The sequence below is a fragment of the Mycobacterium sp. ACS1612 genome (assembly GCF_001667505.1).
Classification (GTDB): Bacteria; Actinomycetota; Actinomycetes; order Mycobacteriales; family Mycobacteriaceae; genus Mycobacterium.
Genome location: NZ_LZHZ01000072.1, coordinates 1 through 55,846 on the forward strand (window position 1 = coordinate 1; position 55,846 = coordinate 55,846).

The following is a 55,846-nucleotide window of genomic DNA, read 5'->3' on the forward strand; positions in this document are numbered from 1 at the left end:
ACCAAGCACTGGAAGACCGCACCCCCAAGCAGGCCTACCTCGACAGCACGAACCTGCCAACTTCTTGACTCAAGACACGGTTCCGCTGGCCCGTCAAGGCTTATGTCTCAGGACATCGGTGACACATCGCCTGGGATCGCGTCCCGGTGATCAGTCGAGCACAGCCAAACGGAACCGGCCAAGGCGTTGCGGGTCCGCGGCGATGTCGATCTCGGTGATCCGCTCGCCGACGACGGTGAAGCGCAGCACCAGCGCCAGCTTGCCCTTCGGGGCGACCACGATACCGACGGCGTCATCCACCAATGCCGGTTGGGCGAACCGCGCGTTGGCCGAGAACGCCTGCGCATTGGCCGCGACGGTGCGGGCCCCGCGGAACGTGGTAGGGGTGCCCGCCGCGGCGGCGTCGACGCGCAGCACCACGTCGCTGTCGAGCACGCCGAGCAGCGCGTCGAAGTCACCGTCGCGGGCGGCCGCGTAGAACGCGTCGACGAGTCGGCGTTGACTTGCTAAATCCGTTGCGGCCTCGGGAGATTTACCACGCACGCGGCGACGGGCCCGCGACGCGAGCTGCGCGGCGGTGCTTTCGGTGCGCCCGACGATCGGTGCGATTTCGGCGAACGGCAGGTCGAACATGTCGTGCAGCACGAACGCGAGACGTTCGGCCGGGCTCAATGTCTGCAGGATGACGAGCAGCGCCACTCCGATCGAGTCGGCAAGTACCGCTTCGGCTTCCGGGTCGACGGAATCGGCGGCGACGGGCGGTACCTCGTCGAGCGGTTCCTCGGCCCGCGCGCTGCGCGCCCTCAACATGTCTAGACAGATGTGCGCGACGACCGTGGTCAACCAGCCGCGCAGATTGCGCACCTCACTGACGTCGGTGCGCTCGTACCGCAGCCACGCTTCCTGGACGGCGTCGTCGGCCTCGGTCAGCGACCCCAGCATCCGATAGGCGACGGCGCGCAGATGTGCACGGTGCTCCTCGAATGGTTCTGCGGGCACGTCGCACCTCCTGCCGTCATATTCCGCCCATGCGGGCCGTCATGGTTATGACGGGCGACGACCCGCCCACATGACAGGGAGGACGGACATGAAGGCGCTGAGGGTGGTTTTCGCGCTGCACGGGCTGATCACCCTGGCCGGCGCGATCGTGCTGATGGTGTTTCCCACGGCCATCCCGGCGATGGCTGGCATCACCATCACCAGGGGCGAGTATCTGCTCGTCTATCTGGTGGCCGCGGCGGAACTCGCGGTCGCCGTGCTCTCGTTCGGCGCGGTCCGCATCACGGACTGGGCCGCCGCGACGCTGATCGTGACGACACTCGTGGTGCTGCACGCGACGAGCGGCATCCTCGACATCGTCTACATGGCGCTCACGGAACCGAACGCGACCATGAGCTGGAACACCGGCCTGCGGTTCGTGGTCGTCGCGGTGTTTCTCGTAGTGTGGTCGGCCGCGCGTCGTCACCAGACGCCTGGCACCAACCGATAGTGCACTCGCTGGGCGTATTCGTCGTACCCCATGAGATCGGAAGTCAGCGCCTTCTCCTCGTCGAGAATGCGCGCGGCGAGCACAGCCATTCCGGGAATCACCAACAGCAGTGCCCAATACGAGCCGAGCGCAAGCGGAACACCGATCATCAGCACGACGTTGCCGGAGTACATCGGATGGCGGACAACGGAATACATACCCGTCGACACCACCTTCTGGTCGGCCTCCACGTTGATGTTCGCCGCGGCATAGCCATTCTGAATCGTCGTTCCCATCGCGATCAGCAGGCCGACACCGACCAGGACATCGCCGACGACGGAGACCGCGGCCGGCACCGATGACCAACCGAAGCGGTAGTCGAGAACGCTCACCACGATCATCGCTCCCAGCGTGAGAAACGCGAACGTGATGATGAGTTTCTGCAACGGCCGACTCTCCGCCGCCGGACCTGCCCGCATACGTCGTTGTAACGCAGCGGGATTGGTGGCGGCGAGGTACACGCTGGGAATCAGCGTGGCAGCGGCGAACACAGCAATGAACGCCCAGCCCCGCCAGTAGTCGAAGGTCTCGGCGGGAGCGAACACCAGAAGTAGGAAAATGCCGAATCCGATGATCGAGGTTGCCACCGACTGAAGGGCCGTCTTCATTGCTCGCTCCTCACCACACACCGGGTACCAGTCGGGAGCGCACCTTCTGGGTGTACTGCTGGTAGCCCGTCAGTTCCTCCGCCAATGCCTTCTCCTCGTCGAAGATGCGCGCCGCGAACAGGACCAAGTAGAAGCCATCGATCAGCAACGCCCAGAACGACCCGAGCGCAAGCGGAACGCCGATGAGCATGACCAGCGCGCCGAAGTACATCGGGTGCCGGACCAACCCGTAAAGGCCGGTGGAGATCACCGCCTGGTCCGCCTCGACCGTGATATTCGCTGCGGCATATACGTTTTGGTTGACGACGACCATGGCAATGCTGAGCCCCGCCACCACCAGCAGGTTACCGATGGCGACCACCGGGGTCGGGACGTTCGACCAGCCGAATCGATGGTCGAGCGCCGAAACCACAAGCAACGCAGCGAACGCCAGTACGATGCCCGCGCTGATGACCTGCTGGGCCGGTCTGGACTCATGGCGCGGGCCTGCGTTCATCCGCCTGCGCAGCACCGCGGGGTTGGTCAGGCCGATGTACACCGTGAAGATCACCGACAACGCCAGGTAGATGCCGAGGAACAGCCACGCCTCCCAGTAGTCGAACGTGCCCGCCGGCCAGAACAGCGCCAGCGCGAACAATCCGAAACTGAGCAGGCACGTAACCGTCACCTGTAGTGCGGTTCTCATAGCGCATCTCGGTTGCGGTAGATCCAGCAGGCGCTGAATGTCAGCGCCGCGGCGACGACGACCATGACCGTCAGCGCTACGACGGGATAGTGCGACGGCGCAGTGGTACGGCCCACCGGCGACAGGTCGATCAGCCAGCGCGGCAGCCGCAGCAGCGCGCCAAGGTACAGCGACACGACGACGAATGTCACCGCGAGCCAACCGATCCAGGCCTGCCGAAGGGCAACGGCCAACGCGGCGATGCCTGCTATGACCGCCATCGCGGGGACAAAGGCCAGACCGGCCAGTGTCAACTTCATGATGGTGGCAGGTTCGCCCAGTGTCAGACCCGCACCAAGCCCGTTGCCGAGACCGGCGAAGAACATCAACACCACCGACCCGATCAGCGCGGCGGCCACCGCCGTCAGCAGCCACCGCCACCGCGATACGTCACCGGCCAACACGGACTCGCCGAGCCCGGACTGCTCGTCGTTGTACACCCGCAGCACGGCGGTGACGACGTACGCGGTGGCGGCGGCCGCCAGGAACTGCGTCATCGTCGTGTACACACCGTCGTTGCCCTGCGCGGCCAGCACCCTGGCAAGAAGCTCGTTGTCCTCGGCGGCGTCGAGCAGCGACTTCGTCATCGATCCGAAAGCCAAGCCCGCCAAGAACAATCCGACCGTCCAGCCGATCGTCTGGCCACGCTGCAGGGTGAGATGCAACGCCAGTACGCCGGTGACCGGGCGAGCGTTGGGCCTCTCGCCGGTGGACGGGATCACGCCGTCGTCGTACTGCCTGCCGCTCTCCAGCCAGGCCGCCAGTGCCATCAGTGCCAGCGCGAGCCCCACCAGCAGCGCCAACGGCCACCAGCGCAGGTCGACGAACGGACGCATCTGTTGTGCCCACGCGATCGGGGAGAACCAACTCAACGCCGAACCGGAATTGTCGATGACGTCGCCGACGCCGCGCACCAACGCGGCCATCGCCAACACGCCCATCGCCGCTCCGGTTGCGGTGCGGGCTTGGCGCCACAGCTGCGCCGTCACGGCGGCCACCGCACCGAACACCATGGCCACGCCGGTGATTCCGAGGCACATCGCTGCGGTGTCGACGATCCGGAAGCCCGTCGACGCCATCGCCAGCGTCATGGTGACAGCGAGCACGGCGTTCACGCCGCCGACCAGGATCAGCGCGGCATAGGTGCGGGCGTAGCGGCCCACCACCGACGACAGCACCAGTTCCGCGATGCCGTTCTCTTCCTCGGCACGGGTGTGCCGAATGACCGTGGTGATCGCGAGAATCGACGTCGCGACGATCAGCGTGAGCATCAGTTCGTTGGCCATCATCGCGCCGAGGTCCGTCTCGTTGCCGCCGAACATCGGCCCGCCCAACATCATTCCCGCGGGTGTCTTGAGCAGGTTGACCCGCGCCAGTCGTTGCGCCTCTTCCGGATAGGCCAGTTTGATCGCGTTTGGGGCGTACACCATCATCAGCGTGAGCACCGCGATCCACACCGAAAGCCGAATCCGGTCGCGGCGCAGGGCCAGTCGCAGCAGGCCCGCTGCTCCGGTGAACGGTGACCCGGGCCGGGCGACCTCGTGCCGGCCCGCGACGGTTGCGGTCGTCATCGCGTCACTTCCTGATACTCACGCAGGAAGAGGTCCTCGAGCGACGCGGGCGTCACCGTGAGTTCCTCGATGCCGAGTTCGGTCAGGTGCTCCATGACGAAATCCAGGTCGGTGCGGTCCACCGAGAAGCAGACGGCGACGTCCTGCACGGTGAAGTCGTGCACGTACGGAAGCTGCTGCAGCCCGAGGGCATCACCGCGGGTGCGCACGGCGATGGTGGTGCGCATCAGGTGCCGCAACTCCGCGAGCGTGCCGGACTTCACCGCGCGGCCCGACCGGATGATCGTGACGTTGTCGCAGAGCTTCTCCACTTCTGCCAGGATGTGGCTGGACAGCAGGACGGCAGCGCCGCGCCCGGCGACCTCCTCGACACACGTCTGAAAGGCCTTCTCCATCAAGGGGTCCAGGCCTGAGGTCGGCTCGTCGAGAATGTACAACTCGGCGTTGGTGGAAAACGCGGCGACGATCGCCACCTTCTGCCGGTTGCCCTTCGAATAGGTGCGCGCCTTCTTGTGCGGGTCGAGTTCGAACCGCTCGATCAATTGGTCGCGGCGCCGGGTGTCGACGCCGTTGCCGCGCAGACCGGCCAGGAAGTCGATGGCCTGCAGCCCGGTCAGATTGGGCCACAACGTCACATCGCCTGGCACGTACGCGATGCGCCGGTGCAACGCGACCGCGTCACGCCACGGGTCGCGGCCGAGCAACCGAACCGCCCCGCCGTCGGCGCGCAGCAGGCCGAGCAGGACCCGGATCGTGGTGGACTTGCCCGCGCCGTTCGGGCCGAGGAAGCCGGTGATGTCACCCGGCGCCACCGTCAGGTCGAGACCGTCGAGAGCCTTGGTGTGGCCGAAAGACTTTGACAGTCCCCGGATTTCGACAGCGGGCTGCGACCGCGTGGTGTCAGCCCGCTGCAGGGATGCCGTCGTCATTCTGCTCTCCTTCGTTGGATGTGAACGGAATACCTTTTTCACGTGCCGCGAGGAATGCGTCGTACATGGTGGAGTCGGTCATCAGGCCCTCGGTGTAGATCTCGAGGGCGGGCAGGATCATCTGTTCGCCGTAGTCACGCAGCACTGCGCGCAGATCGGTTGGGGTGGGGTGCATCTGGATGAAAAGGAAGAATCCGCCGCCACTGGTCAGGCCGAGAAACTTGGCGCGGGCGCGCGGGTCCCGGCTGGGCTTGAGCAGGCCGTTCTGCACACCCTCCTCGAGGTACCCTTCGGCGTTGTCGATCATCCGCTGCCACATCATCTTCGCCAGTTCGCTACCGGACTGCATGCTGCGCACCAGGTAGGCCATCATCGGCGCATACGACTCGATTTCGGACATCTGCCTGAACCACTCGGCCGGATCGCTGGCCCGCATGGAGGCCGACTTCCCGGTGCGGATCTCCTCGGCGATGTAGTCGTCGCACGCCTTGCGCAGTCCGTCCTTGGAGCCGAAGTGATGGATCACCAGCGCGGCGGACACGCCCGCGGACTCGGCGATGCTGCGAAGCCCGACGTTGAACCCGTGCTCGCCCCACTGCTCGATCGCCGCGTCGCGAATCCTCGCTAGGGCCGTGCGATCGTCCGACGCTGAACGCATGTTCAGTACGCTAAACGGTCGTTCAGTGCGTCGTCAAGCACTCAGGCCGTAAAAGATCCGTAAAGACGTGTCGTGCCGCCTCCGGCCCGTTTTGCTAGGTACTTTCAGCCCGTCACAGGTGGCAACACGGGAGGACGGCGGCCAAGTGGGTAGAACGATCGGCGAGATCCTGCCGTTGGCGGTGGCTCTGGCGGCAGGGCCGCTGCCGGTCATCGCGATCATGCTCATCCTGGTTTCCGACGAGGCGAAGGCCAAAGGCCTCGGGTTCGTCATCGGCCGCATCGCCGGTCTGGCGGCGCTCGTGGCCGTTGGGCTGGTGATCTTCACGCTGATTGACGATCCGGCGCTGGCGGACCGAGGTCATCCGCGACCGGCGATGTCGGTGGCCAGGATCGTGATCGGCGTGGCGCTGATCGCGCTGGCCTGGCGGAACTGGCGGCGACGCAACGAGCCATCGAAGCCCAGTGCACTGACGCGTCGGGTGGACTCGCTGACTCCAAGGGGCTCGGTGGGCCTCGGCCTGGTGGTAAGTGTGATCGACCCGGCGAGCCTGTCGCTGGGATTCCTGTCCGGGGTGGACATCGCGGCCGCGCGGTTGCCCGTCGCGACAGCGGTGATCGTGGCCTGTGCGTTCGTCGTGCTGTCGACGCTGACGATCACGGTTCCGTTGGCGGGTTACCTGGCAGGCGGGCAGGCGGCCCGGGACCGTCTCGTCGGCATCAAGGGCTGGCTGCAGACCAACGAGAAAGCCGTGATGATGGTGTTGTTCTTGCTCATCGGGGCAATGCTGATCGGTCGCGGCATCCGCGACCTCGCCGTCGCGTGATTTCAGTCGCGGGCGGCGGCCAGCAGACCGTCGCCCAGCGGGATGAGCACGGGCGTCAACCGCTCGTCCTCAGCGATCAGGCGCGCCGCCTCACGCACCGCGACGACTTCGGCGTCCTTGGCGTTCGCGTCGCCCGCGCGTCCACCAAGGGCCGCTCGGTGCACGACGATCGCGCCGCCCGGCCGCAGCAGCCGGATGCCCTCTTCGACGAACTGAGGCTGATCGATTGGGTCGGCGTCGACGAACACCAGGTCGTAGGACTCGTCGGCCAGCCGGGTCAGCACCTCCTGCGCACGGCCGACGATCAACCGGGTTCGTCCGGGGCCGACACCCGCCTCGCTGAACGCCTGCTTGGCCAATCGTTGGTGCTCGGGCTCGACGTCGATGGTGGTGAGCACGCCGTCGTCGCGCATCCCTGAGAGCAACCACAGACCGCTGACCCCGGCGCCGGTGCCGACCTCGACCACCGCCTTGGCGCCGGTCAGCTTGGCCAGCACACAGATCAGGGCGCCGACCGCCGGGGTGACCGCACCGGCGCCGATGTCGACGCCCCGCTCCCTGGCCGCGGCGACGATGGCGTCTTCGGAGATCGAACCCTCGGCGTGGCTGACGATGGAATCGGGCCGGCTCAGCGGTCCGCCCCCGATGACGTCGTCGATGCCGGCCATGCCCGCAGCGTAGAGCGAACCCAGGTGGCCCGCAGCAGCGACACGCCCGGGCAGGTTGGCCAGAATCACAGCCCGCGGAAACTCGTTTGCGCTGGTGGGAAAATGGGTAGCGAAGGTTCTCAGGAAAAGTTCAGTTTGCTCATATGCCAACCACACCCCGGTCGGAGACGGTAACTCGCATGGAACACGGCGGACGCTGGGGTTATGGGAATAAGAGCAGCTGCGAGCGCGTTGCCGTGCACATCGAGCCGTCGATGACTGATGACGGCTGTGACCGCGATGAGCGGCTCGCGCGAAGCGCCGACAACATGGAGGATCCGACGACCACCACCACGAAGCTGTCCCCCGTGACGATGGCACACCTCGAGCAGTACACGGACGGCGAATGGGTAGAGCCGTCCGACGAGTTGACCGGTACCGCTGTCTTCGACGCCACCGGCGACAAGACCACGATGCCGTCCTGGGATGAGCTCGTACGTCAGCACGCCGACCGGGTGTACCGGCTGGCCTACCGGTTGTCGGGCAATCAGCACGACGCCGAGGACCTGACCCAGGAGACCTTCATCCGGGTGTTCCGGTCGGTGCAGAACTATCAGCCGGGCACGTTCGAAGGCTGGTTGCACCGCATCACGACCAACCTGTTCCTGGACATGGTCCGCAGGCGCGGCCGCATCCGCATGGAGGCGCTGCCCGAGGACTACGACCGGGTGCCCGCCGACGAGCCCAACCCGGAGCAGATCTATCACGATTCGCGGCTGGGACCCGACCTGCAGGCCGCACTCGATTCGCTGCCGCCGGAATTCCGTGCCGCGGTGGTGTTGTGCGACATCGAAGGTCTGTCCTACGAGGAAATCGGCGCCACGCTGGGCGTAAAGCTCGGCACCGTGCGCAGCCGGATCCACCGCGGTCGTCAGGCGCTGCGCGACTATTTGGCCAGCCGCTCCGCCGACACCGCCAAGTCGGCCTGACCGTTGGCACGTGTGGCCCACAGGCTGCCGCGCTACATTCAATTCAGGTCCGTTGATGCGGCATGACCACATGAGAGGAGCTGGGGCGATGGTCGACCCGGGACACGTGTTCCGCAGAGCATTCTCCTGGCTGCCCGCTCAGTTCGCGTCGCAGAGCGACGCGCCGGTCGGCCCGCGCCAGTTCGGGTCGACCGAACATCTGTCGATCGAGGCCGTCGCGGCATTCGTCGACGGCGAGCTTCGGATGACCGCCCATCTGCGCGCGGCGCACCATCTGTCGCTGTGTCAGCAGTGCGCAGCCGAGGTCGAGGCGCAGCGGCAGGCCCGCGCGGCGTTGCGCGACTCGGGTTCGATCGTCGTGCCGAGCTCCCTTCTCGGCATGTTGTCCCAGATCCCGCAGCACGCTCCGGTCGAGCCGCCGGACCAGCCAGACCAGCCTCAGTTCGCTGACGGCACCCCGCGGTATCGGCGTAAACGCCGGTAGGGTGATTTGCAAATGACGTGCGCCGGACTCCACGTTTCGGGTGGGCGCTCCAGTAGAGGGTGATGAACGGGTGACCAATCTGGACCAGTCGGGGCGCGAGCGTCTCGAACCGCGCCCTGTGTCCCGTCCACCCGTCGATCCGGCGTCGCGTCAAGCGTTCGGCCGGCCCGACGGCGTCAACGGTTCCTTCGCGGGCCTGGAGCGCTACCGCGACCAGGCCGAGTACACCCCGACCAACAAGCAGGCCGACCCGGTGCTCGCCGAGGCGTTCGGCAGGCCATACCCCGGCGGTGACTCGCTGCAGCGGCACCCCGCCGACGCCGGCGCGCTGGAGGCCGAACGCGACGTCCAAGACTTCGACGAAGCAGACGACCCGTGGCGCAATCCCGGTGCCGCCGCCGCGCTCGGCACGCCCGCGCTGCCGCAGTCCGCGCCCGCGCCGTCGACGGCCGCGATGGGCAAGGTCGGCGTGCGCGACGTGTTGTTCGGCGGCAAGGTGTCCTACGTCGCGCTGGCCGTGCTGGCCATTGTCGCGTTGGTGATCGGTTTCGGCGGCGGCTGGATCGGCCGCAAGACCGCCGAAGTGGTCGAGGCGTTCACCACGTCCAAGGTCACCCTGGAAACCAGTGACAACGGCCCTCCTCCTGAAGGCCAGTTCGCGAAAGTTGCTGCCGCCATTGCTGATTCGGTGGTGACAATCGAAGCCGTCAGCGACTCGGAGGGTTCGCAGGGCTCCGGCGTCGTCATCGACCCGCGCGGCTACATCGTGACCAACAACCACGTCATCTCCGAGGCAGCTGCCAACCCGAGCCAGTACAAGACCACCGTGGTGTTCAACGACGGTAAGGAAGTGCCGGCCAACCTCGTCGGCCGCGATCCGAAGACCGACCTGGCGGTGCTGAAAGTCGACAACGTCGACAACCTGTCGGTGGCCAAACTCGGCGACTCCGAGAAGTTGACCGTCGGCGACGAGGTGATCGCCGCGGGTGCCCCGCTTGGGCTGCGCAGCACCGTTACGCACGGCATCATCAGCGCGCTGCACCGGCCGGTTCCGCTGTCCGGCGACGGCTCGGACACCGACACCGTCATTGACGGTGTGCAGACCGACGCATCGATCAACCACGGCAACTCCGGCGGTCCGTTGATCAACATGAACTCCGAGGTCATCGGCATCAACACCGCGGGTAAATCGTTGTCCGACAGCGCCAGTGGCCTCGGCTTCGCGATCCCGGTCAACGAGGTCAAGCAGGTCGTCGAAGCGTTGATCAAGGACGGCAAGATCGCGCACCCGACGCTCGGCCTGACCGCCCGCTCGGTCAGCAACGACATCGCCTCGGGCGCGCAGGTCGCCAACGTCAAGGCAGGCGGGCCTGCCGAGAAGGGCGGCATCCTGGAGAACGACGTCGTCGTCAAGGTCGGCAACCGCACCGTCGCCGACGCCGACGAATTCGTAGTTGCGGTGCGCCAGTTGACGATTGGTCAGGAGGCGCCGATCGAGGTGGTGCGCGACGGTCGTCATGTGACTCTGATGGTGACGCCCGGCGCCGACAACCCGGCGGTCTGATGTTCGCGAACATCGGCTGGGGCGAGATGCTGGTCCTGGTGATCGCAGGCCTGGTGATCCTGGGACCCGAGCGGCTACCCGGTGCCATCCGCTGGACGTCGGGCGCGCTGCGGCAGGCCCGCGACTACGTCAGCGGTGCCACCAGTCAACTGCGCGACGACCTCGGCCCCGAGTTCGAGGATCTGCGCGAACCGCTCAGCGAGCTTTCCAAGCTGCGCGGCATGACGCCGCGGGCCGCGCTGACGAAACACCTTCTCGACGGCGATGATTCGATCTTCACGGGTAAGTTCGACGCATCCGAGCCGCCGGCGGAGAAGCCGCTGTCGGCGCCCGCACCGCAGCCGGTCGCGAAGCCCGAACCACCTGCCACGACGCCGTTCGACGCCGACGCCACCTAGCTTTCTGCGAAACGGCATTCCAGCACGGAAAGTGCGAGTAAAAGCGTGCCGGAATGCAGTTTCGGCGATAGGTGCTACCGCCTGGCGGGGTCCAGCCCCAGCGACATGCCTGCCAGTCCACGCTTGCGGCTGGACAGCGTGTCGGCGATCTTGCGAAGCTCCTTGCCCGCCGCCGAATCCGGCGCCGACAACACCAGCGGCACCCCGGCATCACCGGCGGACACCAGCGCCGGGTCAAGGGGAACCTGGCCCAGCAGAGGCACATCCGCGCCGACCGACCGGGACAGACTCTCGGCCACCTGCTTGCCGCCGCCCTCGCCGAAGACCTGCATGGTCGTGCCGTCGGGCATCAGCAGTCCGGACATGTTCTCCACCACGCCGGCGATGCGTTGTTTGGTCTGCAACGCGATCGCGCCCGCCCGTTCGGCCACCTCGGCGGCCGCCAGTTGCGGGGTGGTCACGACCAGGATGTCGGCGCCGGGGATCAACTGCGCCACCGAGATTGCGATGTCACCGGTACCGGGCGGCAAGTCGAGCAGCAGCACGTCGAGGTCGCCCCAGTACACGTCGGCCAGGAACTGCTGCAGCGCGCGGTGCAGCATCGGCCCACGCCACACCACCGGGGTGTTGCCCTGGGTGAACATCGCGATCGAGATGACCCGCACATCGTGGGCGACCGGCGGCAGGATCATCGACTCGACCTGCGTCGGCCGGTCGGTGGTGCCCATCATCCGCGGCACCGAATGCCCGTAGATGTCCGCGTCGAGCACGCCGACGGACAACCCGCGCGCGGCCATCGCGGCGGCCAGGTTTACCGTGACGCTGGACTTGCCGACACCGCCCTTGCCCGACGCCACCGCGTACACCCGGGTCAGCGAGCCCGGTTGCGCGAACGGGATCACCGGCTCACGGGCGTCGCCGCGCAACTGCTTGCGCAGTTCGGTGCGCTGCTCGTCGTTCATCACGTCGAGGCTGACCTTGACGGCGCCGGTGCCCGGCACGTCGGCGACCGCCCGACTGACGCGCTCGGAGATCTCCGTCTTCTTGGGGCAGGCCGCGGTGGTCAGGTACACCTCGACATGAACAGCTCGGTCGGGCTCGACGGTGACGCTCTTGACCATGCCGAGTTCGGTGATCGGCCGGCGCAGTTCCGGGTCGATCACCTTGGTCAGTGCGGCGCGGATCGCCGCTTCCAGCTCTGGGGGAGATGCAGACATCACGTCGAGTCTAGGCCGACTCGAGGGCGTCCTTAACCAACCGGTCCCGGCGCAGGTCCGGTCGCCGGCGGCAGTACCGGCTGCTCGGCAGGCGGCGGCCCCGGCGCAGGACCGGGTGCGGGACCGGGGGCAGGCTGGTCGAGGGGCGCCGGACCCGGTGGCGGAGCCTGCGGTATGAGCATTTGCGCGTCACCCGGTGCCGGTGCGACGCTCGGCGCAGGCGCCGCCGGGGTGATGCAGAAGACCGCGCATTCGGCGGGCCGCTGCTGTTCCTGCGGCGCAGCCGGCTGCTGCATCCAGGGCGGCAGCCACGGCGGCGGGGCAGGCTTCTGGGGCTCCGGCTGAAGCGGCGCCGCCACCGGAGCAGGCCCGGGCAGCGGCCCCAGCACCTGACCCGGGAACAGCTGGCTCGCGACGTCGCCGCGGCCCATCATCGGGATCAGCGCCAGCGGGTCGTTGGCGGGCAGCCCGAGCGCGTTGGCCGGCAGCCCGGGCCCAAGGCCCTCGTAGTTGTCCAGATGGGCGTCGCCGAGGGGCGGCACCGGCCCGGTGATCGGTGGCAGATCCACCGGCACCACGCCGGTCGCGTAGGCCGCGGCCCAGCCCAGCACGTTACGGGCATAGGCGATCGAGTTGTTGTAGCGAAGGATCGCCGACATCACCTGGCTCGGGTCGCGCAGGTTCAACCCGCCGCTGCAGAGGTAGCGGGCCGCCGCCAGTGACGCGTCGTAGACGTTCTGCACATCCGCCTTACCGTCGCCGTCGCCGTCGCTGGCGTAGCGCGACCAGGTGCCGGGCAGGAACTGCATCGGACCCATCGCCCGCGCGAACGTCACCCGATTCGACGTGCGACTCTGCACGATGACCTCGTTGCCGGGCAGCGTGCCGTCCAGCGCGGGACCGTAGATCGGCTGTACCGCGGTGCCGCGCGAGTCGGTGGCGCCGCCGTTGGCGTGCAGCGACTCGATGCGGCCGATGCCCGCCAGCAGGTTCCAGCTCACCCCGCACGTCGGGCTCGCGGCGGCCATCATCCGCTCCGCGTTGCGGTACGCCGACAGCGCGACCGCCGGAATGCGAAGCGTCCCAGGCGAATTCACCACCGCCGACGGCGGGGGAGCGGAGATCGTGGTCGCGGCGATATGGAAGGCGGTCGGATTCTTCTTGACTGCGACGACGGACGCGCCGTCGTGCTTGCCCGCCGAGGATGAAACGGCCGCCAGTGGCGTCACGGCGGAGTCGCGGACCGGTGTCGGTGCGGACGCGCCGACGGCACCGGCGAGGACGACAGGGGCGAGGATGACAACACCGAAGGCAGGCTTGCCTACGAGTCGCCGTGCTCGGCGCCGCGCTGCGTCAACGGCGGCTCGTCCCCCTGTGTGCACTCAACCGTCCTAGGTGTGCGGCGAATGGTGAACCAGGTCACCATACCTACTCTGCTTTCGGCTGTTGCAGCAATGGCGATACCCGGCTCAGCCAGGTCGTTTGGCCCGCCGCTCCGAACCGTCCGGCTTGGTCGCCGCTTCGCCGTCCGCAGGCGCTTGCGGCTGGCGCAACTCGGCCAGCAATTCCCGCAATTCTTCGAGTTCGCGGCGCAGGTAATCGCGGGTCGCCACCTCACCGACGGCCAACCGCAGTGCGGCCAGTTCGCGGGCCAGATATTCGGTGTCGGCCTTGGTCTGTTCGGCGCGTCGCCGGTCCTCTTCCAGCGACACCCGGTCGCGGTTCTCCTGGCGGTTCTGCGCCAGCAGGATCAGCGGCGCCGCGTACGCCGCCTGCGTGGAGAACGCGAGATTGAGCAGGATGAACGGATACGGATCCCACCGGAGGCCGACCGCGAACAGATTCAGGCCGATCCAAACGATCACGATGATGGTCTGCCACGCCAGGTAGCGACCGGTACCGAGGAAACGCGCGATCGATTCACTGAATTGGCCGACGGCCTCGGCGTCGACGTTGAACCCGAAGCTGCGGCGCGACGTGCGCGGCGTGTCCAGCCGCTGACGCGCCGACGATTCGCTCATGTCGCTCCTTCCGGAGCCGCTAGTTCGGGTTCTTCGCGTTCCCGCCAGTCGTCGGGCAGCAGATGGTCGAGGACGTCGTCGACGGATACCGCGCCAAGCAGGTGGTTCTCCTCGTCGACAACCGGACCGCAGACCAGATTGTAGGCGGCGAAATACCGGGTCACCGCGGCGAGCGGATCCTCAGGGCTCAGGCTCGGCAGATCGGTGTCGACGATGCCGCTGACCAGTTCGGCGGGCGGTTCGCGCAGCAGCCGCTGCAGGTGCACACAGCCCAGGTAGTGGCCGGTCGGCGTCGCGGTCGGCGGGCGGGTGACGAACACCAGCGACGCCACCGCGGGGGTGAGGTCGGGATCGCGGACCCGGGCCAGCGCCTCGGCCACCGTGGTGTCGGGTGCGAGTACCACCGGCTCGGACGTCATCAGGCCACCCGCGGTGTCGGGCGAGTGGCTCAGCAGCCGTCGCACGTCCTCGGAGTCCTCGGGATCCATCCGGCGCAGGAACTGTTCGGCGTCGGCCGGCGTCATCGTGCCGAGCAGGTCGGCGGCGTCGTCGGGGTCCATCGCCTCGAGCACGTCGGCCGCGCGCTCGGCTTCCAGCTTGCGCAACACGTCGGCCTGCTCGTCCTCGGGCAACTCCTGCAGCACGTCGGCCAGCCGCTCGTCGTCGAGCGCCTTCACCACCTCCAACCGGCGCTTGGCGGGGAGCTCGCGCAGCGCCTCGGCGACCTCGATCGGGCGCTGCCCCTCGAACTGTTCGAGCAGCTGCCCGACGCCCTGGTCGGGCATCGCGAGACCGGACGGAGTCAATCCGTGTACCCGGTTCCAGTCGACGATGGAGACGTTGCTGCGACGGCCGAGTCGGCGTTGCGGGCGCACCGCGACCCTGGTCACCACCCAGTCCCTGGTACGGGTCTGCTCGATGCCGAGATCGACCACCACGACGTCGATTCCGCTCAACTCGGGCAGATCGGAGTCGTCGACGCGGACCCGGGTCTCGATCACCTCGCCGAGCACGAGCACCTCGTTCGGGCGTTTGGAGAAGCGGCGCAGCGAGACGTTGCCCGTCGCGAGGGTGACCGCGCTGGGCTCGATGGCCGTAACACGCAGAATCGGAACGAAAATCCTTCGGCGAGTGAGCAATTCGACGACAAGGCCGAGCACCCGCGGCTGATGGCCCGCGACACCGATGCTGATCACCAGGTCGCGCACGCGGCCGATCGACTCGCCGTCCGGGCCGAGCACCACCAGCCCCGCGAGCCGCGCCGCGTACACCCTGTTGACCGCCGCCATGTCTGTAGAGAGTAGAGAGTGTCCTTGTGGAAAACGCGTATCGACCCCGTCGAACCTGTCTTTCGGTGCCGGGCAGCAACCCCAGGATGATCGAAAAGGCGAAGACTCTGCCCGCCGACGAGGTGTTCCTCGATCTGGAAGACGCCGTCGCGCCCGAGGCGAAGGCCGAGGCGCGGACCCAGGTGGCCGTCGCCCTCGCCGAATCGGGATGGGTGGGCCAACTGCGCGGCGTGCGGGTCAACGATTGGACGACGCCGTGGACCTACGCCGACATCATCGAGGTGGTCTCGACGGCAGGCGCGTCACTCGACATCGTCGTGCTGCCCAAGGTGACCGACGTGTCGCACATCCACGCTCTCGATCTCCTGCTGACCCAACTCGAGACTACTCACGGACTTCCGGTGGGCCGCATCGGAATTGAGGCACAGATTGAAAACGCGCAGGGGCTGGCCAACATTGACGCCATCGCGGCGGGGCCCCGCATGCAGGCGCTGATCCTCGGGCCCGCCGACATGGCGGCCAGCCTCAACATGCGCACGCTGGAAGTCGGTGAGCAGCCGGAAGGTTACGACGTCGGCGACGCGCATCACCATGTGCTGATGCGGATTCTGATCGCGGCCCGCACTCACGGTGTGCTCGCGGTCGACGGCCCGTATCTGAAGGTGCGCGACGTCGACGGTTTCCGTCGGGTGGCGGGACGGTCGGCGGCACTGGGATACGACGGCAAGTGGGTGCTGCACCCGGATCAGATCGCGGCGGGCAACGACGTTTTCAGCCCGCGGCAGAAGGACTACGACCATGCCGAGTTGATCCTCGAGGCCTACGAATGGCATACGTCGCGGGCGGGCGGGGCCCGCGGAGCGGCGATGCTCGGCGACGAGATGATCGACGAGGCCAGCCGCAAGATGGCGTTGGTGATCGCGGGAAAGGGCCGCGCCGCGGGTATGCTGCGCACCGCCGAACCGTTCCGGCCGCCGAGCTAACGCGTCACGGCGCCCACTGCCAGCCGCTGGCGTAGAGGCTGATCGACAGCAGCACGTAGAGGAGCCAACCCACGACGGCGAGGCCGCCGATGATCGTGCCAACCAACGCCAGCACGTAGCCGTCCTGGCCGGTGCGTTTGGTTTCACGCATGGCGACCACGCCCAGCACCAGGCCGACCATCGACGGCAGCCCGCAGCAGAACAGTCCCGCCAGCGACGTCACCAGCGAGCCGATCGCCTTGCTGTTGATGCCCGGCGGCCTGATCGGCCGATACGGGTCGTAGTAACCCGGATAGCCCGGCGGCGGGTACACCGGCGGCGGCAACCCGTAATCCGCCGGATAGTCGACAGGCGGAGTGGGATCCGGGTCGCTGGCCGTCATCGTCAGCTACTGAACGCCACCACGAAGAAGATGAGGCCGACGACCAGCGACAGCGCTCCGACCGCGATACCGGCGACCGCGAAGCCGTGGCCCTGTTCCCCTGTCCGCTTGATCTGGTTCAGTGCGACGATGCCCAGTGCGATGCCCGCGATGGAGCCGAGCCAGCATAGGAACCCGACCAGCGAGGCGACCAGCGACGCGATGGCCATCGGGTTGGTCTTCGGCTGCGGCGGGCCGTAGGGGGAGTACTCGGGTGCCGGATAGCCCATCGGCGGCGGCCCGTAGCCAGGGGGCGGAGGGGGATAGCCGGGCGCCTGCCCCCCGAACTGCGGTGCGCCGTACTGCGGCGGAGGCGGGTATGACGGAGCGCCGTAGCCGGCGGGAGTGGGGTAGGGCGGCGGCGGGTAGCCGGGTTGGGCGGCGTCTGGTGCCGGGTACGACGGGGGTTGCGGCGACTCGGCTGGCGGGAAACCCGGGTAGCCGGGCTGCTGCGGATAGCTGGGCGCTTCGTAGACCGGGGGCGGGCTGTACGCGGGCGGTGGGGTGTAGCCGGATTGTTCGCTCGACTGCTCGCCGGATTGTTCGCCGGACTGCTCGATCGAGGGTGCCTCGTAGCCGCCGGACGTCGGCTCCGACGCCTCGCCGCTGGAATCGGATGATGCCGTTTGGCCTGCGTCCTCGCCCGGATTTGTCATGCTGATCAACCTAGCGCAAGTACTGGGCACCAACGCGGCCGTCGTAGCGTTGATCCGGATGAGAAACGATACGCAAATCAGGCGCGCATAGAGGAGATGGAGCAGCGATGACCAGCCCGTTTCAGCCAGGACAAGCCCCGGGCGCAAAACCGGGCGGTGCAACTGCGGGGCGCGGTGGCCCGGCCCCGCTGCCCACCCCGCCGAAGGGGTGGCCCATCGGTTCGTACCCGACCTACGCCGAGGCTCAGCGTGCGGTCGACTACCTGTCGGACCAACAATTCCCGGTGCAGCAGGTGACCATCGTCGGCGTCGACCTGATGCAGGTGGAACGCGTCACCGGCAGGCTGACCTGGCCGAAGGTGCTCGGCGGCGGTGTGCTCACCGGGGCGTGGCTGGGCCTGTTCATCGGCCTGATCCTCGGCTTTTTCAGCCCCAGCCCGTGGGGCGCGCTGGCCACCGGGCTCGTCGCCGGGGTGTTCTTCGGCCTGATCACCTCCGCCATCCCGTATGCGATGGCGCGCGGCACAAGAGATTTCAGCTCGACCATGCAGCTCGTCGCCGGTCGCTACGACGTGCTCTGCGATCCGCAGAACGCCGAGCGCGGCCGGGATCTGCTGGCGCGCTTGACGATCTGACCCTCGTTTCGCCGCGAGCGACCGCGTCTGCATGTAGACACGCCGGTGGCAGCTGGCAGTTTGCGGTCGCTCGCAATTGCGTAACGGTGTGCGACGCGCGCAGCGAAAGTGTTGCGTATCACGCCTGACTGGCAATACGGTTTGCCCGCGGGAGAGTCCCGTCAGACGGGAGTTTCAGTGGTGGGCCCACGGCGGCTAGGTGCTGCGGCATTGGCCGCGTTGACGACTGCGTCGGTGGTATCCGCGTGTGCATCCAACGGCGGCGGAACCGTCATCAATTTCTACACCCCGGCTAACGAGATGGCCACGTTCACGGCGGTGGCCAAGCGCTGCAACGAGCAACCCGGCGGACGCTTCACCATTCAGCAAATCAGCTTGCCGAAGGGCGCCGACGACCAGCGGTTGCAGTTGGCGCGGCGGCTCACCGGCAACGACAAGACGCTGGACGTGATGGCGCTCGACGTGGTGTGGACCGCCGAGTTCGCCGAAGCCGGTTGGGCGTTGCCGCTTTCCGACGATCCTGCGGGCAAGGCCGAGGCCGATGCCAACAACGACACGCTGCCCGGGCCGCTTCAGACAGCCACCTGGCAGGACAAGCTCTACGCCGCACCGGTCACGACGAACACCCAATTGCTCTGGTACCGCGCCGATTTGATGGACGAACCACCGAAGACGTGGGACGACATGGTGGCCGAGGCGGCGCGACTGCACGCGGCGGGCAAGCCGAGTTGGATCGCCGTTCAGGCCAAGCAGTACGAAGGTCTGGTCGTGTGGTTCAACACCTTGCTGGAAAGCGCTGGCGGTCAAGTGCTTTCCGACGACGGGAAAACCGTCACGCTGACCGACACACCGGAACACCGCGCCGCCACCGTCAAGGCGCTGCAGATCATGAAGGCCGTTGCTACCGCGCCGGGGGCGGATCCGTCGATCACGCAGACCGACGAGGGAACCGCCAGGCTCGCGCTCGAACAGGGCAAAGCCGCGCTGGAAGTGAACTGGCCATTCGTCCTGCCGTCGATGCTCGAGAACGCCGTCAAGGGCGGTGTCAGCTTCCTGCCGCTGGACAAGCAGCCCGACCTGGAGGGCAGCATCAACGACGTCGGGACGTTCTCGCCCACCGATGAGCAGTTCAAATCGGCATACGAGGCCAGCAAGAAGGTGTTCGGGTTCGCGAACTACCCTGGTGTGCAGCCAGGTCAGCCCGCCAAGGTGACGCTGGGCGGCCTGAATCTCGCGGTCGCCAGGACATCCCAACACCGCGCGGAAGCGTTCGAAGCAATCCGCTGCCTGCGCGACGTCGACAACCAGCGGTACACCTCGGTGGAGGGTGGCCTGCCGGCGGTACGGGCGTCGCTGTACGACGACCCCACCTTCCAGGCCAAGTACCCGCAGTACGCGATCATCAAGGAGCAGCTCACCGACGCCGCGGTGCGCCCGGCGACGCCGGTCTACCAGGCGGTGTCCACGCGCATCTCGGTCACCCTTGCGCCGATCACCGCCATCGATCCGGAACGCACCGCCGATGACCTGACCACCCAGGTGCAGAAGGCAATCGACGGTAAGGGGCTGATCCCATGACCGCTGTTGCGCCCACGCCCACAGCGCCGAGGATCGGCACCGACGACAAGAAGTCGGAACGGCGACTGGCGTACCTGCTGATCGCCCCGGCAGTGCTGCTGATGTTGTTGGTCACCGCATATCCGATCGGATACGCGGTGTGGCTGAGCCTGCAGCGCTACAACCTCGCCACCCCGGACGACACAGCGTTCGTCGGCCTGGGCAACTACATCACCGTGCTGTCCGACCGGTATTGGTGGACGGCGTTCGTGGTGACCCTGGCGATCACCGTGGTGTCGGTGGCCATCGAATTCGTGCTCGGTATGGCGCTGGCACTGGTCATGCACCGGACCATCTTCGGTAAAGGCGTGGTTCGCACCGCGATCCTGATCCCGTACGGCATCGTCACCGTCGCCGCGTCGTACAGCTGGTATTACGCGTGGACGCCTGGCACCGGCTATTTGGCCAATCTGCTGCCGGAGGGCAGCGCGCCGCTGACCCAACAGATTCCGTCGCTGGCGATCGTGGTGCTGGCCGAGGTGTGGAAGACGACGCCGTTCATGGCGCTGCTGCTGCTCGCCGGATTGGCGCTGGTGCCGCAGGATCTGCTGAACGCCGCGCAGGTCGACGGCGCGGGTGCCTGGCGGCGGTTGGTCAAAGTGATTCTGCCGCTGATCAAACCGGCCATCCTGGTGGCGCTGCTGTTCCGCACACTCGACGCGTTCCGGATCTTCGACAACATCTACGTGCTCACCGGCGGCGCCAACGAGACGGGATCGGTGTCGATCCTGGGCTACGACAACCTGTTCAAGGCGTTCAACCTGGGTCTCGGGTCGGCAATCAGCGTGCTGATCTTCCTGTCGGTGGCGCTCATCGCGTTCATCTACATCAAGCTCTTCGGTGCCGCGGCGCCCGGGTCTGAAGAAGAGAGGCGCTGATGTCGACGTCTGAACGGGTCGGCGCGGGACGGGCGACGGGCTGGACCGTCGTCAACATCCTGGTCGTGGTGTACGCGCTGTTTCCGGTGCTGTGGATCCTCAGCCTGTCGCTCAAGCCGACGTCAACCGTCAAGGACGGCAAGCTGATTCCCACGCAGATCACCTTCGACAACTACAAGGGCATCTTCCAAGGCGACATCTTCACCTCGGCGCTGACCAACTCGATCGGAATCGGGTTGATCACCACGGTGATCGCGGTGGTGGTGGGTGGTATGGCCGCCTATGCCGTTGCGCGGCTGTCGTTTCCAGGTAAACGGCTACTGGTCGGGGTGGCGCTGTTGATCGCAATGTTCCCGCAGATCTCGCTGGTGACGCCGATCTTCAACATGTGGCGCAGCATCGGGCTGTTCGACACCTGGCCCGGCCTGATCATCCCGTACATCACCTTCGCGCTGCCGCTGGCCATCTATACGTTGTCGGCGTTCTTCCGCGAGATCCCGTGGGATCTGGAGAAGGCCGCGAAGATGGACGGCGCCACGCCGGCCCAGGCGTTCCGGAAAGTGATTGCGCCACTGGCCGCACCGGGCATCGTCACGGCTGCGATCCTGGTGTTCATTTTCGCGTGGAACGACCTGCTGCTGGCCCTGTCGCTGACGGCGACCCAGCGGGCGATCACCGCGCCGGTGGCGATCGCCAACTTCACCGGCAGTTCGCAATTCGAGGAGCCGACCGGTTCGATTGCCGCCGGGGCGATGGTGATCACCATCCCGATCGTTATCTTTGTCCTGATTTTCCAACGACGGATCGTTGCCGGCCTGACGTCCGGTGCGGTGAAGGGATAGCTTCATGGCCGAAATAGTGTTGGACCGGGTGACCAAGAGTTACCCCAACGGCGCGACGGCGGTGAAAGAGTTGTCGATCACCATCGCCGACGGGGAGTTCATCATTCTGGTCGGCCCGTCCGGTTGCGGAAAGTCCACGACGCTGAACATGATCGCCGGCCTCGAGGACATCTCGTCGGGCGAATTGCGCATCGGCGGCGAGCGGGTCAACGAGAAGGCGCCGAAGGACCGCGACATCGCGATGGTGTTCCAGTCTTACGCGCTGTATCCGCACATGACGGTCCGGCAGAACATCGCCTTCCCACTGACCCTGGCGAAGGTGAGCAAGGACGAGATCGCCAGCAAAGTGGACGAGGCCGCGAAAATCCTTGACCTGACCGAGCTTCTGGACCGCAAACCTGCCCAGCTGTCCGGCGGGCAGCGGCAGCGGGTGGCGATGGGCCGCGCGATCGTGCGTAATCCCAAGGCCTTCCTGATGGACGAGCCGCTGTCGAACCTCGACGCGAAGCTGCGGGTGCAGATGCGCGCCGAGATCGCGCGGCTGCAGAACCGGTTGGGCACCACCACCGTGTACGTCACCCACGATCAGACCGAGGCGATGACACTGGGGGATCGGGTGGTGGTCATGCTCGCGGGCGTCGCGCAGCAGATCGGCACGCCGGAGGAGCTGTACAACAACCCGGCCAACCTGTTCGTCGCGGGCTTCATCGGCTCACCGGCGATGAACTTCTTCCCGGCCAGCCTCACCGACGTCGGTGTGCGGTTGCCGTTCGGCGAGGTGACGCTCACCCAGGAAGTGCACGACCGGATTGCCAAACACCCGAAGCCGAACAACGTGATCGTCGGGATCCGGCCCGAACACCTCGAAGACGCCGCGCTGATCGACACCTACGCGCGGATCCGCGCGCTGACCTTCGGCGTGAAGGTCGACTTCGTCGAGTCGCTGGGCGCCGACAAGTACGTACACTTCAAGACCGAAGGCGCAGGCGCGCAGGCCGCTCAGCTGGCCGAGTTGGCGGCTGACTCCGGCGTGGCTGAAAACGAGTTCGTCGCACGGGTTTCCACCGAATCGAAGGTGACACCCGGGCAGCCGATGGAGTTGGCGTTCGACACTTCCAAGATTGTGATCTTCGACGCCGACACCGGCGCGAACCTGATGCTCGAGCCCGAGGGCGGGCAGGAGCAACCCGCGCCCGCCGAGTGATCGACGTCCTCGCGAAGGTCCGCTCGCATCTCGGCGAGCACTTCACCCGCGCCGGGATCATCGCCGAACCCGACGAGGCCAGCGTCACGTTCCTCGGCACCGAGCGCATCGACGTGCTGCGGTTCGGTCCCGACCACGACGGCGTGAGTCACCATGTGTCCGTAGGCTGTTCGCGCAACCCCATGTTCGATCCGACGGAGATGGTGACCGACGCGCTGCACGGTCCGCGAGCCGAGATCGTCGTCGCGTTGCGCGGCCCGTCACCCACGGGACTGGCCCGCTCGATCGCGATCGTGGCCGCCGCGCCCGCCGTCGAAGGACTGATCCTGGAACCCGACGCGCTGATCGACCTGGAGACGCCGCTGTGGGATGCGGCACCGTTCACCGCATTCTTGTTGAGCCCCAGCGACATCGGCGATGTGCCGTTGACCGACCCATTGCCGCCGGTGAAGCTGCTGGCCGCCACGCCGATCACGGCCACCGAAGCCGCCTGGGTGCGTCTGAAGGGTGCCGACGCGATGCGCGAAGCCTGGACGCAGGACGGCGTCGACGTGCTGGACCCCACCCGGCGGGCCGCGCAGCCGAGCTGACTTGTGCGCCGAAACGGCATTCCAGCACCGAAAGTTCGAGAAGAAGCGTGCTGGAATGCAGTCTCGGCGAAACTACAGCCAGTGGTTGTGCCGGAAGGTTCGGTACAGCAGCGAGCAGACGATCACCATCGTCAGCAGCACCGCCGGGTAGCCCCACACCCAATGCAGTTCGGGCATGTGGTCGAAGTTCATGCCGTAGATGCCCGCGAGCGCCGTCGGCACGGCGGCGATCGCCACCCACGCGGAGATCTTGCGCATGTCGATGTTCTGTTGCATCGCCACTTTGCCGAGCGCGGCCTGCACCAGCGAACTCAACAGTTCGTCGTAGCTGGTGATCCGGTCGGAGGCTTGGGTGTTGTGGTCCAGCACGTCGCGCAGGTAGCGGCGCACCTCTTTCGAGATGAGGTCGTTGTGGTCGGTGCCCATGCGCTGCAGCGCCAGCGTCAACGGCGCAACCGCCCTTCGCAATTCGACGACCTCGCGCTTGAGCAGGTAGATGCACTCGATGTTGGTCTGCGTCAGCGGCGAGAAGATGTCTTCTTCCATCGCGTCGATGTCGGTCTCGATGAGGTCGGTGATGTCGAGATAGTTGTCGACGACATGGTCGGCGATCGCGTGCATGACGGCGTAGGGGCCGAGCTTCAGCGTCCCCGGTGATGCGTCGAGGTGCTTGCGCAGCCCGGCCAGCCCGCCGTGCTCGCCGTGGCGCACGGTCACCACGAAGTCGGGGCCGACGAAGATCATGATCTCGCCCGTCTCGACGATCTCCCGCGCGATCGACATCGAGGCGTGCTCGACGTACTTCACCGTCTTCAGCACCAGGAACAGGGTGTTGTCGTAGCGCTCCAGCTTGGGGCGCTGGTGCGCGTGCACCGCGTCCTCGACCGCCAGATCATGCAGGCCGAACACGTCGGCGACCGCCTGCATCTGGTGTTCGTCGGGTTCGTGCAGGCCGATCCAGACGAACGCGGTGCTGCCTTGGCTCTCCAGTTCGCGGACCTTGGTCAGCGCGGCCGCGTGGGTGTACTTGCCCGGTGCGCGCTGGCCGTCGACATAGATGCCGCAGTCGACCATTGCGCGGGCCACCGGAACGTAAATCGACTTCGGCTCCGGGTGGGTGTGTTTGGTCTTGGCCACTGGCCGAAGGGATGACGGCAATGCGCGAAACGATGGCATCTCTCATCTCCCAGGGGAAGAACCGCTGCGCAGGTCTGATCAGCGGATTAATGCTACGCGCCTCGATGTACCCACACATTCCCGGCAGAACCGGGGTGCGCTAGTTTCGTCCCGGACAGACCTTCGCCCGCGGTGCGGGCATCGAACTTCGCCCAAGGAGCATCCGACGTGAGCACAACTCCACTCAAGGTCGCCGTCACCGGTGCCGCAGGCCAGATCGGCTACAGCTTGTTGTTCCGCCTTGCGAGCGGGTCGCTGCTGGGCCCCGACCGTCCGATCGAGTTGCGGCTGCTGGAGATCGAACCGGCGCTCAAGGCGCTCGAGGGTGTCGTGATGGAACTCGACGACTGCGCGTTCCCGCTGCTGGCAGGCGTCGAGATCGGCTCGGATGCCAACAAGATCTTCGACGGCGCGAACCTGGCCCTGCTGGTGGGCGCGCGGCCGCGCGGTCCTGGCATGGAGCGCAGTGATCTGCTGGAGGCCAACGGCGCGATCTTCACCGCCCAGGGCAAGGCGCTCAACGAGGTGGCCGCCGACGACATCCGTATCGGCGTGACGGGTAACCCCGCCAACACCAACGCCCTGATCGCGATGAGCAACGCACCGGACATCCCCAAGGAGCGGTTCTCGGCGCTCACCCGCCTCGACCACAACCGCGCGATCAGCCAGCTGGCCAAGAAGACCGGCGCCAAGGTCACCGACATCAAGAAGGTGACGATCTGGGGCAACCACTCGGCCACCCAGTACCCGGACATTTTTCACGCCGAGGTCGGCGGCAAGAACGCCGCCGAGGTGGTCGACGACCAGGCCTGGATCGAGAACGACTTCATCCCCACTGTCGCCAAGCGCGGCGCGGCGATCATCGACGCCCGCGGCGCCTCGTCGGCTGCCTCCGCCGCCTCCGCGACCACCGACGCGGCCCGTGACTGGCTGCTCGGCAGCCCCGAGGGCGACTGGGTGTCGATGGCGGTCATCTCGGACGGCAGCTACGGCGTGCCCGAGGGCCTGATCTCCTCGTTCCCGGTCACCACCAAGGACGGCAACTGGAGCATCGTGGGTGGCCTGGAGATCGACGAGTTCTCCCGCGGACGGATCGACAAGTCCACCGCCGAACTCGACGACGAGCGCAAGGCCGTTACCGAGCTGGGACTGATCTGAGTCCCCGTGACCGAAACGCTGCCGCCGAACCTGCAGAGCGGGCAGATCGTCATCACTGATGAGGAGATCTTCGAAGCTCACGCGGGCGGCAAGCTATCTGCGGAACTGAAGACGCCGCTGGACACCCAGCGCGCCCTGTCCATCGCATACACCCCCGGGGTGGCCCAGGTCAGCCGTGCGATCGCCGCCGACCACAGCCTGGCGGCCCGCTACACCTGGGCCAACAGGTTGGTGGCTGTGGTCAGCGACGGCACTGCTGTGCTCGGCCTCGGCGACATCGGCCCTGCGGCCGCGCTGCCGGTGATGGAAGGCAAGTGCGCGCTGTTCAAGGAATTCGGCGGGCTGGACTCGATCCCGATCGTGCTGGACACCAAGGACCCCGACGAGATCGTCGAGACCCTGGTACGGCTTCGACCGTCATTCGGGGCAGTGAACCTGGAGGACATCTCCGCGCCGCGCTGCTTCGAGATCGAGCGCCGCGTCATCGAAGCGCTCGACTGCCCCGTGATGCACGACGACCAGCACGGCACCGCGATCGTCGTGTTGGCAGCACTGATGGGGGCCGTCAAGGCGCTCGATCGTGACATCACCTCGCTGCGCGTGGTGGTCTCCGGTGTCGGCGCGGCGGGCGTCGCGTGCACGAATATCCTTATGGCTGCTGGTGTTTCAGACATCACCGTGGTGGACACCCGCGGCATCCTGCACCCCGGCCGCGACGGGCTGACTCCGGTCAAGGCCGAACTCGCCGGCCGGACGAACCCCGACGGACTCACCGGCGGCATCGCCGACGCGCTCGAGGGCGCCGATGTGTTCCTCGGCGTCTCAGGTGGTGTGGTGCCTGAAGAGATCGTCGCGACGATGGCTCCCGGCGGCATCGTGTTCGCGTTGTCGAATCCTGACCCGGAGATCCATCCCGACCTCGCCGCCCGGTACGCGTCGGTAGTGGCGACGGGCCGCAGCGACTTCCCGAACCAGATCAACAACGTGCTGGCGTTCCCCGGCGTGTTCCGCGGCGCGTTGGATGCAGGCGCCAAGCGCATCACCGAGCGGATGAAGGTGGCTGCGGCCGAGGCGATCTTCGCGGTGGCGTGTGAGGACCTCGCGCCGGATCGGATTGTGCCGAGCCCGCTGGATCCGCGCGTCGGCCCGGAGGTCGCGGCGGCGGTGGCCGCGGCGGCCGCCGAATCCTGATCGGCCCGATGCGCCGACTGGCGGTGGCGCTGCTGGCGCTGATCGTCGTCGGTTGCGGGACGCGGGCGGGGCCGCCGTCGATCGCCGTCGGCGCTACCTCGGATCCGGAATCGAAATTGGTGGCGCACATCTACGCGGCGGCGCTGCGGTTCTATGGCAGTCCCGCGCACGTGAAATCCGTGTCCGATCCGGTGGGTGAACTCGATTCCGGTGGCGTTCGGGTTGCGCCGGGCTTCACCGGTCAACTGCTGCACAGGTTCGACCCCGATGCGACCGCGCGCTCGGATGCGCAGGTGTACCGGACGCTGCTGTCCGTATTGCCGGAAGGTGTTGCGGCCAGCGACTATACGACCGCCGCGGAGGACAAGCCGGCGATCGCGGTGACGGAGCAGACCGCTGCGGCGTGGGGCGGGCGCGACGTCACCGCCGTCGCCCGCAACTGCGCGAAGGTGACCGCAGGTGTGCTTCAGAACGCGTCGTCACCCGCAAGGCTCGGGCAGTGCGCGCTGCCCAAACCCCGCCAATTCCCGGACCACACATCGCTGTTCGCGGCGCTGCAGGCCGGCCAGATCAACGCCGCATGGACGTCGGACGCAACGCCGAACATTCCGACGGAACTGGTGGTGTTGTCCGACAAGACAGCACTGATCCCCGCCGAGAATCTCGTTGCGCTGTATCGGCGTAACGAACTCGACGAACAACAGGTGCTGGCGCTCAACGAAGTGGCGGGTGTGCTCGACACCGGGTCGTTCACCGATATGCGTCGACAGGTCGCAGAAGGCAAGGACCCGGGGCAGGTGGCGGACGCGTGGCTGGACGCCCACCCCTTGGGTCGCTAGTCCCCCTCGCGCCAGTGACCGTGTTTGTACGCCGACACGCTGTGATTTGTGTACATTTCGCGGTCGCTCGCGATTGAGAGTGTGACATCAGTGCGCTTCGGGCACCATCCGGGCCATCACCGTGGAGAACAGACGCTGGTAGCCCGACCCGGTGAGCCGGACGATGAGGTCCAGCGCGGTGGCGTCCGGGCCGACCAGCACGCGGGCCTTGTTCTTGCGGACGCCGTCGAGAATGATCTGCGCCGCCTTCTCGGGGGTGGTGCTGGCAAGCTTCTTGTCGAAGGTGTTGGTGAGCTTCGCCTTGTCGACGCTGTCGACCGTCGTCATGTTGCGCACGATGTTGGTCTTGATGCCGCCGGGGTGCACGGTCGTCACCTTGACCGGATGGCCGGCGAGCTGCATCTCCTGACGCAACGCTTCGGTGAAGCCGCGGACCGCGAACTTCGCCGCGTTGTAGGCGCCCTGCCCCGCGACCGAGAAGATGCCGAAGATGCTGGACACGTTGACGACGTGGCCGTCGCCCGAAGCGATCAGGTGGGGGAGGAACACCTTGGTGCCGTTGACGACGCCCCAGAAGTCGACGTCCATCACCTTCTCGATGTCCTTGAACTGGCTGACCTCGATGTCGCCCGCGAACGCGATACCGGCGTTGTTGTAGATCTGGTTGACCTTGCCGAAGTGCTCGTTGACCGCGTCGGCGTACACCTGGAACGCCTCGCGCTCAGTGACGTCGAGGCGATCGGCTTTGACCGGCGCGCCGATCGCCTTGAGCCGCTCCTCGGTTGTCGCCAGACCTTCGGTGTCGATGTCGCTGATCGCCACGCTGGCTCCCGAACGGGCCAATTCGACGGCCATCGCTTGCCCGATGCCGGACCCGGCGCCCGTGACCACCGCGACTTTCCCGGCGAAGCCCTGCATAACGCACTCCCTCGTGTCGGTTGACTCGGCGTCGAGGCTAGTCGGTACCGCGGGTCCCGCGTACGGGGGCCTGGCAGTGCTGATCAGTTTGTAGTCGAGGATCTCGTCGACACCGACCCGACCGCCTTCGCGGCCCAGCCCTGATTCCTTCACACCGCCGAACGGCGTGGCGGGATCGGAGCAGGATTCGCTGCGTCGCCGCGGCGCCGTCTTCCCCCAACTGGGTTGCGCACGCACGGCGGCGTCCAAGGCGCGTCGACCCATTTGCCGTCGATGAACAGCTGTCGTGGATATGACGCCGCGAATTCGGTGAAGCGCTCGGTCGGGATGGTGGCAGTCATGGCCGAATTCCTTTGTGGTCTCGTAGCCCGCGCGCGAGCAGCTGTGCCACGTGCTGCGGTGGCGGGTTGCCGTGTGGATTGATGTGTGAAATCTGCGTCTGGCAACTGAAACCGTCGGCCGCGATCGCGGACCGGGCCGCCTCGTGTTCCAGTGCCGGCCGAAGTGCGAGATCGGCGACGCGCATTGACACGTCGTAGTGTTCACGCTCGAACCCGAAGTTGCCCGCCAACCCGCAGCACCCCGCTGCTTCCTGCACGGTACTCACGCCCAGGCGGTCGAGCAGCCGGCGCTGGGCGGTCGCGCCGAAGACCGCGTACTCGTGGCAGTGCTGTTGCAGGACCAGTTGATCGGGAAGACACGGCGGCCGCCAACCCTGATCCAGACGGTCCTCGACCGCCGCTCCGAATGTCGTGACGCGGGCAGCCACTCGACGGGCGGCATCGCCGGGCACCAGTTCGGGCACGTCCTTGTGAAGCGCTGCCGCGCAACTGGGTTCGAGTACCACGATCTGTGATGGTCCTGTCGCATCGAGGATCTTCACGGTCCGCTTCAGCACTCGTTTTGCGATCGACAGCTGCCCGGTGGTGATCCACGTCAACCCGCAGCAGGCGCCGCGAACGTTGGTCAGCTCGGCGCCGGCGTCGGTGAGCACGGCAGCGGCATCGGCCAGCAGGTCGGGGCGGAACGCGGAGGTGAACGTGTCGGAGAACAACACTGTGTCGTGGTGCCCGACACTAGACAAATATGGCTGCACTGCCCACTTCCCCGCTCGTGCGCGCGAGAACTCGGGAACAGTTCGTTGCGCGGTGACCCCGCCCGCCGCGGCAACGGCTCTGTGCAGCGGCTTGATCCGGGTGGCGCGGTTGACCACCGACGGCATCAGTCCGGCGAGACGCGCCAACACCGGAAGCCACCCCAGCGAGTAGTGGCTGCGGGGCCGAATCCGACCCCGGTAGTGCTGGTACAGGAATTCGGATTTGTAGGTGGCCATGTCGACGCCGACGGGGCAGTCGCTGGAACACGCCTTGCACGACAGGCACAGATCCAGCGCCCCATGAACGTCGGAGGACCGCCAGCCGTCGGTGATCACCTCGCCGCGCAGCATCTCCTGTAGCGCCCTGGCCCGGCCGCGGGTGGAGTGGTTTTCGTCATGAGTGGCGCGGTAACTCGGGCACATGATGCCGCCGGTATCGCTGCGGCAGCGCGCGATTCCCACGCATCTCTCGACGGCATCGCCGAATCCGCCGCGGTCATGCGGATAGGTGAACCCGCGCAACGAGCCGGTGGTTTCGGCGAGCGGCAGCGGCGCCAAGCTCGCGGTGACCGGCTCCGGATCGACGATGATTCCCGGGTTGAGCAGACCGACCGGATCGAAGGTCTTCTTCACCGCCCCGAACAGGTCGACCATCTGCGGGCTGTACATGATCGCAAGCAGTTCGCTGCGCGATCGCCCGTCGCCGTGCTCGCCGGAAAGGGTGCCGCCATAGCGGGTGACCAACTCCGCAGCAGCGCAAGCGAATCGCCCCATTGCCGCGATGCCGGTGGGCGTACGAAGGTCGAAGTCGATACGTACGTGGATGCAGCCGGCACCGAAATGTCCGTACAACACCCCGGTGAGGCCGTGTTCGGCGAGCAGCTTGCGAAAGTCGCGTAGATAGCCCGGCAGTTCGGTGGGCGCGACCGCGGCGTCCTCCCAACCTGTCCACGTCTGCGTCCCGTCGGCGCGTCGGGCGGCGAGTCCCGCGCCGTCTTCGCGGACCCGCCACAACGATGCACGATCAGCGGCATCGGGGACGATCCGTGCATCCGACAGCTTGCCGTTGCGTTGCAGTCGCAGGACCAATTGGTCGGCCCGCGCGGCGACTTCGCCCGCGTCTGCGCCGTCGAGATCGATGAAGAGCCAAGCGCTGCCGTCGGGCAGGCCGGTCACGGAGTCCGCACCGCGTCGCGCTCGCATCGTCGCAACGATGCTTTCGTCGACGCCCTCCACGGCGGCCGGCGAGAACTCCAGGACGGTCGGCACATCATCGGCGGCGGCCACCACGTCCGGATAGCCGACCGCGACGAGCAACGCGGCCGGGGCGGTCGGAACAAGGGCGAGGGTGGCGCCGACCACGACGGCGCACGTCCCCTCGGTACCGACGATCATGCGGGCGACGTCGAAACCGTTCTCCGGCAACAGATGCTGCAATTGATAGCCCGACACCTGCCGAGGGATGCGGCCTAGTTCCGTTCTGATCGGAGCGAGATTCTCGGCCGCGAGCGAACGCAGATCGGCGTTCAGTGCCCCCGCACGCGCCAATGCCGCCGGGTCATCGGACCGCGCAGGGCGCACCCCGCCGCGGCCGGCTATCACATGGCTGCCGTCGGCGAGCACCAACTCCAATTCGACGACGTGATCGACCGTGCGGCCATGGCGCACTGAGTGATTGCCGCAGGCGTCGTTGCCGATCATGCCGCCCAGCGTCGCGCGGCTGTGCGAGGACGGGTCCGGACCGAATTGGAGCCCATGCGGCCGCAGCACGCGTTGCAGGTCGTCGAGTACCACTCCCGGCTGCACCGTCGCCGTGCGGTTGTCGACGTCGATGTGTCGCACCGCGTTCATGTGGCGCGAGAAGTCGAGCATCAAACCGCGGCCGATGGCGTTGCCTGCCATGCTGGTGCCACCGCCGCGGGGGACCACCGGCACGCCGTGTTCTCGACATGCCGCCAACAGCGCGATCACGTCGGCTGGCCGACGCGGATAGGCCACGCCCAGCGGGGCGACCCGGTAGTGCGAGGCGTCGTAGCCGTACTGCGCGCGGGCTCCCGGCCCGAAGTCGGCGGCGACGTCGAGCCGTTGCACCACCTCGCGGAGCTGCTCAGCAGGCGAGGCCCCGGCTTTTCTCACTGGCATGATTGTTCAACAGTAGAGCAGTACTGCGCGTCCGCCCCGGCGCGCTGATGAGCGAGATGGACGTGGTGGCCGTCGACGAATACGGCCGGGAATTCGACAAAGTCACGTTCCGCCGCCAGGTCCGCGCCTGCGCCGCAAGAACGAGCTACTGCGCGAACGCCTCGTCGATTATTTCCTGCTGCTCGACCGCGTGCACCTTCGACGAACCCGACGACGGCGCCGACATCGCCCGACGCGAAATCCGCTTTATGCCCGACAACCGGTCCGAGCACACCTCTGGAAGCGTCAGCCCGAACGTCGGCCACGCTCCCTGGTTGGCAGGCTCCTCCTGCACCCAGAAGTACTGCTCCACATTCGGATACCGGTCCAGCGTCTCCTTCAGCCGACGCCGTGGCAGCGGGGCCAGCTGCTCGATGCGCACGATCGCCACGTCGTCGCGGTTGTCCTTGGCCTTGCGGGCCACCAACTCATAGTAGAGCTTGCCGCTGGTCAGCAGCAGACGCTTGACCGCGTCGCGGTCGCCGGTGCCCTCCTCGTACGTCGGCTCCTCGAGCACCGATCGGAACTTGCCCTCGGTGAACTCCTTGAGGTCGCTGACCGCAGCCTTGTTGCGCAGCATGGACTTTGGCGTCGCCACGATCAGCGGCCGGTGAATGCCGTCCAAGCCGTGCCTGCGCAACAGGTGGAAGTAGTTCGCCGGTGTCGACGGCATGGCGATCGTCATCGAGCCCTCGGCCCACAGCAGCAGGAACCGCTCGATGCGGGCCGACGTGTGGTCCGGCCCCTGGCCCTCATGTCCGTGCGGCAGCAGCAGCACCACATCGGAGAGCTGACCCCACTTGGCCTCACCCGAGCTGATGAACTCGTCGATGATCGACTGGGCCCCGTTGACGAAGTCGCCGAACTGCGCCTCCCACAACACAAGTGCGTCAGGGTTGCCCACCGAGTAGCCGTATTCGAAGCCCACCGCGGCGAACTCGGACAGCGCCGAGTCGTACACCATGAACTTGCCACCGGTCGGGGTGCCGTCGGTGTTGGTGGTCAGCAACTGCAGCGGCGTGAACTCCCGACCGGTCTTGCGGTCGATGATCACCGAATGCCGCTGGGTGAACGTGCCGCGGCGGGTGTCCTGCCCGGACAGCCGAATGGTCTTGCCCTCGGCCAAGAACGAGCCCAACGCCAGCAATTCGGCGAACGCCCAGTCGACCTTGCCTTCGTACGCCATCTCGCGGCGCTTCTCCAGCACCGGTTTGACGCGCGGATGCACGTTGAAGTCGTCGGGGTACGCCAGATGCGCGTCACCGATGCGGGCCAGCAGCGACTTGTCCACCGCGGTCTTCATTCCCGCGGGCACCATCTGGTCGGACTCGACCGAAGAACTCGGTGCGATCGGATGCTTCTCGAGGTCGCGGACCTCATTGAAGACCCGCTCCAGTTGTCCCTGGTAGTCGCGCAGCGCGTCCTCGGCTTCCTTCATCGAGATGTCGCCGCGGCCGATCAGCGCTTCGGTGTACGTCTTACGCGATCCGCGCTTGGTGTCGATCACGTCGTACATGTAGGGCTGCGTCATCGACGGGTCGTCGCCCTCGTTGTGACCGCGACGGCGGTAGCACAACATGTCGATGACGACGTCCTTCTTGAACTTCTGCCGGAAGTCCACTGCCAGCCGGGCCACCCAGACGCACGCCTCGGGGTCGTCGCCGTTGACGTGGAAGATCGGCGCGCCAATCATTTTCGCGACGTCGGTGCAGTACTCCGACGACCGCGAGTCGTTCGGCGACGTGGTGAACCCGATCTGGTTGTTGACGATGATGTGGATCGTGCCGCCGGTGCGGTACCCGCGCAGCAGCGCCAGGTTCAGCGTCTCGGCGACCACACCCTGGCCTGCGAACGCCGCGTCACCGTGCAACATCATCGGCACGACCGAGAAACCGTCAGGCCCATCGCCCTTGTCCAGCAGGTCCTGCTTGGCGCGAACCAGGCCTTCCAGCACGGGGTCGACGGCCTCCAGGTGCGACGGGTTGGCCACCAGCGACACCTGAATGTCGTTGTCGCCGAACATCTGGATGTAGTTGCCTGTCGCGCCCAAGTGGTACTTGACATCGCCGGAACCGTGCGCCTGCGACGGGTTCAGGTTGCCCTCGAACTCGCTGAAGATCTGCGAGTAGGGCTTGCCGACGATGTTGGCCAGCACGTTGAGCCTGCCGCGGTGCGGCATGCCGATCACGACCTCGTCGAGCGCATGCTCGGCGGCCTGGTCGATGGCCGCATCCATCATCGGGATGACAGTCTCCGCGCCTTCCAACGAGAACCGTTTCTGCCCAACGTATTTGGTCTGCAGGAAGGTCTCGAAGGCCTCGGCGGCATTGAGCTTGCTCAGGATGTACTTCTGCTGCGCGACGGTCGGCTTGTCGTGTTTGACCTCGATGCGCTCCTGCAGCCACTTCTGTTGTTCGGGCTCCAGGATGTGGGTGTACTCCACCCCGACGTGGCGACAGTACGCATCGCGCAACAGGCCAAGCACATCGCGCAGCTTCTTGTAGTCCTTGCCCGCGAAGCCGTCGACCTTGAACTCGCGGTCCAGGTCCCACAGCGTCAGGCCGTGGGTGGCCACGTCGAGGTCGGGGTGGCTGCGGAACCGGGACTTGTCCAACCGCAGCGGGTCGATATCGGCCATCAGGTGGCCGCGGTTGCGGTAGGCCGCGATCAACTCGATGACGCGCGCGTTCTTGTCGACGATCGAGTCCGGGTTGTCCGTGCGCCACCGCACCGGCTCATACGGAATGCCCAGTTCGCGGAAGATCTCGTCGAAGAAGTCGTCGGACAGCAGCAGTTCGTGGATGGTGCGCAGGAAGTCGCCAGACTCCGCACCCTGAATGATGCGGTGGTCGTAGGTCGACGTGAACGTGACCAGCTTGCCGACCCCGAGTTCGGCGATGCGTTCCTCGCTGGCGCCCTGAAACTCCGCGGGGTACTCCATCGCGCCGACGCCGATGATGGCGCCCTGGCCGCGCATCAGTCGTGGCACCGAGTGCACGGTGCCGATGGTGCCCGGGTTGGTCAGCGAAATCGTGACGCCGGAGAAGTCCTCCGCGGTCAGTTTCCCGTCGCGGGCGCGCCGGACGATGTCCTCGTAGCCCGCGATGAATTGCCCGAATTGCATTGTCTCGCAGCCTTTTATGGCGGCGACGACAAGTTGCCGGTTGCCGTCCTTGCCCTGCAGATCGATGGCGAGTCCGAGGTTGACGTGCTCGGGCGTCACCGCAACCGGCTTGCCGTCCACCTCGGCGAAGTGGCGGTTCATGTTCGGGAACTTCTTGACCGCCTGCACCAGCGCGTAGCCGATCAGGTGGGTGAACGAGATCTTGCCGCCGCGGGTGCGCTTGAGGTGGTTGTTGATGACGATCCGGTTGTCGATCATCAGCTTGGCCGGGATGGCGCGCACGCTGGTGGCAGTCGGCACCTCGAGCGAGGCCGACATGTTTTTCACCACCGCGGCGGCGGCACCGCGCAGCACCTGCGTCTCGTCGCCTTCGGCGGGCGCGGGGGCGGCGGCCTTCGGCTTCGCCGCGGGTTTCGCCGGCTCCGGTGCCTTGGCTGGCGCGGCGGCCACGCCATTGCTGGTGTCCGCTTTGGGCGGGGGCGCGGGTGCGGGCTCTGGCGGCGCGACGGGGGCGGCGGCGGACGCCTGGGCCGGTTGACCGTTCCCGGTCGGCGGTTTCGGTTCGGTGGTTGGCTCAGGCGAGTAGTCGACTAAGAATTCATGCCAACTCGGGTCTACCGACGAGGGATCCTCGCGGAACTTGCGATACATCTCCTCGACCAACCACTCGTTCTGTCCGAATGGTGATGGTGAGCTCACGGCAGCTACTCGCCTCGATTCCTTCGCTCAGGCAAGCGGTTCACGCTCGCCACCCATATTCCCGCGGTCCACGGGGATTACCCGGAGGACCGCCGCCTAAAGGCTAACGCTTCCCGATTATCCCCAGCGGGCCAAACCACCCGAACGGCAGTTCCCCTCATCGCTCACTCGGGCTGGGCAGCACATGCAGCGACGATGGCCACCGCGCCGGTGCGGGGCCGAACGCCTTCCTGGCGTTGGCGACGATCTTCTTGGCCATCAGTCTGTTTCCCACTCCGCCGACCACCGCGCCAATGCCGACTGGCAACAACTTGCCGAAGGCGATCGCGCCCCGCTTGAGGGTGTAGCGCTTGACGAAATACCGCAGCAGTCGCGAATTGAGTTGGGACACCGCCGGTAGCGGCAGCGTCGCCGCGCCGTCGGACAGCCAGGCGCCGCTGGTGCGGCCGGGACCGAGCAGGTCGGTGACCGCCTCTTTGCTCTCGTCGCCGACGAGAACGGCAAGCACCAACGCGCGACGGCGTTCGCGGTGGTCGGCTGGAATCCCGTGCACCTCCGCAAGTGCGAGCACGTAGACGGCGGTGGCCTCGAGGAACACCACGGTCTCACCGGCCACTGCGGAGAGCGCCGCGAGCGTGCCGATGCCGGGGAACGCAGCCGCGGAACCGACCGCTGCGCCGCTTGCCATCACCGCGGCGGTGTAGTGCTTTTCGAGTCTGGAGGCCACCTCGGCGGGCGTCGCATCGGGATTGTGCGACCGCAACCGGTCGACGTAGGCCTTGATGGCAGGCCCCTGCACCCGAGAGCCGCGCTCGATGATCTGCGAGAGCACCTTGGCTGCAGCGCCGGAATTCTCGTCGGGAACGGCCGGCACCTGGCTCTTGGCTTTCGACCGAGCACTCATGTCGGGTCCCCCTTGTTCCGAAGCTGCTGTTTTCAGGCTAACGGTTGCTCAACGAACGGGGGCCGTGGTCAGTGCCCTGGCAAGGAACCGTAGGCGTGACGCAGTGAGCCCCCGCCACCGCAGCTGCGGGGCGGGGGCTCATCGAGGGAACTAGACCGCCGGATGGGTGCCGCGAGTATTTGTGGTGCCCGTGCCGACTCGACGGTCAACGTCGTTGCGGCGCTTCAGCCCGACTAGGCCAAGCAGGCCGAGCAGCCCCGCCAGGCCCCACAGGCCGTTGTCGCCGCTGTCATCGTCGGTGTCCTCGGCGGCGGCAAGGGTGCTTGTCGACGTTACTGCGGGGCCGGCATCCGGCGCCGGGGTCGGTGTGGCGTTCGCCACTCCAGCACCCGCCAACGACACGGCACCGGCAGCGATCAGCGTAGCTAATAGGTTTCGCAATTCGATCTCCTTGAACATGGGGCGCGAATGCCCCGAAGGCACGAGCCAACGGGCTGTAGCTCGCCTATCTGCGGCAAGAGAAGAGTCCCCCCAATGCCGCGCCCTGAGGTACCCGGCGACGAGCCCGGTAAACTTCTTTGAACTACTAACTACTCGGCTTTGCTGACCGCCCCCTCGGCCGTCACCGGAACAAATTATTGAGAAGCGGCGCTAACCACTTCCATGGCAACATCGAGCGACGTGAACGTGACCAGCACAGAGTCGCCGCCGAGCCGCATCCGGATGATCGCGGTGCTCGGCGCGTTGGTCGCGCTGGGCCCGCTGACCATCGACATGTATCTGCCCGCGCTGCCGAAGATCGCCGACGACCTGTCGGTGTCCGAATCGGTCGCACAGCTCACGCTGACCGGGACGCTCGCGGGCCTGGCGCTCGGCCAGCTGATCGTCGGCCCGCTGTCGGATTCGCTGGGCCGCCGCAAACCGATGATGGCGGGCATCGTGCTGCACATGCTGGCGTCCTTGCTGTGCCTGTTCGCGCCGAACATCACCGTCCTGGGCGTGGCGCGGGGGCTGCAGGGGGTAGGCGCCGCCGCGGCCATGGTGGTGGCCATTGCGGTGGTCGGCGATCTGTACTCCGATTCGGTCGCGGCGACCGTGATGTCCCGGTTGATGCTGGTGCTCGGGGTCGCACCGGTGATCGCACCGTCGCTCGGTGCCGCGGTGCTGCTGAAGGGCTCGTGGCATTGGGTCTTCGCGGTGCTGGTCGTGCTGGCGGGCGGGCTGCTGTTGTTGGCGGCGATGTCGCTGCCAGAAACGCTGCCGGTTTCGCACCGGCGCCCGCTCAAGGTGCGCAGCATCGCCGCCACTTACGTGGAACTGCTGCGCGACGCCCGGTTCGTCATCCTGGTGCTCGTCGCTGCGCTCGGGATGTCCGGGCTGTTCGCGTACATCGCCGGCGCGCCGTTCGTGCTGCAGAGCCACTACGGCCTCGACCAGCAGGCGTTCGCGCTGGTGTTCGGCGCGGGCGCGGTCGCCCTGATCGGCGCGACCCAATTCAACGTGGTGCTGCTGCGCCGGTTCTCACCGCAGACGATCGTGCTGTGGGCGTTGGCGGCGGCCGTGCTGACGGGTGTGGTGTTCGTCGGGCTCGCTTATCAACACGTCGGCGGCGTGGCGGGCTTCGTGGTCCCGGTGTGGGTGATCCTGGCCGCGATGGGTCTGGTCATCCCCAACGCGCCCGCGGTGGCGTTGTCGCGGCATCCCGACGCCGCCGGTACCGCGGCGGCATTGCTGGGAGCGGCACAGTTCGGTCTCGGTGCGGCGGTGGCCCCGCTGGTGGGCATGCTCGGCAACAACGAGGTCGCGTTAGCCTTGGTAATGACGGCCGGCATGGTGATCGCATTGCTGGCCCTAGTGGCGGTCGGCGTGCCGGCCGCCGAAGCCAAGGACGACGTCAGCGGCGACGCCGTCGCCGAACCGGCCTGACCTCGTACTGGTCGACCCCGGGGTTGTCGGGGCATAACCCGGTACGTACCGTCGGCTGAATCGTTCCTTATCTGGTCGACCCGAGATGTACCCAACGCTGACTAACGGGCAAGAAGACCGCGCTCGAGGGGGAGTGCGGTTACCAGCCGACGGCGGAGAAACCGCGGTGCAGAATCCGTGGAACGCGTTGTGGGCCATGCTGGTCGGGTTCTTCATGATCCTGGTCGACGCGACCATCGTCGCGGTCGCCAACCCGTCGATCATGGACAAGCTCGGCGCCAGCTACGACTCGGTCATCTGGGTCACCAGCGCCTACCTGCTGGCGTACGCGGTGCCATTGTTGGTCGCTGGCCGCCTCGGCGACCGGTTCGGACCGAAGAATCTGTACCTGATCGGCCTCGCGGTGTTCACCGGCGCGTCCCTGTGGTGCGGGCTTGCGGGCAGCCTTCACATGTTGGTCGCGGCCCGCGTGTTGCAGGGCATCGGGGCGGCCTTGCTGACGCCGCAGACGCTGTCGACGATCACCCGGATCTTCCCTGCCGAGCGCCGCGGTGTGGCGATGAGCGTGTGGGGGGCTACCGCCGGGGTGGCGACGCTGGTCGGCCCGTTGGCGGGCGGGGTGCTGGTCGACTATCTCGGCTGGCAGTGGATTTTCTTCGTCAATGTCCCGATCGGCATCATCGGGCTGGCGCTGGCTGTCTGGCTGATCCCCGCGCTGCCTACTTCGACGCGCAAGTTCGATCTGCTCGGTGTTGTGCTCTCCGGCATCGGCATGTTCCTGATCGTCTTCGCGCTGCAGGAGGGCCAGGCGCACGACTGGGCGCCGTGGATCTGGGGCACCATCGCCGGCGGCATCGGCTTCATGGCCGCGTTCCTGATCTGGCAGTCCGTCAACACCAGCGAGCCGCTGATCCCGCTGATCATCTTCCGCGACAGAGATTTCTCGCTGTCCAACGTCGGGGTCGCGACCATCGGCTTCGTCATGACGGGGACGTTCCTGCCGTTGATGTTCTACGCCCAGGCGGTTTGCGATCTTTCGCCGACGCGGTCGGCGTTGCTAACCGCGCCGATGGCGGTCACGACGGGTGTGCTCGCGCCGTTCGTCGGCAAGATCGTCGACCGATCGCATCCGCGACCCGTGATCGGCTTCGGGTTCTCCGTGCTGGCGATCGCGATGACGTGGCTGTCGGTCGAGATGGCGCCGAGCACGCCGATCTGGCGGTTGGTGCTGCCGATCACGGCGATGGGGATCGGTTCGGCGTTCATCTGGGCGCCGCTGGCGGCGACGGCCACCCGCAATCTGCCGCCCAAGTTGGCGGGCGCCGGTTCCGGTGTCTACAACAGCACCCGCCAGGTGGGCTCGGTGCTGGGCAGCGCGGGCATGGCAGCGTTCATGACGTCACGGATCAACGCGGAGATGCCGCCGTTGCCGGGTGAGGCGATGCGGGGTGACGGCTCGGCGATCGCGTTGCCGACGTGGCTGAACGAACCGTTCGCCGCGGCGATGTCGCAGTCGATGCTGCTGCCCGCGTTCTTCGCGTTGGTCGGCGTGGTCGCGGCGGTGTTCATGCTCGGCTTCGGTGATCCAGAACGGCTGGCCGACGACGACGATCGCCACCGCGACACCGGCTTCGCCGTCGAGTACGGCGGCGACGAGGCGTTCCTCGACGACGACGAATACCTGGAGTACGAAGTGCGCTGGGACGACGCCGAGCCCCCGCATGCCGAACCGGCCGCCCATATCGAGGACCCCGTCACCGAACCTCTTCGGTCGCATGCCGAGCCCGACGCCTCACCGCCGCCGGTCGAGGAGCCGCCACGCGAAGATTGGCGGGAGATGGTCGACCAGTGGCTCGCGGACCTGCCGCCCGTCAAACCGAAAGCAGAGCCGATCGGGTTCGCGCACAACGGTTTTCACGTCGACGACGAAAGGCGGTTCCAGCCGCTTCCGCCGCCCGCGCCGGATCCGCCGCGGCACCACCGTTCGGAGAGTCAGCCGCAGAAGCGACCGTTCTGGTTCGAGTCCAACGGCAAGCATTCCCGCGACGACCCCGACGACGCACCCCGCTACGGCAGGCACTCGACACCCGGCCGCGACTAGTTTTCTCTCGGTCGCGCTGCCTGGTCGAACAGCACCGCGGGGTTGAGGTAGCCGGTCGGGTCGAACGCGGCCTTGACGGCGCGCATCGCCGCGATATCGGCCCGCGTGCGCGACATCGACACGTAGTCGCGCTTGCGGGTGCCCACGCCGTGCTCGGAGCTGACGTTGCCGCCGCTGCGGGCAATCAACTCCATCATCGGTGTGTAGAGCCCACGCTCGGCGTCGGGACCGCAGCGCACCACGTTCAGGTGCAGATTGCCCTCGCCGATGTGACCGAACAGCACGGGAATCGCATCAGCTGCATAGGTGGCGACCAGCTCGGCGGACTCCTTGGCAAACGCGGCGATCGCCGACAATGGAAGGGACACATCGAATTTCAGCGGCGGACCGTACACACCGAGCACCTCGGCCACCGATTCGCGGACCTGCCACAGCCGCTGCTGCGCGGCGACGTCGACGCCGACCGCGGGCTCATCTGACATTCGAGCGTCGTCCAGCGCATCGGCCAGCCGCTCGGTTTGGTCTGTGTCACCGGCCAATTCGATGAGCAGCTGCCACGCGCCGTCGACGGGCGCGGCCACACCGACATGCTCGGCGGTCAACGCGCTGGCGCGGGCGTCGATCAGCTCCAAGGCCGCGATGCCGTCCATATCCCGGAACCGCCGCCCGGTCTCGACCAGCGCGTCGAGATCGTCGAAACCGCAGATCGCGGTCACGCGCTGCGACGGCGTCGGATGCAACCGCAGATCGAGCGCGGTGATCACGCCGAGTGTGCCCTCCGCGCCGACGAACAGCGACGCCAAGTCGTATCCGGTGTTGTCGCTACGAACTCGACTGTGCCGGTGCACCACTGAGCCGTCGGGCAACGCCACGTCCAGGCCGAGGACCTGTTCGCCCATGTTGCCGTAGCGCACCGTGCGCAGCCCGCCCGCGTTGGTGGACGCCATGCCACCGACCGTCGCCGAATCCCGTGCGGCAAGGTCGACACCGAACACCAGGCCCGCCGCCGACGCAGCGCGTTGCACCTCGGCCAGCGTCACACCGGCTCCTACATGGACCCGACGTTCGACGGCGTCGACCTGGTCGATGTCGCGCAGTCTCTCCGTCGATAGCAGCACGTCGTCGTGCTCGGGCACCGTGCCCGCCACCAATGACGTCCTGCCGCCCTGCACGGTGACGTATGCACCCGCGTCGCGACAGGCACCCAGCACCGCCGCCACTTCGTCGGCCGAACCCGGTCGCACCAACGCGCTGGCCTTCCCGCGGTAGCGGCCGGTGTGGTCGACGCTGCGGCCGTCGAGCACGTCGGGATCGGTGATGACGTGCGCGGCACCGACGATCCCGGCCAGCGTGTCGGTCAGGCTCACCCAGTGGGTCTATCACACCCGGCGAGCGCCAGGAACGCTCCCAGCTCAACCAGGCGGTCCGGCGTGGCAGGCAGGTAGTCGGTCAGCAGCGCCGACCGCACGATGATCGCGGTGTACTTCGCCCTGCTGACCGCGACGTTGAGCCGATTCCTGTTGAACAGGAACGAAACCCCTCGCGGTGCGTCGTCCGCCGACGACGCCGCCATCGAGACGAACACCACCGGCGCTTGTCTGCCCTGGAACTTGTCGACGGTGCCCGCCTCGACCTTGGTGAACCCGGCGGCGTCGAGTCTGCGTCGCAGCGTGACCACCTGGGCGTTGTACGGCGTCACCACCAGCACGTCGTCGGGCGCGAGTGGCTTGGTGCCGTGTTCGTCGGTCCACCGGGTGCCCACCAGGCCGCGGATCTCCGCGACGATCGCGTCGGCTTCCTCGGGGCTGTCGGTGGAGTTGCCGTCGTGCTCGACGGTCAGCACCCGCACGCCGGGCGCCACGCCGTCAAGGTGGCGCGCGGCGCTGACCTCCTCGCGCGAGCGCAACCGGCCGTCGTAGGACAACCGGGAAACCGGTTCGCACACCGCAGGATGCATCCGATAGGAGTAATCGAGGAAGTAACCGCGCTCGGTGGGCAGCGTGTGGTGACCTTCCACCAGCCAGCCGAGCGCCGACTCGTTCACCGGTTCGGGATGCGTGCCCTGGCTGACCTGTGGCAACTGCTGCGGATCGCCGAGCAGCATCAGGTTTCTGGCCGACGGCGCCACCGCGATGGTGTTGGCCAGGCTGTACTGGCCCGCCTCCTCGACGACCAGCAGATCGAGCGCTTGGCGCGGAATCTTGTTGGCATTGGCGAAGTCCCAGCCCGTCCCACCGACGACGCAGCCGTCGTGCGCGGCGACGAAAGCGGCGAATTCGGGGTTGGTCAGATCGGTCCAGCCCGTGTTGACCGTGTTGAGTTTCTTGCCGATCCGCTCGCCGTCGACACCGGCCTCGAGAACCTCGCAGAACAGGTTCTCGACCACCGCATGCGACTGGGCGACGACGCCAACCCGCCACTGATGGACGTTGACGAGTCGCGCGATCACCGCGGCGGAGGTGAACGTCTTGCCGGTACCCGGCGGCCCGTGCACCGCGAGATACGACGAGTCGAGGTCGAGCAACGCGGCGGTGATGTCGTCGGCGATTACGCCATTGCGGGGAAGGGGTCCGCCGCTGCGGGTACGCGGATTGCGCCGCAGCAGAACGTCTGTCACCGCGTCGACAGGCAGATTGGGAAGTCCGGCTGCGACCAGGGAGGCGGTCTCGGCGATGGATTCCTGCAACGGTTTGGTGCTGATCGGCGGACCCGGGGTCAGCGCGAACGGCAACTGGCTGAAGACGTCACCGTCCTTGGGTTGCTTCTCGACGACGACGGCCTGGGTGGGCGCTTCGGGGTTGTCGCACTCGACGACCGTCACCGTGCCGAACCCGCGCCGGTCGGGATCGTCGGTAAGGCCGACGGGGGCGGGTGGGTCGTAGAGCGCGTACATCTCCTTACTCAGTTCGCCGTTGGCGATGCCGCCGATCAGGCGGACATGTCGTTGGGGCTTGCGCGCCTTCGGCGGTTGGTGCCATTCGTTGACGATCTCGGCGCGGTCTGCAATGAACACGTCGCTGTTGTCGGCCCATTCGTCGACCGGGTTGTTGACGCGGTCGAAATGGGCCCACCAGTACGGCTTGTCCTCACGCTTGTGAAAGCCCCGCGCAGCGGCGATCATCGCCACCGCTTGCTGCTCGGCGGTGCGTTCCTCGACGCCGTCGCCTGCGAACTTTCCCAGCCTGCGGTCGATGGCGTCGGCGAGTTCGATTGGCGCACCGTCGGATACGGGTTGAGGGCCGCGGGGCGGCACGCCGGATTCGATGGCGCGCGCCATCATCCAGTCGCGCAGCCGGCGCGTCGACCGGCAGTCGTAGACGTTGTAGTCCTCGATCTCTTTGAGCACCGCCGCCGCCTCGTCGGCCCGCCCTTCGTCGCGCAGCGCGCAGTAGCGCGCGTACTGCGTGATCGAGTCGGCGGCGGTGGTCACCTCACCGCTGCGAAGCTCGTTGCCCATGTACAGCGGCTCGAGCGACTTGATGCTGTAGTTCTCGGTGCCGACGCGAATGCTCTTGCGCACCAACGGGTACAGGTCGACCAGGATGCCGTTGCGCAGCAGGTCGTCGACGTCGTTCTCGCCGACGCCGTAGCGGCCCGCCAGCCGCAGCAGCGTGCTCTTCTCGTAGGCCGCGTAGTGGTAGATGTGCATGCCGGGGTATCGGCGCAACCGCTTGCGCGCCATCGCGAGGAAATCGACAAGCGCCTGACGTTCGCTGGCTCGGTCATGTGCCCAGAACGGGTGAAATTCGTCGGAGACAGTCAGCACGCCCCACAGGTATTCGAGTCCCCACTCGCGGCCGTCGACGGTCCACAGCGGATCGCCTTCGAAGTCGAAGAACAGGTCGCCCTTGTCCGCGTCGGGCAGCACCATCAACGGTTGGGCGTCGACCACTTCGTAGGGCGGCTTGCCGTCGACGCGGTCGGCGATCTGGAGTCTGGCCTGCGCGGCCAGTGCCTTGACGGTGCGCGACGGCAGTTCCTCGACCGCGCGGGTGTGCTCGGCCAGTTGATGCAGGGTGGTGATGCCTGCATCGATGAGCCGGGCGCGCTGGCTGACCCGCATGCCCGCGACCAGCAGCAGATCGTCGGTCGCACGGACCCTGAGTTCGCATTCGGGGCAGCGGAAGCAGGCGCGGACGCCGTCGTCGGCCCAGTCGACGGCCTTGCCGCCGGCCATGTGGTCGTCGAGCAGACGCTGTAGGGCCGCGCGCCGAGGTAGGTACACCGGTAGCAGTTCGTCGATCCGGTAGGTCGCGGTGACGCCGTCACCGAGCACCAGTTCGACCTCGTCGGCGACGGGCACACCGGCCGCGGTGAGCGTGTCGGCGTAGGCCGCCAACTGCAGCAGGGCCTCGACCTTGACCGAGCGAGCCAGTTTGGTGTCGCGCAGCCGGTATCGCTCGCCGTCCAACAGTAGGAAGTCGGCGAACCCGGCGAACCGGCCGTCGAACATGGCGGCCTGACAGATCAGCGGTGCGCGACGTTCGACGGCGCGCATGGTCTGGTCGGCGGCGGCGGTCAGCCCGTCGACGGTGTAGGGCGGGCGGCCGATGATCGCGACGTTTTCTTTGCCGCGCAGTTCGTCGAGGTGGCGCTGCTCGTGCTCGTCGCCGAGTTTGGCTGTCCGCGCGAGCAGTTCGTCCTCGACGGCGACTGCGGGACCCCAGCCGAGTTGCGCGTCGAACGAGCGCAGCAGCGCGTACTCGCAGCGCGCGGCGGCGGCGAGATCGGATGCGCTGTAGACGACGCGGGCTCCGGCTCCATGGGAGGCGACGAACACGCCGCCAGCCTATGTGAGCCAGCCGACAACTCCCCTTAGGCGCGAACGTGGGTTACCCGCACACAAAACATCGCGTTGGCGTGTCACAAGCCCACACTCGTCCGTCCACAGAGCAGAGGTAATCCACAGGTGGGCCGGTGGCGGGGTCCGACGACGGGATCGTGTGGGACTCCGGGCCGACGGTGCTCGCATGGATGCGGAAATAATGCCGTTCGTCGGCACTGAAGCGGTGGCGGCCGGCCTGGTGACGAGGCGAAGTTTGGCCAGTCAGCACGACATGATCAATCGAAATGTGTACCAGCGCAAAGGTGTGCCGCTCACGCCGGATCGACGAGCTGTGGCGGCTTGGCTGTGGTCACGACGAAACGCCACGCTCGCAGGATTGTCAGCGGCGGCACTGCTCGGTTCCAAGTGGATCGACCCCGGGCTACCTGCCGAGCTGACCCGTTGCGAAGCCTGTGCGGTCGACGGGATCGTCATCCATCGCGAGCGACTCCGCGACGACCAGGTTTGTCTCGTGCGTGGAATGCCGGTCACCACACCGGCGCGGACCGCGTTCGATCTCGGTCGGCGCGATCGTCTCGAAACAGCGATCATCCGGGTGGATGCGCTAGCGAACGCGACAGGTCTCAAACCGGCGGAGGTCGAGCGCGTCGCCGCAGATCACCGCGGCGCACGCGGCATCGTCCAACTGCGGCGCGTCGTGGATCTGATGGACGGTGGCGCCGAGTCGCCGCAGGAAACTCGGACGCGGCTGCTGCTGATCGCCGCCGGATTTCCTAAGCCGCAGACGCAGATCCTTGTCGTCGATGAGTTCGGCGAATTCGTAGCACGCGTCGACATGGGTTGGAAGGAATACAAGTTGGGCGTCGAGTATGACGGTCCTCAACATTGGGACGACCCCGACCAGCATGCCCGTGACATCGACCGGCTCGCCAATCTGGCCGCCCAGGGCTGGGTGATTGTCCGGCTGAGCCGCGTTCACTTGCGTTTCCGGCCCCACGTTTTCCTCGCCCGTGTGCGTGACGCGGCGCGCGCGGCGGGTTGGCCCCACTGGGACAGGATCCGACTAGACGCACGCATTTCATCGCTCGATCCGAACCCGGGCCGCCGAGTGTGGGCTTGATGCACGTGTCGAGTCGGAAAGCGTGCGGGTAACCCACGTTCGGCGGGTTCGGCGTCCGGCGCGCCACCGTTAGCCGGGCGCGTTGCCGATCAACTCGACTCCGTTGCCGTTCCACCGGAACTTGACCACACTGTCGAGGCCCGCGACGCCGCCGGAGAACTGCAACGCGATGGTGTCGCCGGTGGTCGCCGACTCGTCGATGGCGTTGAACCCGTAGGTGTCGGGCACGCCGGTCGGGATGAACTTGCCGAGATGGAACAGCACCGCGCGGGTGTTCGGATTGTCGGAGTTGGTGTTGGCCTTGACGATGACCGCCGACAACTGCGCGCATTCGTTGTAATTGCCTGCCAGCGGTTCCGGATTCCAGGCCTGATTGCTCCGCGGGTCGCGGGGCAACTCCGAAACGGCCTTGGCGATCTCGGGTGCGGCGTTGTTGACCGCGCACGGGTCGGCGGCGGTGACGTCGGGAGCGACGACGGGTGGCGGCGGCGGCAACGCCGACGGTGCAGCCCGTGCGGTCTCGCGCGCGGGCGAAGTGGCCGTGGGCTCGGGCGTCTTGGACACCGTCGAGTCGCTCGAACCGCATGCGGCGACGACGACCGTCGCCGCTACAACGAGTACGGCCCTCCTCACAGAGGGGCAACCTACCGCCAACCCGGCCGCCCGTCGGACAGGCGCGGCCGGAAAGCGCCGCGGCAACCACTAGACTTCCAGCGAGATGACGCCGCATGAGCCGGATCAGACCGGCACCGCTTTGACCTTTGCTGACCTGCAGATACACCCGTCGGTGTTGCAGGCCGTCGCCGACGTCGGATACGAGACGCCATCGGCCATCCAGGCGGCGACCATTCCCGCGATGATGGAGGGCTCCGACGTCGTCGGCCTGGCCCAGACCGGCACCGGCAAGACGGCCGCGTTCGCCATCCCGATCCTGTCCAAGATCGACCCGTCGAGCAGAACCACCCAGGCCCTCGTCCTGGCGCCCACCCGCGAACTGGCGCTGCAGGTCGCGGAGGCGTTCAGCCGCTACGGCGCGCACCTCAACGTCAACGTGCTGCCGGTGTACGGCGGCTCGTCCTACGCCCCGCAACTGGCAGGCCTCAAGCGCGGCGCCCAGGTGGTGGTCGGCACACCGGGCCGCGTCATCGACCATCTGGAGAAGGGCACCCTCGACGTCAGCCACCTCGACTACATGGTGCTCGACGAGGCCGACGAGATGCTGCAGATGGGCTTCGCCGAGGACGTCGAGCGCATCCTGGCCGACACCCCCGAGTACAAGCAGGTCGCGCTGTTCTCGGCGACCATGCCGCCCGCGATCCGCAAGATCACCAGCAAGTACCTGCACGACCCCGTCGAGGTGACGGTCAAAGCGAAAACGCAGACCGCCGAGAACATCTCGCAGCGTTACATCCAGGTGGCGGGCCCGCGGAAGATGGATGCGCTGACGCGACTCCTCGAAGTGGAACCGTTCGAGGCGATGATCGTGTTCGTCCGCACCAAGCAGGCCACCGAGGAGGTTGCCGAACGGCTCAAGGCCCGAGGCTTCGCCGCGGCGGCGATCAACGGCGACATCCCGCAGGCGGTGCGCGAGCGAACGATCAACGCGCTCAAGGACGGTTCGATCGACATTCTGATCGCGACCGACGTGGCGGCCCGCGGTCTGGATGTCGAGCGCATCTCGCACGTGCTGAACTACGACATCCCGCACGACCCCGAGTCCTACGTGCACCGCATCGGGCGCACCGGGCGGGCAGGCCGGTCCGGCACTGCGCTGTTGTTCGTGACGCCGCGCGAACGTCATCTGCTGAACTCGATCGAGCGCGTCACCCGACAGAAGCTCGTCGAATCCGAACTGCCATCGGTCGACGACGTCAACGCCCAGCGGGTGGAGAAGTTCCGCGATTCGATCACCGAGGCGCTCAATGCACCGGGAATCGATCTGTTCCGCAAGCTGATCGAGGGCTACGAACGCGATCACGATGTACCGATGGCCGACATCGCCGCCGCGCTCGCGCTGCAGAGCCGCGACGGCGAAGAGTTCCTGATGACCGAACCGCCTCCGGAGAAACGCCGCGAACGGTCAGACCGGCCGAAGCGCGATGAGGGCCCTCGCAAGCCGCGCGAGCGGCGCAGCGATCTCGCCACCTACCGCATCTCAGTCGGCAAGCGGCACAAGGTGATGCCCGGCGCCATCGTCGGCGCCATCGCCAACGAGGGTGGACTGCATCGCAGCGACTTCGGCCACATCACCATCCGGTTGGACCATTCGCTGGTGGAACTGCCGGCGAAGCTGCCCAAGCAGACGTTGAAAGCCCTTGAGAAGACTCGTATTCAGGGGAATCTGATCAATTTGCAGCCCGACCGTGGACCGAAGCGGGCGTCAGGTAAGCCGAAGCGGAAACACGAATGACCGCGCCGGAAGGCGTGAAAGATCCGGTCGCGCAGGGCGGCCTGGAATCGGTTGGCAAGGCTGAGCGCGTTGCGTCGCTAACGGGTATCCGCGCGGTGGCTGCGCTTCTGGTGATGGCGACTCACGCCGCCTACACCACCGGTAAGTACACCCACGGATACGTCGGGCTGGTGTACTCGCGCATGGAGATCGGCGTGCCGATCTTCTTTGTGCTGTCGGGTTTCCTGCTGTTCAGTCCGTGGGTGAAAGCCGCAGCGGCAGGCGCTGATTCGCCATCGGTGCGCCGCTACGCCTGGCACCGGGTGCGACGCATCATGCCCGCCTACGTCGTCACCGTGCTGATCGCGTACCTGGTCTATCACTGGCGCACAGCGGGGCCCAATCCCGGCCACACGGTGGTGGGGTTGATCCGCAACCTGACGCTGACTCAGATCTACACCGACAACTACCTGTATTCCTATCTGCACCAAGGCCTTACCCAGATGTGGAGCCTCGCGGTCGAGGTCGCGTTCTACGTCGCGTTGCCGTTCCTGGCGTATCTGCTACTGGTCGTGCTGTGTCGCAGGCGATGGCGGCCCGCGCTGTTGCTGACGGGTCTCGCGGCGTTGGCGTTGATCACTCCGGCCTGGCTGATCCTGGTGCACACCACCGACTTCCTGCCCGACGGCGCCCGACTGTGGCTGCCGACGTATCTGCTGTGGTTTCTCGGCGGTATGACGTTGGCGGTGCTGCAACCGATGGGTGTGCGCGCGTACGCGTTCGCGTGCGTCCCACTGGCGGTGATCTGTTACTTCATCGCGTCCACGCCGATCGCGGGCGAACCCACCACCTCACCGCATGAACTGCGTGAGGCGCTGCTCAAGGCGACGTTCTATGCGGTGATCGCCACGTTGGTGGTCGCGCCACTGGGCTTGGGTGACCGCGGCCTGTATGCCAAGTTCCTCGCCAGCAGGCCGATGGTGTTCCTCGGCGAGATCTCCTACGAGATCTTCCTGATCCATCTGGTGACGATGGAGTTGGTGATGGTCGAGATCCTGCGCTGGCACATCTACACCGGCAATGTGGCGATCCTGTTCCTGGTCACGTTCGTCGTGACGGTGCCGGTGGCGTGGCTACTGCACCGGTGCACCCGCGTGCGCACCCCGTAGCTTGCGACTTAGGTTATGCTGCCCTAAGGAAGCGACACGAGGGGCGACGCATGTCCAATACACCATCGCGCGGCTTCCAGGGCGCCGTGCTCAAGTTGCTGCGGGCGGGGGACTACCGGCTCACGGTCACCGGCCGGCGCGAGCTCACCCCGTATTACCTGCGGCTGAGCTTCGATGCGGGCGGCATGCTGGCCGATCGCCCGCTGCATCCGACGATGTGGATCCGGATGTGGTTCGCCGACGGCGACAAGCTGCATCAGCGTGGCTACACGCTGGTCGACCCCGACCCGGGTGCCGACACCGTCGACATCGAATTCGCGTTGCACGACGGGATCGCCTCGCACTGGGCTCAGCATGCGCAACCGGGCGACACCATCGACGTGACCGTGCTGGGCAGCAATTTCACGCTGCCCGAACCGGCACCCAAGGGCTACGTCATCGTCGGCGACACGGCATCGCTGCCCGCGATCGACTCTCTGCTGACCGCCATCGGTGACAGCCCGGCCCGGGTGTACCTGGAGGCCGGCCACGAGGCCGACAAGCAGTTGCCGGTGGCGCGCAACACCGGGGTGGTGTGGGTGGACCGCAAGAACGGCGGCGAGGCGCTTGTCGAGGCGGTCCGCTCCGGCGCGTTCGAGGCCGTTGACCACTTCGGTTGGGTCGCCTGTGACAACCGCACCACCCGCGCGGTGGCCAAGGCCTTCCGCGACGACTACAAGATCCCGCGCAAGTCGATCAAAGCGCAAGCCTATTGGGTGGCTTGAAGATTCCGGCGCCGACGCCGCACCAGCGGTAGTGCGATCGACGCCACGAGTGCCACCACGACCACGCCCCACAGCACGATCGTGATCGGGCTCGACACCAGGATCGACGGATCGCCCTCCGAGATGGTGAGTGCGCGGCGCAGTTGCTGTTCGGCCAGCGGGCCGAGGATCAGTCCGACGACGGCGGGCGCGACCGGAATTCCGCCCTGCATCATCAACAGGCCGAGCAGACCGAGGCCGCAGAGCACCAGCAGATCGAAGGTGGTGCCGCCGGTGGCGAACGTGCCGAGCGCCGCGAAGACGAGCACGCCCGCGTAGATACCGTAAGCGGGAATGGTCAACAGCCGTGCCCACACCTTCGCCATCGGCAGGTTGAGCACGAGCAACATCACGTTGCCGATGTAGAGACTCGCGATGAGCGTCCACACCAGCGGACCGGACTCGCTGAACAGCTCCGGCCCAGGCTGCAGTCCGTACGACTGGAATGCGACGAGGATGACCGCCGCCGTCGCCGACGTCGGCAGCCCGATCGTGAGCAACGGAACCAGCACGCCTGCGGCCGCCGCGTTGTTGGCCGCCTCCGGACCGGCCACACCCTCGATCGCGCCATGACCGAACTCCTCGGGGTGCTTGCTCAGCTTCTTCTCGGTGGCGTAGCTGAGAAACGTCGGCACTTCGGCTCCGCCTGCGGGCAGGGCACCGATGGGGAACCCGAACGCCGTGCCACGCAGCCATGCGGGCCAGGAGCGCCGAAAGTCGGCTCGTGACAACAACGCTCGTTCCCGCAGCGGGGTCACGGTGGTTCCGCCGGTGCCGGTCAGGACGTGTCGGAATGCCTCGCCGAGCGCAAACAGCGCGATCACCACGATGACGACGTCGACGCCGTCGAGCAGCGAATCGATACCGAACGTGAGTCGCGGTTGCCCTGTCTGCGCGTCGATACCGATCAACCCGATCGTGACGCCGACGAGCAGGCTGGCAGCACCCTTGATCAGATTGTCGCCGAGCAGGGCGCTCACCGTCACGAACGCGACCGCCATCAGCGCCACGTATTCCGGTGGGCCGAAACTGGTTGCGAAGTCGGCGACGGCCGGTGCGATGAACGTCAACGCGACAGTGCCGATGGTGGCTGCGACGAAACTGCCGATCGCGGCGGTGGCCAGCGCGGCGGCGGCCCTACCCGCGCGCGCCATCTTGTTGCCCTCCAGCGCTGTCACCATCGACGCACTCTCGCCGGGGACGTTCAGCAGGATCGCTGTCGTTGAGCCGCCGTACATTCCGCCGTAGTAGATGCCCGCGAACAGAATCAGCGCGCTGGCCGGATCAAGCCGGAAGGTGATCGGCAGCAACAGGGCGACGGTCAGCGCGGGCCCGATGCCGGGCAGTACGCCCACCGCGGTCCCGATCGTGACACCGATCAGGGCCCATAACAGATGCCCGGGGGTGATCGCATTGCCGAGACCTTCGAGCAGCAGGTTGAGCGATTCCATGTCAGAACCCCCACGGTCCGGTCGGCAGGCTCAACCCGATCAACCGGTCGAAGACCAGGAACAGGATCGCCGCGAGCGCCCAGCCGTAGCCAACGGTTCGCCAAAACACCGGTGCCCCAAGCAACATCGCGGCCGCCACGAACAGAGCGGCTGAGCTCACGACATACCCCAGCACGGGAAGCAGCAGCGCGAACGCCACCAGCGCCACGAGCATGCCGAGCAACCGCAGCCCGGCCCGCGGCTGCCACGTCGTGTCGCGGGAGGCGGTGCCGAGTTGCGCGCGGGCCTGGACCAGGAGCGCGGCGCCGACAACTCCGAGTAGGACGCCGACCGGCAACGGCACCGCGGCCGGGCCAACCGCCTCCGAGGTGTCCGGTAGCCGGAGCGCGTCGACGATGACGAGGATCGCGCCCACCAGCATCACCGCTCCGAATGCGCCGGATGCCAGCACCGTGTGTCGGTCCGGTATCTGCTCGGGCGGTCGTGGATCAGTAATGTCCTGTGTGTCAGTCACGTTCGCTTACCCAATCCGATTTCGTCGAGTATCTGTGAAACCCGGGTCTGCTCGGCTTTGACGAACTTCTCGAACTCCTCACCCGTGAGCGTCGCTTCGCCCCAGCCCCGGTCCTTCAAAATGTCCTTCCAAGTGTTGGTTTTGGTCATGTCGACCAGCACCGTCTCCAGGGCGTGTTCCTGTTCTTCGGAGATGCCCTTGGGGGCGACGACGCCGCGCCAGTTCTGCAGTTCGACGTCCATCCCGGCTTCACGCATCGTCGGCACGTCGGGCAACCCCTCCAACCTGGTGGGGCTTGACACCGCCAACGCGCGGACTTCACCGGAATCGATCTGCGGCTGGATTTCCGAGACGCCCGAGATGGCCATGGTCGACCGGCCGGACAACAGCGTGCTGAGCATTTCGCCGCCGCCCGAGTGGGCAACGTAGCTGAGTTGGGCCGGATTGGCGCCAACCGCCTTGGCCATCAGCCCGGCCAGGATCTGTTCCGCGCCGCCGGCCGAACCGCCCGCGATGGAGACGGCCGGTAGATCGGCCTTCATCGCCGCCGCAACGTCGGCGAGCGTCATCAATTTGGAGTTCTTCGGTACGACAACGACTTCGTAGTCGCTGGTGAGCCGCACCAACGGCGTCGTGTCATCGAGCGAGTACTGGGAGTGGTTCGCCACGACGGCCCCAACCATGATCAACCCGGTGGTCATCAGTTGAGAGGGATCGCCGTCGAATCGGACGAACTGGCTCAACCCGATGGTGCCGCCCGCACCGGTGACGTTGTAGACCTCGGTGCGGCCCACGAGTTCGCGAAGTGATTCCTGCATGGCGCGCGAGGTCTGATCCCACCCGCCGCCCGGCGCGGCCGGCGCCATGATCCGAAGCTGTTGGTGACCGATTGCACTTTGGGCGGTCGTGCCCGCCGCGCTTTCGCGCGGCGCGGTCACCACGATCGCCACCGTGGCGATGACCGCCACCAGAGCCGGTAACCAACGCCGTAAATGTGTCATCGAACCACCTTTGGTCGACGTGCGTACATATGTATACACTTGTGTACGAACTGACACAAGGGCGCGCAGCCCCGCCGTCGGCCGGGTACCCCAGATTGACGCGATCGAAAACGCCGAACGACAGGAGCGTTCCCATGAGTGCATCCAGCGCCGATCACGACGTCATCGTGGTCGGCGGCGGAAACGCCGGATTCTCGGCGGCGCATGCGGCAGCAGAACGCGGCAGGCGGGTGGTCGTGTTCGAGCGTGGTACCGCCGAAATGGCCGGGGGCAATAGCTATTTCACCGCCGGCGCCACCCGTATCGACCATGCGGGGCTGCAGGACATCATCGACTTCATCGAACCCGACGAACGTCACCAGCGCACCGAGCTGCCGCCTTACAGTTCCGAGGAGTACCTGTACGACCTGAACAAGGTCACCGAGGGCCGCACCGACCCAGACTTGGCGCGCGTACTGGTCACCGAGGCGCAAGACACTGTGCGCTGGCTGCATTCGCTCGGGTTGCGGTACCGGCTGATGTACGAGCGTCAGGCGTATCAGCGGGCCGACGGCAGCTACTTGTTCTGGGGCGGTTTGCATGTAGGCAATGTCGGCGGAGGCGAAGGGCTGATCGCCGACCACACCCGCGCCGCGGCCAAGCTCGGCACCGAGGTCCGATACGGCGCCAGGGCCACAGGTCTGCTCGTCGAGGACGGTCGGGTGGTCGGCGCGGTGGTTGACGACGCGGCGGGCTCACACCAGGTCCGCGCGCAGAGCGTAATTCTGGCCTCAGGCGGGTTCGAGTCGAATCCCGAATGGCGCGAGAACTACCTCGGCCCCGGCTGGGGCAACGCGAAAGTGCGTGGCACGCCCTACAACTGCGGCGACATGATCGCCGCGGGGCTCGCCATCGGCGCGGCCAGAGGCGGCGACTGGTCGACCGCACACAGCGTTCAGTGGGATGCGTATACGCCCAACAACGAGTCCAACCGCGAGCTCACCAACCGGCTGACACGCCAAAGCTATCCGTTGGGCATCATCGTCAACCGCGAGGGCAAGCGGTTCCTGGACGAGGGCGCCGACTTCCGCAACTACACCTACGCGAAGTACGGCGAACGGATCCTGAAGCAGCCGGGTTCAATAGCCTTTCAGATCTTCGACGCGTCCCTTCGGCCGATGCTTCGCAGCGAGGAATACGACATGCCGGGAATCAGCGTTGTGACCGCTGATTCAATCGATGAGCTCGGTCGCGAATCGGGCATCGACGCTGCACAATTCAGTGCGACGGTCGCTGAGTACAACGCGTCCATCGACACGTCGACACCGTTCGATCCGACCGTCAAGGATGGCCGCGCTGCGCACGTCGACCCGCCCAAGAGCCACTGGGCCACCCCGCTCCAGACCCCGCCGTTCTACGCCTATCCGGTCACCTGCGGAATCACCTTCACCTTCGGGGGGTTGCGGGCCGACGTAGACGGTCGGGTGCTGCGCGAGTCCGGTCAAGCGATTCCTGGCCTCTTTGTGTGCGGGGAAGCCCTTGGCGGTCTGTTCAGCGGCAACTATCCGGGCGGTTCGGGACTTGCCGCGGGCATGGTGTTCGGCAGGCGCGCGGGGCGGCTGGCCTAGATTTGGTGGGCGTGCGAGAGGACCGAAGTTGGCGACGAGTGTTTACGAGGAGTTTCGCGACGCGATCCTGACCGGTCGCTTCGCGGCGGGACAGGTGCTGTCCGAGAACGCTCTGGCGACCGAGTTCGGCAAGAGTCGCACGCCGGTGCGCGAGGCGCTGCACCGCCTCGAAATCGAGGGACTCGTCGAGCGGGTACCGCGCGGCGTGCGTGTGCGTGCCTCGTCGCCCGAAGAAATCCTCGACATCTACGAAGTGCGGATCACCTTGGAGGGGGCGGCCGCCAAGGCGGCCCCCGAGCGCGCGACCGAATTCGACAGGATGCAACTGCGTTCAGCGCAGCAGGCGATGGTTGATGTCGACGACGGAGCCAGGGGCAAGGCAGCGGGGAACCGGCGCGTCCATGACGCGGCGGA

49 protein-coding genes are annotated in these 55,846 nt (G+C 66.7%); 24 read left to right on the top strand and 25 right to left on the bottom strand.

Going from position 1 to position 55,846, the window contains the following annotated elements:
- Window positions 1-150: 150 nt before the first annotated feature.
- Complete coding sequence (locus tag A5724_RS30990; RefSeq protein ID WP_067811653.1) at window positions 151-999, bottom strand: sigma-70 family RNA polymerase sigma factor; 849 nt, start codon at window positions 997-999, stop codon at window positions 151-153.
- An 88-nt stretch (window positions 1,000-1,087) separates the two neighbouring features.
- Between A5724_RS30990 and A5724_RS30995 the strand changes: the two genes are divergently transcribed.
- Window positions 1,088-1,489, top strand: a complete 402-nt coding sequence (locus tag A5724_RS30995) for a hypothetical protein (protein ID WP_067811656.1) — start codon at window positions 1,088-1,090, stop codon at window positions 1,487-1,489.
- Here the strand turns inward: A5724_RS30995 and A5724_RS31000 are convergent.
- The 5 genes from A5724_RS31000 to A5724_RS31020 are packed head-to-tail and all read right to left on the bottom strand — an operon-like array spanning window position 1,462 to window position 6,018.
- Window positions 1,462-2,136: an isoprenylcysteine carboxylmethyltransferase family protein gene (locus A5724_RS31000; protein WP_067811658.1), complete on the bottom strand. Its 675-nt coding sequence runs from the start codon at window positions 2,134-2,136 to the stop codon at window positions 1,462-1,464. The two genes, A5724_RS30995 and A5724_RS31000, sit on opposite strands and share 28 nt — an antisense overlap.
- A 10-nt stretch (window positions 2,137-2,146) precedes the next feature.
- Window positions 2,147-2,821, bottom strand: coding sequence for an isoprenylcysteine carboxylmethyltransferase family protein (locus A5724_RS31005; RefSeq protein ID WP_067811660.1), 675 nt, complete (start codon window positions 2,819-2,821; stop codon window positions 2,147-2,149).
- Complete coding sequence (locus tag A5724_RS31010) at window positions 2,818-4,431, bottom strand: ABC transporter permease (RefSeq protein WP_067811662.1); 1,614 nt, start codon at window positions 4,429-4,431, stop codon at window positions 2,818-2,820. The genes A5724_RS31005 and A5724_RS31010 overlap by 4 nt, the downstream gene beginning before the upstream one ends.
- Window positions 4,428-5,360 carry an ABC transporter ATP-binding protein gene (locus tag A5724_RS31015; RefSeq protein ID WP_067811665.1) on the bottom strand — a complete coding sequence of 311 codons (933 nt, stop codon included), beginning with the start codon at window positions 5,358-5,360 and terminating at the stop codon, window positions 4,428-4,430. Before A5724_RS31015 ends, A5724_RS31010 begins: the two co-directional genes overlap by 4 nt.
- Window positions 5,332-6,018 (bottom strand): TetR/AcrR family transcriptional regulator, encoded by a 687-nt coding sequence (locus tag A5724_RS31020; RefSeq protein WP_067811667.1) that lies wholly within the window; start codon window positions 6,016-6,018, stop codon window positions 5,332-5,334. The genes A5724_RS31015 and A5724_RS31020 overlap by 29 nt, the downstream gene beginning before the upstream one ends.
- A gap of 145 nt (window positions 6,019-6,163) precedes the next feature.
- Here A5724_RS31020 and A5724_RS31025 point away from each other — a divergent pair, with 145 nt between their 5' ends.
- A complete protein-coding gene (locus tag A5724_RS31025; protein ID WP_197518859.1) occupies window positions 6,164-6,844 on the top strand; it encodes a GAP family protein in 681 nt (226 codons plus the stop codon).
- A gap of 2 nt (window positions 6,845-6,846) precedes the next feature.
- Here the strand turns inward: A5724_RS31025 and A5724_RS31030 are convergent, their stop codons facing one another.
- Window positions 6,847-7,512 carry an O-methyltransferase gene (locus A5724_RS31030; protein WP_067811752.1) on the bottom strand — a complete coding sequence of 222 codons (666 nt, stop codon included), beginning with the start codon at window positions 7,510-7,512 and terminating at the stop codon, window positions 6,847-6,849.
- A gap of 254 nt (window positions 7,513-7,766) precedes the next feature.
- Here A5724_RS31030 and sigE point away from each other — a divergent pair, with 254 nt between their 5' ends.
- The 4 genes from sigE (at window position 7,767) to tatB (ending at window position 10,926) form a co-directional block, all read left to right on the top strand.
- Window positions 7,767-8,480: an RNA polymerase sigma factor SigE gene (gene sigE, locus A5724_RS31035; RefSeq protein ID WP_369830688.1), complete on the top strand. Its 714-nt coding sequence runs from the start codon at window positions 7,767-7,769 to the stop codon at window positions 8,478-8,480.
- Between the two features lie 88 nt (window positions 8,481-8,568).
- Entirely contained in the window at window positions 8,569-8,964 is a 396-nt protein-coding gene (gene rseA, locus A5724_RS31040; protein ID WP_067811674.1) for an anti-sigma E factor RseA, read from the top strand.
- A gap of 70 nt (window positions 8,965-9,034) precedes the next feature.
- A complete protein-coding gene (locus A5724_RS31045) occupies window positions 9,035-10,528 on the top strand; it encodes a S1C family serine protease (RefSeq protein WP_067811676.1) in 1,494 nt (497 codons plus the stop codon).
- Window positions 10,528-10,926: a Sec-independent protein translocase protein TatB gene (tatB, locus tag A5724_RS31050; protein WP_067811679.1), complete on the top strand. Its 399-nt coding sequence runs from the start codon at window positions 10,528-10,530 to the stop codon at window positions 10,924-10,926. The genes A5724_RS31045 and tatB overlap by 1 nt, the downstream gene beginning before the upstream one ends.
- A gap of 74 nt (window positions 10,927-11,000) precedes the next feature.
- On the opposite strand, the gene A5724_RS31055 is transcribed toward tatB, so the two are convergent.
- From A5724_RS31055 to A5724_RS31070, 4 genes are all read right to left on the bottom strand, one after another.
- A complete protein-coding gene (locus A5724_RS31055) occupies window positions 11,001-12,143 on the bottom strand; it encodes an Mrp/NBP35 family ATP-binding protein (RefSeq protein WP_067811681.1) in 1,143 nt (380 codons plus the stop codon).
- A 32-nt stretch (window positions 12,144-12,175) separates the two neighbouring features.
- Window positions 12,176-13,525, bottom strand: a complete 1,350-nt coding sequence (locus tag A5724_RS31060; protein WP_067811684.1) for a lytic transglycosylase domain-containing protein — start codon at window positions 13,523-13,525, stop codon at window positions 12,176-12,178.
- Window positions 13,526-13,612: 87 nt separating this feature from the next.
- Window positions 13,613-14,164, bottom strand: a complete 552-nt coding sequence (locus A5724_RS31065) for a DUF1003 domain-containing protein (RefSeq protein WP_067811687.1) — start codon at window positions 14,162-14,164, stop codon at window positions 13,613-13,615.
- Window positions 14,161-15,453, bottom strand: coding sequence for a magnesium transporter MgtE N-terminal domain-containing protein (locus tag A5724_RS31070; RefSeq protein ID WP_067811689.1), 1,293 nt, complete (start codon window positions 15,451-15,453; stop codon window positions 14,161-14,163). Before A5724_RS31070 ends, A5724_RS31065 begins: the two co-directional genes overlap by 4 nt.
- Before the next feature lie 26 nt (window positions 15,454-15,479).
- Here A5724_RS31070 and A5724_RS31075 point away from each other — a divergent pair, with 26 nt between their 5' ends.
- Window positions 15,480-16,436 carry a CoA ester lyase gene (locus tag A5724_RS31075; protein ID WP_082965372.1) on the top strand — a complete coding sequence of 319 codons (957 nt, stop codon included), beginning with the start codon at window positions 15,480-15,482 and terminating at the stop codon, window positions 16,434-16,436.
- Window positions 16,437-16,440: 4 nt separating this feature from the next.
- Here A5724_RS31075 and A5724_RS31080 read toward each other — a convergent pair whose 3' ends face one another.
- Window positions 16,441-16,818: a DUF4190 domain-containing protein gene (locus A5724_RS31080; protein ID WP_067811694.1), complete on the bottom strand. Its 378-nt coding sequence runs from the start codon at window positions 16,816-16,818 to the stop codon at window positions 16,441-16,443.
- 2 nt (window positions 16,819-16,820) lie between these two features.
- On the bottom strand, window positions 16,821-17,513 hold the full coding sequence (locus tag A5724_RS31085; RefSeq protein ID WP_082965373.1) for a DUF4190 domain-containing protein: 693 nt from the start codon (window positions 17,511-17,513) through the stop codon (window positions 16,821-16,823).
- A 107-nt stretch (window positions 17,514-17,620) separates the two neighbouring features.
- Between A5724_RS31085 and A5724_RS31090 the strand changes: the two genes are divergently transcribed.
- The 6 genes from A5724_RS31090 to A5724_RS31115 all read left to right on the top strand — a co-directional run bounded on the left by A5724_RS31090 (window position 17,621) and on the right by A5724_RS31115 (window position 23,279).
- Window positions 17,621-18,148 carry a general stress protein gene (locus A5724_RS31090; RefSeq protein ID WP_067811696.1) on the top strand — a complete coding sequence of 176 codons (528 nt, stop codon included), beginning with the start codon at window positions 17,621-17,623 and terminating at the stop codon, window positions 18,146-18,148.
- A 180-nt stretch (window positions 18,149-18,328) separates the two neighbouring features.
- Entirely contained in the window at window positions 18,329-19,726 is a 1,398-nt protein-coding gene (locus tag A5724_RS31095) for an ABC transporter substrate-binding protein (protein ID WP_067811699.1), read from the top strand.
- Entirely contained in the window at window positions 19,723-20,643 is a 921-nt protein-coding gene (locus A5724_RS31100) for a carbohydrate ABC transporter permease (protein WP_067811701.1), read from the top strand. Before A5724_RS31095 ends, A5724_RS31100 begins: the two co-directional genes overlap by 4 nt.
- On the top strand, window positions 20,643-21,485 hold the full coding sequence (locus A5724_RS31105; RefSeq protein ID WP_067811703.1) for a carbohydrate ABC transporter permease: 843 nt from the start codon (window positions 20,643-20,645) through the stop codon (window positions 21,483-21,485). The genes A5724_RS31100 and A5724_RS31105 overlap by 1 nt, the downstream gene beginning before the upstream one ends.
- 4 nt (window positions 21,486-21,489) lie before the next feature.
- On the top strand, window positions 21,490-22,689 hold the full coding sequence (locus A5724_RS31110) for an ABC transporter ATP-binding protein (RefSeq protein WP_067811706.1): 1,200 nt from the start codon (window positions 21,490-21,492) through the stop codon (window positions 22,687-22,689).
- Window positions 22,686-23,279, top strand: coding sequence for a suppressor of fused domain protein (locus A5724_RS31115; RefSeq protein ID WP_067811709.1), 594 nt, complete (start codon window positions 22,686-22,688; stop codon window positions 23,277-23,279). Before A5724_RS31110 ends, A5724_RS31115 begins: the two co-directional genes overlap by 4 nt.
- 72 nt (window positions 23,280-23,351) lie before the next feature.
- On the opposite strand, the gene corA is transcribed toward A5724_RS31115, so the two are convergent.
- The gene (gene corA / locus A5724_RS31120; protein WP_067811712.1) at window positions 23,352-24,455 is read right to left on the bottom strand and encodes a magnesium/cobalt transporter CorA; all 1,104 of its coding nucleotides are present in this window, start codon (window positions 24,453-24,455) and stop codon (window positions 23,352-23,354) included.
- 168 nt (window positions 24,456-24,623) lie between these two features.
- Here corA and A5724_RS31125 point away from each other — a divergent pair, with 168 nt between their 5' ends.
- Genes A5724_RS31125 through A5724_RS31135 form a run of 3 tightly spaced genes read left to right on the top strand, consistent with a single transcriptional unit; the run spans window position 24,624 to window position 27,643 of the window.
- Entirely contained in the window at window positions 24,624-25,613 is a 990-nt protein-coding gene (locus A5724_RS31125) for a malate dehydrogenase (RefSeq protein ID WP_067811714.1), read from the top strand.
- Window positions 25,614-25,619: 6 nt separating this feature from the next.
- The gene (locus A5724_RS31130) at window positions 25,620-26,804 is read left to right on the top strand and encodes an NADP-dependent malic enzyme (protein WP_067811716.1); all 1,185 of its coding nucleotides are present in this window, start codon (window positions 25,620-25,622) and stop codon (window positions 26,802-26,804) included.
- 8 nt (window positions 26,805-26,812) lie between these two features.
- Entirely contained in the window at window positions 26,813-27,643 is an 831-nt protein-coding gene (locus tag A5724_RS31135) for a glycine betaine ABC transporter substrate-binding protein (RefSeq protein ID WP_067811719.1), read from the top strand.
- A gap of 87 nt (window positions 27,644-27,730) precedes the next feature.
- Here A5724_RS31135 and A5724_RS31140 read toward each other — a convergent pair whose 3' ends face one another.
- From A5724_RS31140 to A5724_RS31160, 5 genes are all read right to left on the bottom strand, one after another.
- Window positions 27,731-28,561 (bottom strand): SDR family oxidoreductase, encoded by an 831-nt coding sequence (locus A5724_RS31140; protein ID WP_067811756.1) that lies wholly within the window; start codon window positions 28,559-28,561, stop codon window positions 27,731-27,733.
- Window positions 28,562-28,898: 337 nt separating this feature from the next.
- The gene (locus A5724_RS31145; protein WP_067811721.1) at window positions 28,899-31,799 is read right to left on the bottom strand and encodes an FAD-binding and (Fe-S)-binding domain-containing protein; all 2,901 of its coding nucleotides are present in this window, start codon (window positions 31,797-31,799) and stop codon (window positions 28,899-28,901) included.
- A gap of 145 nt (window positions 31,800-31,944) precedes the next feature.
- Window positions 31,945-35,661 (bottom strand): multifunctional oxoglutarate decarboxylase/oxoglutarate dehydrogenase thiamine pyrophosphate-binding subunit/dihydrolipoyllysine-residue succinyltransferase subunit, encoded by a 3,717-nt coding sequence (locus A5724_RS31150; protein WP_067811724.1) that lies wholly within the window; start codon window positions 35,659-35,661, stop codon window positions 31,945-31,947.
- 157 nt (window positions 35,662-35,818) lie between these two features.
- Window positions 35,819-36,565 (bottom strand): hypothetical protein, encoded by a 747-nt coding sequence (locus A5724_RS31155; RefSeq protein WP_067811726.1) that lies wholly within the window; start codon window positions 36,563-36,565, stop codon window positions 35,819-35,821.
- A gap of 150 nt (window positions 36,566-36,715) precedes the next feature.
- Window positions 36,716-37,024 carry a WGxxGxxG family protein gene (locus A5724_RS31160; protein ID WP_156752531.1) on the bottom strand — a complete coding sequence of 103 codons (309 nt, stop codon included), beginning with the start codon at window positions 37,022-37,024 and terminating at the stop codon, window positions 36,716-36,718.
- 204 nt (window positions 37,025-37,228) lie between these two features.
- Here A5724_RS31160 and A5724_RS31165 point away from each other — a divergent pair, with 204 nt between their 5' ends.
- The gene (locus tag A5724_RS31165; protein ID WP_067811728.1) at window positions 37,229-38,491 is read left to right on the top strand and encodes a multidrug effflux MFS transporter; all 1,263 of its coding nucleotides are present in this window, start codon (window positions 37,229-37,231) and stop codon (window positions 38,489-38,491) included.
- A gap of 196 nt (window positions 38,492-38,687) precedes the next feature.
- The gene (locus tag A5724_RS31170) at window positions 38,688-40,592 is read left to right on the top strand and encodes an MFS transporter (protein WP_232005032.1); all 1,905 of its coding nucleotides are present in this window, start codon (window positions 38,688-38,690) and stop codon (window positions 40,590-40,592) included.
- On the opposite strand, the gene A5724_RS31175 is transcribed toward A5724_RS31170, so the two are convergent.
- Both A5724_RS31175 and A5724_RS31180 read right to left on the bottom strand, forming a co-directional pair.
- Complete coding sequence (locus tag A5724_RS31175) at window positions 40,589-41,953, bottom strand: FAD-binding oxidoreductase (RefSeq protein ID WP_197518861.1); 1,365 nt, start codon at window positions 41,951-41,953, stop codon at window positions 40,589-40,591. The two genes, A5724_RS31170 and A5724_RS31175, sit on opposite strands and share 4 nt — an antisense overlap.
- 2 nt (window positions 41,954-41,955) lie before the next feature.
- Window positions 41,956-45,372 (bottom strand): TM0106 family RecB-like putative nuclease, encoded by a 3,417-nt coding sequence (locus A5724_RS31180; RefSeq protein WP_067811734.1) that lies wholly within the window; start codon window positions 45,370-45,372, stop codon window positions 41,956-41,958.
- A gap of 190 nt (window positions 45,373-45,562) precedes the next feature.
- Here A5724_RS31180 and A5724_RS31185 point away from each other — a divergent pair, with 190 nt between their 5' ends.
- Window positions 45,563-46,498, top strand: coding sequence for an endonuclease domain-containing protein (locus tag A5724_RS31185; protein ID WP_067811736.1), 936 nt, complete (start codon window positions 45,563-45,565; stop codon window positions 46,496-46,498).
- A 69-nt stretch (window positions 46,499-46,567) separates the two neighbouring features.
- On the opposite strand, the gene A5724_RS31190 is transcribed toward A5724_RS31185, so the two are convergent.
- Window positions 46,568-47,131, bottom strand: coding sequence for an LppP/LprE family lipoprotein (locus tag A5724_RS31190; protein ID WP_067811738.1), 564 nt, complete (start codon window positions 47,129-47,131; stop codon window positions 46,568-46,570).
- Window positions 47,132-47,216: 85 nt separating this feature from the next.
- Between A5724_RS31190 and A5724_RS31195 the strand changes: the two genes are divergently transcribed.
- Genes A5724_RS31195 through A5724_RS31205 form a run of 3 tightly spaced genes read left to right on the top strand, consistent with a single transcriptional unit; the run spans window position 47,217 to window position 50,820 of the window.
- Entirely contained in the window at window positions 47,217-48,908 is a 1,692-nt protein-coding gene (locus A5724_RS31195; protein ID WP_067811739.1) for a DEAD/DEAH box helicase, read from the top strand.
- Window positions 48,905-50,056 (top strand): acyltransferase, encoded by a 1,152-nt coding sequence (locus A5724_RS31200; protein ID WP_067811741.1) that lies wholly within the window; start codon window positions 48,905-48,907, stop codon window positions 50,054-50,056. Before A5724_RS31195 ends, A5724_RS31200 begins: the two co-directional genes overlap by 4 nt.
- Window positions 50,057-50,106: 50 nt before the next feature.
- A complete protein-coding gene (locus A5724_RS31205) occupies window positions 50,107-50,820 on the top strand; it encodes a siderophore-interacting protein (RefSeq protein ID WP_067811743.1) in 714 nt (237 codons plus the stop codon).
- Here the strand turns inward: A5724_RS31205 and A5724_RS31210 are convergent.
- From A5724_RS31210 to A5724_RS31220, 3 genes are read right to left on the bottom strand one after another with little or no spacing between them, the layout of a single operon-like run.
- Window positions 50,805-52,310 (bottom strand): tripartite tricarboxylate transporter permease, encoded by a 1,506-nt coding sequence (locus A5724_RS31210; protein ID WP_067811746.1) that lies wholly within the window; start codon window positions 52,308-52,310, stop codon window positions 50,805-50,807. The two genes, A5724_RS31205 and A5724_RS31210, sit on opposite strands and share 16 nt — an antisense overlap.
- Window position 52,311: 1 nt before the next feature.
- Window positions 52,312-52,824, bottom strand: a complete 513-nt coding sequence (locus tag A5724_RS31215) for a tripartite tricarboxylate transporter TctB family protein (protein ID WP_156752532.1) — start codon at window positions 52,822-52,824, stop codon at window positions 52,312-52,314.
- Complete coding sequence (locus A5724_RS31220; RefSeq protein ID WP_082965374.1) at window positions 52,821-53,825, bottom strand: tripartite tricarboxylate transporter substrate binding protein; 1,005 nt, start codon at window positions 53,823-53,825, stop codon at window positions 52,821-52,823. The genes A5724_RS31215 and A5724_RS31220 overlap by 4 nt, the downstream gene beginning before the upstream one ends.
- 134 nt (window positions 53,826-53,959) lie before the next feature.
- Here A5724_RS31220 and tcuA point away from each other — a divergent pair, with 134 nt between their 5' ends.
- Both tcuA and A5724_RS31230 read left to right on the top strand, forming a co-directional pair.
- Window positions 53,960-55,432 carry an FAD-dependent tricarballylate dehydrogenase TcuA gene (tcuA, locus tag A5724_RS31225; protein ID WP_067811750.1) on the top strand — a complete coding sequence of 491 codons (1,473 nt, stop codon included), beginning with the start codon at window positions 53,960-53,962 and terminating at the stop codon, window positions 55,430-55,432.
- 28 nt (window positions 55,433-55,460) lie between these two features.
- Window positions 55,461-55,846 (top strand): GntR family transcriptional regulator (locus A5724_RS31230; RefSeq protein WP_156752533.1); only part of this gene is annotated, 386 nt, incomplete at its 3' end.

Coding starts and splice junctions, on each gene's coding strand:
- A5724_RS30995 (WP_067811656.1), top strand. CDS start 1,088: ATGAAGGCGCTGAGGGTGGTTTTCGCGCTGCACGGGCTGATCACCCTG.
- A5724_RS31000 (WP_067811658.1), bottom strand. CDS start 2,136: ATGAAGACGGCCCTTCAGTCGGTGGCAACCTCGATCATCGGATTCGGC.
- A5724_RS31005 (WP_067811660.1), bottom strand. CDS start 2,821: ATGAGAACCGCACTACAGGTGACGGTTACGTGCCTGCTCAGTTTCGGA.
- A5724_RS31010 (WP_067811662.1), bottom strand. CDS start 4,431: ATGACGACCGCAACCGTCGCGGGCCGGCACGAGGTCGCCCGGCCCGGG.
- A5724_RS31015 (WP_067811665.1), bottom strand. CDS start 5,360: ATGACGACGGCATCCCTGCAGCGGGCTGACACCACGCGGTCGCAGCCC.
- A5724_RS31020 (WP_067811667.1), bottom strand. CDS start 6,018: ATGCGTTCAGCGTCGGACGATCGCACGGCCCTAGCGAGGATTCGCGAC.
- A5724_RS31030 (WP_067811752.1), bottom strand. CDS start 7,512: ATGGCCGGCATCGACGACGTCATCGGGGGCGGACCGCTGAGCCGGCCC.
- sigE (WP_369830688.1), top strand. CDS start 7,767: ATGACTGATGACGGCTGTGACCGCGATGAGCGGCTCGCGCGAAGCGCC.
- rseA (WP_067811674.1), top strand. CDS start 8,569: ATGGTCGACCCGGGACACGTGTTCCGCAGAGCATTCTCCTGGCTGCCC.
- tatB (WP_067811679.1), top strand. CDS start 10,528: ATGTTCGCGAACATCGGCTGGGGCGAGATGCTGGTCCTGGTGATCGCA.
- A5724_RS31055 (WP_067811681.1), bottom strand. CDS start 12,143: ATGTCTGCATCTCCCCCAGAGCTGGAAGCGGCGATCCGCGCCGCACTG.
- A5724_RS31065 (WP_067811687.1), bottom strand. CDS start 14,164: ATGAGCGAATCGTCGGCGCGTCAGCGGCTGGACACGCCGCGCACGTCG.
- A5724_RS31070 (WP_067811689.1), bottom strand. CDS start 15,453: ATGGCGGCGGTCAACAGGGTGTACGCGGCGCGGCTCGCGGGGCTGGTG.
- A5724_RS31080 (WP_067811694.1), bottom strand. CDS start 16,818: ATGACGGCCAGCGACCCGGATCCCACTCCGCCTGTCGACTATCCGGCG.
- A5724_RS31085 (WP_082965373.1), bottom strand. CDS start 17,513: ATGACAAATCCGGGCGAGGACGCAGGCCAAACGGCATCATCCGATTCC.
- A5724_RS31090 (WP_067811696.1), top strand. CDS start 17,621: ATGACCAGCCCGTTTCAGCCAGGACAAGCCCCGGGCGCAAAACCGGGC.
- A5724_RS31100 (WP_067811701.1), top strand. CDS start 19,723: ATGACCGCTGTTGCGCCCACGCCCACAGCGCCGAGGATCGGCACCGAC.
- A5724_RS31105 (WP_067811703.1), top strand. CDS start 20,643: ATGTCGACGTCTGAACGGGTCGGCGCGGGACGGGCGACGGGCTGGACC.
- A5724_RS31110 (WP_067811706.1), top strand. CDS start 21,490: ATGGCCGAAATAGTGTTGGACCGGGTGACCAAGAGTTACCCCAACGGC.
- corA (WP_067811712.1), bottom strand. CDS start 24,455: ATGCCATCGTTTCGCGCATTGCCGTCATCCCTTCGGCCAGTGGCCAAG.
- A5724_RS31135 (WP_067811719.1), top strand. CDS start 26,813: ATGCGCCGACTGGCGGTGGCGCTGCTGGCGCTGATCGTCGTCGGTTGC.
- A5724_RS31140 (WP_067811756.1), bottom strand. CDS start 28,561: ATGCAGGGCTTCGCCGGGAAAGTCGCGGTGGTCACGGGCGCCGGGTCC.
- A5724_RS31145 (WP_067811721.1), bottom strand. CDS start 31,799: ATGCCAGTGAGAAAAGCCGGGGCCTCGCCTGCTGAGCAGCTCCGCGAG.
- A5724_RS31155 (WP_067811726.1), bottom strand. CDS start 36,565: ATGAGTGCTCGGTCGAAAGCCAAGAGCCAGGTGCCGGCCGTTCCCGAC.
- A5724_RS31160 (WP_156752531.1), bottom strand. CDS start 37,024: ATGTTCAAGGAGATCGAATTGCGAAACCTATTAGCTACGCTGATCGCT.
- A5724_RS31165 (WP_067811728.1), top strand. CDS start 37,229: ATGGCAACATCGAGCGACGTGAACGTGACCAGCACAGAGTCGCCGCCG.
- A5724_RS31170 (WP_232005032.1), top strand. CDS start 38,688: ATGCTGGTCGGGTTCTTCATGATCCTGGTCGACGCGACCATCGTCGCG.
- A5724_RS31185 (WP_067811736.1), top strand. CDS start 45,563: ATGGATGCGGAAATAATGCCGTTCGTCGGCACTGAAGCGGTGGCGGCC.
- A5724_RS31195 (WP_067811739.1), top strand. CDS start 47,217: ATGACGCCGCATGAGCCGGATCAGACCGGCACCGCTTTGACCTTTGCT.
- A5724_RS31200 (WP_067811741.1), top strand. CDS start 48,905: ATGACCGCGCCGGAAGGCGTGAAAGATCCGGTCGCGCAGGGCGGCCTG.
- A5724_RS31205 (WP_067811743.1), top strand. CDS start 50,107: ATGTCCAATACACCATCGCGCGGCTTCCAGGGCGCCGTGCTCAAGTTG.
- A5724_RS31210 (WP_067811746.1), bottom strand. CDS start 52,310: ATGGAATCGCTCAACCTGCTGCTCGAAGGTCTCGGCAATGCGATCACC.
- A5724_RS31220 (WP_082965374.1), bottom strand. CDS start 53,825: ATGACACATTTACGGCGTTGGTTACCGGCTCTGGTGGCGGTCATCGCC.
- tcuA (WP_067811750.1), top strand. CDS start 53,960: ATGAGTGCATCCAGCGCCGATCACGACGTCATCGTGGTCGGCGGCGGA.